At 68.1% G+C, this 44,821-nt stretch carries 43 protein-coding genes (1 of these 43 cut by a window edge); 20 read left to right on the forward strand and 23 right to left on the reverse strand.

The genetic code is table 11. The annotated features are described in order from the left end of the window. The 3 genes in view from ACIA49_RS40500 to ACIA49_RS40510 are tightly spaced (each overlapping or abutting the next) and all read right to left on the reverse strand, a layout consistent with a single transcriptional unit that may run on beyond the window. Positions 1-815, reverse strand: partial view of a glycoside hydrolase family 3 N-terminal domain-containing protein gene (locus ACIA49_RS40500; protein WP_396383676.1) — the 5' portion only. 409 nt of this gene lie to the left of the window's left edge; 815 of the gene's 1,224 nt are visible here — the first part of the coding sequence; the start codon lies at positions 813-815; the stop codon falls past the left edge of the window. Further along, the gene (locus ACIA49_RS40505; RefSeq protein WP_396383677.1) at positions 815-1,276 is read right to left on the reverse strand and encodes a MarR family winged helix-turn-helix transcriptional regulator; all 462 of its coding nucleotides are present in this window, start codon (positions 1,274-1,276) and stop codon (positions 815-817) included. The genes ACIA49_RS40500 and ACIA49_RS40505 overlap by 1 nt, the downstream gene beginning before the upstream one ends. Then, positions 1,255-2,178 carry a DMT family transporter gene (locus ACIA49_RS40510; RefSeq protein WP_396383678.1) on the reverse strand — a complete coding sequence of 308 codons (924 nt, stop codon included), beginning with the start codon at positions 2,176-2,178 and terminating at the stop codon, positions 1,255-1,257. The genes ACIA49_RS40505 and ACIA49_RS40510 overlap by 22 nt, the downstream gene beginning before the upstream one ends. A gap of 38 nt (positions 2,179-2,216) precedes the next feature. Between ACIA49_RS40510 and ACIA49_RS40515 the strand changes: the two genes are divergently transcribed. Genes ACIA49_RS40515 through ACIA49_RS40525 form a run of 3 tightly spaced genes read left to right on the forward strand, consistent with a single transcriptional unit; the run spans position 2,217 to position 3,985 of the window. After that, a complete protein-coding gene (locus ACIA49_RS40515; RefSeq protein WP_396383679.1) occupies positions 2,217-2,858 on the forward strand; it encodes a TetR/AcrR family transcriptional regulator in 642 nt (213 codons plus the stop codon). A 41-nt stretch (positions 2,859-2,899) separates the two neighbouring features. Continuing rightward, positions 2,900-3,382, forward strand: a complete 483-nt coding sequence (locus ACIA49_RS40520) for a nuclear transport factor 2 family protein (protein WP_396383680.1) — start codon at positions 2,900-2,902, stop codon at positions 3,380-3,382. After that, entirely contained in the window at positions 3,383-3,985 is a 603-nt protein-coding gene (locus ACIA49_RS40525) for a TetR/AcrR family transcriptional regulator (RefSeq protein ID WP_396383681.1), read from the forward strand. A gap of 705 nt (positions 3,986-4,690) precedes the next feature. On the opposite strand, the gene ACIA49_RS40530 is transcribed toward ACIA49_RS40525, so the two are convergent. Next, the gene (locus tag ACIA49_RS40530; RefSeq protein ID WP_396383682.1) at positions 4,691-5,350 is read right to left on the reverse strand and encodes a potassium channel family protein; all 660 of its coding nucleotides are present in this window, start codon (positions 5,348-5,350) and stop codon (positions 4,691-4,693) included. Next, positions 5,347-5,865 carry an acyl-CoA thioesterase gene (locus ACIA49_RS40535; RefSeq protein ID WP_391542324.1) on the reverse strand — a complete coding sequence of 173 codons (519 nt, stop codon included), beginning with the start codon at positions 5,863-5,865 and terminating at the stop codon, positions 5,347-5,349. Before ACIA49_RS40535 ends, ACIA49_RS40530 begins: the two co-directional genes overlap by 4 nt. Positions 5,866-5,992: 127 nt before the next feature. Between ACIA49_RS40535 and ACIA49_RS40540 the strand changes: the two genes are divergently transcribed. Next, positions 5,993-6,925 carry a hypothetical protein gene (locus ACIA49_RS40540; RefSeq protein ID WP_396383683.1) on the forward strand — a complete coding sequence of 311 codons (933 nt, stop codon included), beginning with the start codon at positions 5,993-5,995 and terminating at the stop codon, positions 6,923-6,925. Here ACIA49_RS40540 and ACIA49_RS40545 read toward each other — a convergent pair. After that, positions 6,918-7,790: a phosphotransferase family protein gene (locus ACIA49_RS40545; RefSeq protein ID WP_396383684.1), complete on the reverse strand. Its 873-nt coding sequence runs from the start codon at positions 7,788-7,790 to the stop codon at positions 6,918-6,920. The two genes, ACIA49_RS40540 and ACIA49_RS40545, sit on opposite strands and share 8 nt — an antisense overlap. A gap of 67 nt (positions 7,791-7,857) precedes the next feature. On the opposite strand from ACIA49_RS40545, the gene ACIA49_RS40550 reads away from it, so the two are divergent. The 3 genes from ACIA49_RS40550 to ACIA49_RS40560 all read left to right on the forward strand — a co-directional run bounded on the left by ACIA49_RS40550 (position 7,858) and on the right by ACIA49_RS40560 (position 10,363). Continuing rightward, on the forward strand, positions 7,858-8,481 hold the full coding sequence (locus ACIA49_RS40550) for a flavin reductase family protein (RefSeq protein ID WP_396383685.1): 624 nt from the start codon (positions 7,858-7,860) through the stop codon (positions 8,479-8,481). Between the two features lie 110 nt (positions 8,482-8,591). Then, positions 8,592-9,626 carry an L-glyceraldehyde 3-phosphate reductase gene (gene mgrA / locus ACIA49_RS40555; protein ID WP_396383686.1) on the forward strand — a complete coding sequence of 345 codons (1,035 nt, stop codon included), beginning with the start codon at positions 8,592-8,594 and terminating at the stop codon, positions 9,624-9,626. Between the two features lie 89 nt (positions 9,627-9,715). Beyond that, positions 9,716-10,363: a hypothetical protein gene (locus tag ACIA49_RS40560; RefSeq protein ID WP_396383687.1), complete on the forward strand. Its 648-nt coding sequence runs from the start codon at positions 9,716-9,718 to the stop codon at positions 10,361-10,363. A 184-nt stretch (positions 10,364-10,547) separates the two neighbouring features. Here ACIA49_RS40560 and ACIA49_RS40565 read toward each other — a convergent pair whose 3' ends face one another. Further along, complete coding sequence (locus ACIA49_RS40565) at positions 10,548-11,525, reverse strand: TAXI family TRAP transporter solute-binding subunit (RefSeq protein ID WP_396383688.1); 978 nt, start codon at positions 11,523-11,525, stop codon at positions 10,548-10,550. Then, entirely contained in the window at positions 11,522-13,516 is a 1,995-nt protein-coding gene (locus ACIA49_RS40570) for a TRAP transporter permease (RefSeq protein WP_396383689.1), read from the reverse strand. The genes ACIA49_RS40565 and ACIA49_RS40570 overlap by 4 nt, the downstream gene beginning before the upstream one ends. Positions 13,517-13,664: 148 nt before the next feature. Here ACIA49_RS40570 and ACIA49_RS40575 point away from each other — a divergent pair, with 148 nt between their 5' ends. Continuing rightward, positions 13,665-14,330, forward strand: a complete 666-nt coding sequence (locus tag ACIA49_RS40575; protein ID WP_132414253.1) for a response regulator transcription factor — start codon at positions 13,665-13,667, stop codon at positions 14,328-14,330. 36 nt (positions 14,331-14,366) lie between these two features. Continuing rightward, positions 14,367-15,710 carry an ATP-binding protein gene (locus ACIA49_RS40580; RefSeq protein WP_396383690.1) on the forward strand — a complete coding sequence of 448 codons (1,344 nt, stop codon included), beginning with the start codon at positions 14,367-14,369 and terminating at the stop codon, positions 15,708-15,710. On the opposite strand, the gene ACIA49_RS40585 is transcribed toward ACIA49_RS40580, so the two are convergent. The 3 genes from ACIA49_RS40585 to ACIA49_RS40595 all read right to left on the reverse strand — a co-directional run bounded on the left by ACIA49_RS40585 (position 15,698) and on the right by ACIA49_RS40595 (position 18,425). After that, the gene (locus ACIA49_RS40585) at positions 15,698-16,414 is read right to left on the reverse strand and encodes a hypothetical protein (RefSeq protein ID WP_396383691.1); all 717 of its coding nucleotides are present in this window, start codon (positions 16,412-16,414) and stop codon (positions 15,698-15,700) included. The two genes, ACIA49_RS40580 and ACIA49_RS40585, sit on opposite strands and share 13 nt — an antisense overlap. Positions 16,415-16,416: 2 nt before the next feature. Continuing rightward, complete coding sequence (locus ACIA49_RS40590) at positions 16,417-17,265, reverse strand: hypothetical protein (protein ID WP_396383692.1); 849 nt, start codon at positions 17,263-17,265, stop codon at positions 16,417-16,419. Positions 17,266-17,378: 113 nt separating this feature from the next. Continuing rightward, entirely contained in the window at positions 17,379-18,425 is a 1,047-nt protein-coding gene (locus tag ACIA49_RS40595; RefSeq protein WP_396383693.1) for a TAXI family TRAP transporter solute-binding subunit, read from the reverse strand. A gap of 203 nt (positions 18,426-18,628) precedes the next feature. Between ACIA49_RS40595 and ACIA49_RS40600 the strand changes: the two genes are divergently transcribed. Continuing rightward, entirely contained in the window at positions 18,629-21,649 is a 3,021-nt protein-coding gene (locus tag ACIA49_RS40600; RefSeq protein ID WP_396383694.1) for an alpha-mannosidase, read from the forward strand. A gap of 174 nt (positions 21,650-21,823) precedes the next feature. Beyond that, positions 21,824-22,480 carry a DUF998 domain-containing protein gene (locus ACIA49_RS40605; protein ID WP_396383695.1) on the forward strand — a complete coding sequence of 219 codons (657 nt, stop codon included), beginning with the start codon at positions 21,824-21,826 and terminating at the stop codon, positions 22,478-22,480. On the opposite strand, the gene ACIA49_RS40610 is transcribed toward ACIA49_RS40605, so the two are convergent. Together ACIA49_RS40610 and ACIA49_RS40615 are read right to left on the reverse strand one after the other, a co-directional pair. Beyond that, a complete protein-coding gene (locus ACIA49_RS40610; RefSeq protein ID WP_396383696.1) occupies positions 22,437-23,396 on the reverse strand; it encodes an aldo/keto reductase in 960 nt (319 codons plus the stop codon). The genes ACIA49_RS40605 and ACIA49_RS40610 overlap by 44 nt on opposite strands. A gap of 123 nt (positions 23,397-23,519) precedes the next feature. After that, positions 23,520-24,350 carry an SGNH/GDSL hydrolase family protein gene (locus ACIA49_RS40615; RefSeq protein WP_396383697.1) on the reverse strand — a complete coding sequence of 277 codons (831 nt, stop codon included), beginning with the start codon at positions 24,348-24,350 and terminating at the stop codon, positions 23,520-23,522. 99 nt (positions 24,351-24,449) lie between these two features. Between ACIA49_RS40615 and ACIA49_RS40620 the strand changes: the two genes are divergently transcribed. Both ACIA49_RS40620 and ACIA49_RS40625 read left to right on the forward strand, forming a co-directional pair. Next, positions 24,450-25,667 (forward strand): PucR family transcriptional regulator, encoded by a 1,218-nt coding sequence (locus tag ACIA49_RS40620; protein WP_396383698.1) that lies wholly within the window; start codon positions 24,450-24,452, stop codon positions 25,665-25,667. A 14-nt stretch (positions 25,668-25,681) separates the two neighbouring features. Beyond that, the gene (locus ACIA49_RS40625; RefSeq protein ID WP_396383699.1) at positions 25,682-27,007 is read left to right on the forward strand and encodes a cytochrome P450; all 1,326 of its coding nucleotides are present in this window, start codon (positions 25,682-25,684) and stop codon (positions 27,005-27,007) included. A 111-nt stretch (positions 27,008-27,118) separates the two neighbouring features. On the opposite strand, the gene ACIA49_RS40630 is transcribed toward ACIA49_RS40625, so the two are convergent. Next, positions 27,119-27,622 carry a DUF5709 domain-containing protein gene (locus ACIA49_RS40630; protein WP_396383700.1) on the reverse strand — a complete coding sequence of 168 codons (504 nt, stop codon included), beginning with the start codon at positions 27,620-27,622 and terminating at the stop codon, positions 27,119-27,121. Between the two features lie 54 nt (positions 27,623-27,676). On the opposite strand from ACIA49_RS40630, the gene ACIA49_RS40635 reads away from it, so the two are divergent. Further along, on the forward strand, positions 27,677-28,861 hold the full coding sequence (locus ACIA49_RS40635; protein ID WP_396383701.1) for an aromatic acid exporter family protein: 1,185 nt from the start codon (positions 27,677-27,679) through the stop codon (positions 28,859-28,861). Between the two features lie 405 nt (positions 28,862-29,266). On the opposite strand, the gene ACIA49_RS40640 is transcribed toward ACIA49_RS40635, so the two are convergent. Then, positions 29,267-29,710: an OsmC family protein gene (locus ACIA49_RS40640; RefSeq protein ID WP_396383702.1), complete on the reverse strand. Its 444-nt coding sequence runs from the start codon at positions 29,708-29,710 to the stop codon at positions 29,267-29,269. 7 nt (positions 29,711-29,717) lie between these two features. Further along, positions 29,718-30,872 carry a phosphatidylinositol-specific phospholipase C1-like protein gene (locus tag ACIA49_RS40645; RefSeq protein ID WP_396383703.1) on the reverse strand — a complete coding sequence of 385 codons (1,155 nt, stop codon included), beginning with the start codon at positions 30,870-30,872 and terminating at the stop codon, positions 29,718-29,720. Positions 30,873-30,971: 99 nt separating this feature from the next. Between ACIA49_RS40645 and ACIA49_RS40650 the strand changes: the two genes are divergently transcribed. Then, positions 30,972-31,589 carry a TetR/AcrR family transcriptional regulator gene (locus tag ACIA49_RS40650; RefSeq protein ID WP_396383704.1) on the forward strand — a complete coding sequence of 206 codons (618 nt, stop codon included), beginning with the start codon at positions 30,972-30,974 and terminating at the stop codon, positions 31,587-31,589. 53 nt (positions 31,590-31,642) lie between these two features. On the opposite strand, the gene ACIA49_RS40655 is transcribed toward ACIA49_RS40650, so the two are convergent. Further along, positions 31,643-32,065 (reverse strand): DUF3592 domain-containing protein, encoded by a 423-nt coding sequence (locus tag ACIA49_RS40655; protein ID WP_396383705.1) that lies wholly within the window; start codon positions 32,063-32,065, stop codon positions 31,643-31,645. Positions 32,066-32,197: 132 nt separating this feature from the next. Then, entirely contained in the window at positions 32,198-34,042 is a 1,845-nt protein-coding gene (locus tag ACIA49_RS40660) for a DUF5107 domain-containing protein (protein ID WP_396383706.1), read from the reverse strand. A gap of 78 nt (positions 34,043-34,120) precedes the next feature. Between ACIA49_RS40660 and ACIA49_RS40665 the strand changes: the two genes are divergently transcribed. Then, on the forward strand, positions 34,121-35,776 hold the full coding sequence (locus ACIA49_RS40665) for an FAD-binding dehydrogenase (RefSeq protein WP_396383707.1): 1,656 nt from the start codon (positions 34,121-34,123) through the stop codon (positions 35,774-35,776). Here the strand turns inward: ACIA49_RS40665 and ACIA49_RS40670 are convergent. Beyond that, the gene (locus tag ACIA49_RS40670; RefSeq protein WP_396383708.1) at positions 35,773-36,648 is read right to left on the reverse strand and encodes a serine protein kinase RIO; all 876 of its coding nucleotides are present in this window, start codon (positions 36,646-36,648) and stop codon (positions 35,773-35,775) included. The two genes, ACIA49_RS40665 and ACIA49_RS40670, sit on opposite strands and share 4 nt — an antisense overlap. A 151-nt stretch (positions 36,649-36,799) precedes the next feature. Further along, on the reverse strand, positions 36,800-37,405 hold the full coding sequence (locus ACIA49_RS40675) for an NIPSNAP family protein (RefSeq protein WP_396383709.1): 606 nt from the start codon (positions 37,403-37,405) through the stop codon (positions 36,800-36,802). A 78-nt stretch (positions 37,406-37,483) separates the two neighbouring features. Here ACIA49_RS40675 and ACIA49_RS40680 point away from each other — a divergent pair, with 78 nt between their 5' ends. Both ACIA49_RS40680 and ACIA49_RS40685 read left to right on the forward strand, forming a co-directional pair. Next, positions 37,484-38,347: a hypothetical protein gene (locus ACIA49_RS40680; RefSeq protein ID WP_396383710.1), complete on the forward strand. Its 864-nt coding sequence runs from the start codon at positions 37,484-37,486 to the stop codon at positions 38,345-38,347. 18 nt (positions 38,348-38,365) lie between these two features. Further along, complete coding sequence (locus ACIA49_RS40685; protein WP_396383711.1) at positions 38,366-39,232, forward strand: Ku protein; 867 nt, start codon at positions 38,366-38,368, stop codon at positions 39,230-39,232. Here ACIA49_RS40685 and ACIA49_RS40690 read toward each other — a convergent pair. Then, on the reverse strand, positions 39,229-39,888 hold the full coding sequence (locus ACIA49_RS40690; RefSeq protein WP_396383712.1) for a hypothetical protein: 660 nt from the start codon (positions 39,886-39,888) through the stop codon (positions 39,229-39,231). The genes ACIA49_RS40685 and ACIA49_RS40690 overlap by 4 nt on opposite strands. Positions 39,889-39,982: 94 nt before the next feature. Next, positions 39,983-41,275: an MFS transporter gene (locus tag ACIA49_RS40695; protein ID WP_396383713.1), complete on the reverse strand. Its 1,293-nt coding sequence runs from the start codon at positions 41,273-41,275 to the stop codon at positions 39,983-39,985. A 135-nt stretch (positions 41,276-41,410) separates the two neighbouring features. Here ACIA49_RS40695 and ACIA49_RS40700 point away from each other — a divergent pair, with 135 nt between their 5' ends. Further along, positions 41,411-43,516, forward strand: a complete 2,106-nt coding sequence (locus tag ACIA49_RS40700) for a thiamine pyrophosphate-dependent enzyme (RefSeq protein ID WP_396383714.1) — start codon at positions 41,411-41,413, stop codon at positions 43,514-43,516. A gap of 49 nt (positions 43,517-43,565) precedes the next feature. On the opposite strand, the gene ACIA49_RS40705 is transcribed toward ACIA49_RS40700, so the two are convergent. Continuing rightward, a complete protein-coding gene (locus ACIA49_RS40705; protein WP_396383715.1) occupies positions 43,566-44,063 on the reverse strand; it encodes a DUF1992 domain-containing protein in 498 nt (165 codons plus the stop codon). A 94-nt stretch (positions 44,064-44,157) separates the two neighbouring features. Between ACIA49_RS40705 and ACIA49_RS40710 the strand changes: the two genes are divergently transcribed. Continuing rightward, the gene (locus ACIA49_RS40710; RefSeq protein ID WP_396383716.1) at positions 44,158-44,730 is read left to right on the forward strand and encodes a hypothetical protein; all 573 of its coding nucleotides are present in this window, start codon (positions 44,158-44,160) and stop codon (positions 44,728-44,730) included. Positions 44,731-44,821 lie beyond the last annotated feature (91 nt).

The following is a 44,821-nucleotide window of genomic DNA, read 5'->3' on the forward strand; positions in this document are numbered from 1 at the left end:
CGGACCGTGACGTTGTCGATCACATCGGCGGCGAAGTCCGTGTTGCCGCGGACCTTGCCGATGCCGGGGAAGTGTTTGACCGAGGTGATCACGCCACCCTTGGCCATCCCGCGGACGAACGCCTGGACCGGCGGTCCGACCTTGGCCGGCGTATTGCCGAACTCGCGGTCCAGCTGGCCGATCGGCGCGTTCTGCTTCTTCAAAGACGCCGGTACGACGTCGGCCACCGGACTGAGGTCGGTATTGACCCCGGCCTGCCTGAGCTGGCTCGCCCACTGCGTGGCCCGGGCGGTGAGCTTGTCGCTCGTCCAGGTGCCCTGAACCGTCGCCGATGGGATGCGGGTGAAGCCGGAGCCCTTCAGACGCTGGATCTGACCGCCCTCTTGATCCGCAGCCACCAGCGGCTTGATGCCGTTGACTGTGGCCGCAGTAGTCGCCGCAGCGGTCGCCACCTTGGTGTGAGCGAGGCTGCCGCCAGTGCCGAGCAGGAGGACGCCACCTGGCTTCTGCTTCTGGACGATCGGGCGCTGAGCGGACGTCATGCCGTTGGCGCTGATGCCAGTCATGATCAGCTGCGCAGCGCGCTCCCGGAGTGTGAGGTCTTCGAGCTTGGCGTCGATGCAGCCAGTAGTGGGTGTCGACGTCGGCGTGGCCGACGGCGTCGGAGTGGTCGGCTGGTCCGTGGTCTTCGGCGGCAGCGGTACCGACGAGGACGGGACCGTGCTCGGACCGGCTGTCGGCGGGGACTGGCTGTCGTTGCAACCAGCAAGCAGCAGAGCGGACAGTACGACGAGAGCTGTGGATCGTGCCCGCATCAACGCTCCTGGCTGGGGTGCTCGGCGAGAGCCGTGCAAACGGCGTACAGCTGGTCGACCTGCTCCTCGGAGAGCGCGTCGAAGATCGCACTGCGGACCTCTTCGACGTGACCCGGTGCGATCTCCACCAGCTTCTCCCGGCCGGCGTCGGTGATGATCGCCACCTGACCGCGACGGTCGGACTCGACGCCCTCGCGGCGGACCCAGCCGTACTGCTCGAGGCGATTGACCGCGTGCGAGAGACGACTGCGCGAGCCGAGCGTCGCGACCGCGAGCTCGCTCATCCGCAGCCGGCCCTCCTGCGCTTCCGACAACCGCACCAGGATCTCGAAGTACGTGTGCGGAATCCCGGCGTCACGCTGCAGCTGCTGCTCGATCCGGCTGTTCACCACGCGTTGGGCCGCGATGAACGCGCGCCACGCCTGCTGCTCTTTCTCGTTCAGCCATCGGGGTTCCGCCATGTCGGCAGCGTAGCGGGCAGTCTGATGAGTCCGACGGCAGCGGCACAGACCAACATGCCGACCACCGCCAGCGCTCCGATGCTCTCGTCCAGCACGAAGTACGCCAGCAGCATCGTGGTCGGCGGCACCAGGTAGAGCAGACTGCTGACTCTGGTCGCACCGGAAAGCTTCAGATTGACCAAGAACAAGCCCCAACCGCCTCCAGTTGCCAACAGCACCAACCAGAGCACAGCACCGTAGAACCCAGGCTGCTGCGGGACGCTGAGCTGATGCGTCGAGGCCGCCAACGTGACGAACAGCACTGCGGACACCATGCTCTGAACGCAGACCGCATCGAGTGACTTGACCGCCGACTTGCTCCGGCGATCCAGGCAAGTGCCCGCGACCAGGCCGAGCAGACCGATCAGCGGGATCAAGAACAGCAGCAACGAGCCGTGGCCCGCATGGAGATCGTCGGCGACCACGAGGGCGACTCCACCCAGTCCGATGACGAGACCGATCCACTGGCGTCGGTTGACCGGCTCTCCGAGCAAGGGTCCGGCAACGGTGGCGATGAGCAGTGGTTGCAGCGATCCGATCAGCGCGGTGGCTCCGGCGGTGATGCCGTGGTCGATGCCGGTGAAGATGGCTCCGAGGTAGATGAACTGGGTCAGGACCGCCATCGCGATCTGGACGAGCAGGTCGCGACGAGTCAGGCGGGGGCGGCGGATGCTCAGGATGATCGCGCCGAGCACGCCGGCCAGCAGGAATCGCCAGGCGAGCAGGTCGAACGCGTTCGTGTAGCGCGTTCCCCAGCCGGCGCCGATGAAGCCGGAACTCCAGAACACGACGAAGCCGGCTCCTGCGGCCAGGGTCATCAGGCGCAGGTTCGGCGTCCGTCGTACGGGCGGGGCGATGGTCATGGGCCGAGAGTAACCACACCGGTCGGTATACTGTCAGTATGCCTGTTCAGCAGATGAGACTGCTCGTCGACCGCGGAGTGCCCGAGGCGGACCGGCTGACGCCGGCCGGGAGTCGGATCCTGGCGGCAGCGTCCACGCTGTTCTACGAGCAGGGCATCCGGACCGTCGGGGTCGACGCGATCGCGGCGGCGGCGGACGTGACCAAGAAGACCTTGTACGACCGGTTCGGGTCGAAAGATCGGCTGATCGCGGCGTACCTGGAGCATCGGAACCGGGTGTGGCACGAGTTCCTCGACGAGCAACTGGCGGAGCGTGCACCGAAGACTCCCGAGGACGTGGTCCTGGCGTTGTTTGCTGCGCTGACCGATTGGCTGGCGGGGTCTCGCAACGGCTGCGGCTTCATCAACGCGAGCGTCGAGCTCGCCGCGCCGGATCACCCGGCGATGCCGGTGATCGTCGGGCAGAAGCAGTGGATGCGGTCCGAGTTCGAGGCGCAGACGCGGCTGGCCGGGATGGCCGACCCTGGTGAGCTGGCGGATCGCCTGCTCCTGCTCCATGAGGGTGCGCTGGTCAGCTATCGGGTGGCGGCGATGGCGAATGCGACCGAGGTGGCCGCTCGCGCGGCGGCCGATCTGCTCGCTGGATGGCCGCGGCTTGGTTTTGACGACAGAGTGTCGTAATCTTTTTTTACGACAGAGTGTCGTAACGAGGGAGAGTCGTCATGAACGCTGTCACTGATGTGGTTGCTGATCGGGCCGAGATCATCGAGCTGTTCGGCCGGTACGCCGATATCGCCGATCTGAAGGATTTCGGTGCGTTGCCCGCGCTCGTTCACACGGATCCGCTGACGATCGACTTCTCGTCGGTCACGGGCATGCCCCCGATGACGGTTCCACTGGACGACTACCGCGAGGCGCTCCGGGGCTCCTTCGGCGCCTTTGCCGCGACCCACCACGCCATCACCGGTCACGTCGTCACCATCGACGGCGACCACGCGACGATCCACGCCCACGTCCGCGCCGAGCACTGGCTGCCGAAGGAGCTCGCCGGCGACGGTCCCGATCGCTGGCTGGTGGTCGGCTTCTACGACAACGAGGCAGTCCGCACGCCGGACGGCTGGCGCCTCAGCAGCGTCAAGCTCACCGCGATCCACCAGGAGAACCAGCACCTCGCGGCCGGCGCCACAGCAGGACAGGCGAGCTAGGTGCCACGGATCCGCGGCGGCAGCATCGAGAAGCATCACGAGCTGGTGTGGGCGGACCTCGCGGATGCGACCCGCCGGCTGCTGATGGAGCGCGACTACGCCTCGATCAACATGGGCCACATCGCGGCCGAGGCCGGGATCGCGCGCAACACCCTGTACAACTACGCCCGCGACAAAGCCGCCCTGGTCCAGGCCCTGACCGAGCGAGCGAGCCGCCCCATGCTCGACCAAGTGACCGCGATCGCCGCCCGCACCGAGGAGCCGGCCACCGACCGGATGCGCGAGATCGTCGCCGCCGTCCTCGATGCGTCAACAGACCAAGCCGTGCAGCCAATGTTCCGCCCGGGCGCCGGCCCCCTGATCGACGAGCTACCCAAGGGTTCCGACGGACCGTTCCACGCGATCGTGGCCGAGGTGGAGAACGTCGTCCGCAGCGGTATCGACCGCGGCGAGTTCCGCGACGTCGGCAACGTCGAGCTCACGGTCGAACTCCTCTCCGGCGCCATGCGCGCCGGCGCCGAACGCATCGGCCGCGCCCCCACCACCCACGCCGCCACCGTCCAGTCCGCCCAGCAACTCATCCTCGCCGCCCTGGCCCACTAACAACCACCGCAGCGTCGTCGCGCCCCTAACGTCCGAAGACCCGGTGAACATGGTCGGCGTGTATTCGGACGCTAAAGCAATGACCACCTACCCAACGCGATTCTCAGACCGCTGCCCTCCAAAGCCGCGGCATGCGCTGAACGCCTGTCGAGGCCTGTGAGGATGCCGGGGCGGGTGCCTCGCCGGTACTGCGTTCGCTGGAGCAGGCATCCTCCCCAAACCGGTTTGGGGAGGATCCGGGTCAGCGCGATCCGGTTTGGGGTGGATCTGGGACGGAATCAGGGGGTGGATCCTCCCCGGAAGCCGACAAATTCTTCCCGAACCAGCCGGAGGCGGGGCCCAGCGACCACGTACACGGTCAGCCGCGTCCGAATCCCATATTGGCCGACGGAGATTTGCGGATACCTACTGCCACAGAGCGGCAGTGATCATCCGCAAAGACGCTCGGCCGGAGTCAGCACAGCTAGCGTCCGAAAACACGCCGACCACGTGCTGCGAACGTTCGGACGTTGCGGCGAATTACTGCACTCACTCGTGCATGCCTCCGGAGGTAGATCACCTCGAGCACCCACCGACCACATCCCACCCGCCGAAACGGTCGAGCCGTGCTCAACGTCGTACGGGACTGCCTGTTTCCTAACGTCCGAAGACACGCTGACCACGTGTGGCGATTGTTCGGACGTTGCGAGGGGGTGCGGCTGAGGGTCAGGTGGTGCGGCGGGAGATGGTGAGGCCTACCAGGCGGGAGACGACCATGGCTACGTAGCCGAGGCCGGCGAGTTGTTCGATCATGACGACCGAGCGGCCCCAGCTGGAGATGGGGACGACGTCGCTGAGGCCGGTGCTGGACAGCGTGGTGAAGCTCAGGAAGAGCAGCTCCATCCAGGTGCGGTCGTTGCTGGGGGCAACTGCTGCGATGAAGCTGCCGGGGACGAGGACCTGGACGAACACGTACAGGTAGGCGAATCCCCAGGCCACCAAGGTGAACGTGGCACCGGTGGCGTAGAGCTCGTCGGTGCTGACGTCGTGGTCGGACAGCATGTAGCGCAGCAAGCTGTACGCCGCGTAGAAGTAAAAGGCCGCGTGGAACACCGACGAGACGGCGACCACCACGTCGCTGGAGTTGTACACGTCGATGAACGAGAGCGCGACGGCCGGGATCCCCAGACCGATGCTGACCCAGGTGAGCCCCGGTGTCGATCGCACCGAGAAGACGGCCAGCACCAGCACGACGATCCCGAAGGTCTCGAACGCGAGCCGCCCGCCTCGCGAACCTTCGGTCAGCGGGTAGATCAGCACGCCCAGCAACTGCACGACCAGCAGGACAGCCGACGGCTGTCGCCGCGCCGCGGAGTACAAGCTCATCCGGCGGACCGGTCCTGCTCGCGCGACGCGATGATCGCCTGCCGTCGCGCCAGCCGGTGGCTCCGGCGAATCTCCGCCTCCCGCATCCGGCGCAGCTCCTCGTCGGTCTCGGGCACCACCTGCGGTACCTCACGCGGCTTGCCGTCGGCGTCGACCGCCACGAACACCAGGTACGCCGAAGCCACGTGCACCTCGGGCCCGACCGCGTCCCACCGATCGGCGGTGATCCGCACTCCGACCTCCATCGAACTCCGGCCGGTCCAGTTCACCTGACTGCTGAAGTGCACGACATCGCCGACCCGAACCGGCACCAGGAAGACCATCTCGTCCATCGACGCGGTCACCGCGGCCCCACCCGAGTGCCGCGCCGCGACCACGCCCGCGACCGAGTCGACCAGCGTCATGATCACCCCACCGTGCACAGTGCCGAGCAGGTTCGTCTCGTGCTGCGCCGTGATGTGCGACAACGACAACCGAGTCACCGAAGTCGGCCGTGACGCCGGAGTGCTGGACATCTGGTCCTCCTGTTCCGGACCGGATTCGGTCCCGCGCCGCAGAGTATCGACCAAGTTGTCCACAGGTTCGAATTGACCGGTTGGAGGCGGGGCGAATCCTCGTACTTTCTCTGTCGAGGAGGTGCCCATGACAACCACCGAAACTCCCACTGATCCGCATCTGAGCCCCTTGACCGCGCCGCAGGTCGACCGCCTGGTCGCCCTCGCGCTCGCCACCTGCCGCAAGCTCGGCTTCGACCTCGAGTACGACGCCGGCGCCCTGATCCCGGCAGCCGTCCTGGACGCGCTCGACCCGGAGGCGCCGGGACCGATCCTCGGTCTCACCAATCTGGCCCGGGCGATCGCCCAGGAGGATCCCGACGACTGGCCTCAGTTCGTCGACACCCATTTCACCGAGTTGCTCCGCCGGCTCGACGAAGGTGCACCCGATCCGCCCGATGATCCCGCCCGCGAGCTGATCCAGCGTCTGGTCCCACGCACGTCACTCCCACCGCACTGGGTCGCCGACCGTCCCGACGTGATCCCAGGCCTGTTGTCCGTGCCCGCGACCCTCCACGACACCACCGTCACCATGTATCTCGACCCGACCGACCTGGGCCTCACCTGGTCGGCCGCCGAAGCCCTGGGCCTCGCCAACCTCCGCCGCCGTACGGACCACCTCGAACTGCTGGAAGAAGACGGCGTGCAGTTGGCTCGCCTCACCGGTGACTCGTTCACCGCATCCCGTGCCCTCGTCCTCGACACAGTCCTCCGGGAAACCCTCCAGCTCCCCGACCTGCCCTCCGCGGTCCTGGCCGCAGTCCCCGCCCGCGACCTCCTGCTCATCCACGTCATCCAGGACCTCAAGGTCCTTCCAGCGCTGGGGCTCCTGCTCCACCTCACCGCCCGAGCCCACAGCCAGGCGCCCGGCCCGCTGTCTCCCGAGGTCCACCTGGTCACCTTCACCACCAGCGGCCACCCGACCTGGCACCCGGCGACCACCTCAACCTCCCCCACCGCCCTCGCCCTCTCCACCCAACTCACAACCCTCATCACCTGCCTCCCCTCGGAGATCAGGTGAGCGTGTGCCAGGGGTGCGGCGGGTTGGTGGTGAAGAAGGCGAGAAGGTTGAGGAGGCGACTGGCTGGTGGTGCAGTCCAATGGCGCTGACCGGGCCACGGGTCGGCCTGGAGCTTGCCCAATCCCCAAGACAGGTGCAGATAGAGCACACCTGCAGCCAACTCATCCTCCGCGAGGGTCGAGTCAGACAGCTCGCGCGCCACGGACAAGTACTCAGGAAGGAGCTGAACGACCTCGGTCAACCGCAGCTTGGCGAAGTCGAGAGCTCGCGGACCCCACGCCGCGTCGCCCCAGTCGATGACAGCCTGCAGGCTGTTGTCGCTGCCCACGAGAAGGTTGTGTGGGGCAACATCTCCGTGGACCAGCACGGCGGACGCCGACCGATCGAATCGCTGTTCCAACCGGGTGAACCATCCGTCCAACCAGCGCGCGGTCTCCGCGTCCAGGTAGCCGCGGTCCGCCAGCTCGCCAACTGCAATCCGTGGTTCGCCCCACCCGTCCACGGGAACCTCCGCGAGGGCCCCGCGCCGTACGGCGTGCAACCGCGCGAGGTCGATGACCAGCTCTCCCGGGGTGACCTCAGGTTCGATGCCGTGGACACGGTCGACCACCACGTACGGCGCTCCCAGAAGCGTGTCACTCGGGTCGTACTCAAGGATCGCGGGTGTTCGCACCCCGGCCTCCCGAGCCACCGGTACGACGGCAGTCTCCTTCCGCAGGTCCTCCTCGAACCCCGGGCGGGCGACCCGGGCGAACAACCGCTCCCCGAGCACGAACGCCCGGTTCGCCACCCCACCCGGCACCTCCCGCACCTGATCGGCGTTCACGCCGTAGCTGCGTGCCAGCAGGCGAACTGCATCAACCATCGCGTCCATCCCGTTGATCCTCGGCGGGGCGCAGGGGCGGTGTCCATCGGTTTGATCTACTACCGGAATGCGAATCGAGCTGGATCCGGAGCAGGTCGGACCGCGGGAGATCTATGCGACGCTGAACTCGGTGGTGGTGCCGCGGCCGATCGCCTGGGTGTCGACCAGGTCGGCGGACGGCGTGCTGAACCTGGCGCCGCATTCGTTCTTCACGGTGTCCTGCGTGCGGCCGCCGATGGTGCAGTTCACGTCGGTCGGCCGGAAGGACAGCCTGAACAACGTCGAGGTAACCGGCGAGTTCGTCGTGAACTTCGCGGCGGAGGCGCTGTTCGAGCAGGTCAACGCGTCGGGGACGAACTTCCCGCCGGACGTCTCGGAGTTCGAGGCGATCGGGGTGACGCCCGAGCCGTCGCGGACCGTCGGCGTACCGCGGGTGGCCGAGTCACCGGTGGCCATCGAGTGCACGCTGCACACGGCGCTGGAGCTCGGCGACTGTACGGTCGTGATCGGCCAGGTCCGGGCGATCTCGATCGACGAGTCGGTGCTGGCCGACAACCGCCCCGAGGTCCGGCTCCTGCGGCCACTGGCCCGGCTCGGCAAGGACGAGTGGTCGACCCTCGGCGAAATCCGCGAGATCTCCCGGATCTCCCACACCGACTGGCCCGGCCACTTCACCCCACCCGCGCGCTGAGAGCCTGCTCGCACCCATCAAGAAGGCGCGCTTCTTGGTGTCAGAGGTGGCGTTTCTTGCGCAGAACAAGGGGTTTTGCGCTTGTTACGACATGGTGCAGACTGAGGTTCGTGACTGACTACGTGGCTGCTCAGGACCGGTACGACGACCAGATGGTGTATCGGCGGACAGGCCGGAGTGGTCTGCAGCTGCCGGCGATCTCGCTGGGGCTGTGGCACAACTTCGGGGACGACAAGCCGTTCGAGACGCAGCGCGACATCCTGCGCCGGGCGTTCGACCTCGGGGTGACGCACTTCGACCTGGCGAACAACTACGGCCCGCCGTACGGGGCGGCCGAGACCAACTTCGGGACGCATTTCGCGCGCGACTTCGGCAAGTACCGCGACGAGCTGATCCTGTCGAGCAAGGCCGGGTACGACATGTGGCCGGGTCCGTACGGTCAGGGTGGTGGCTCGCGGAAGTACGTGCTGGCCTCGCTCGACCAGTCGCTGCAGCGGATGGGCGTCGACTACGTCGACATCTTCTACTCGCACCGCTTCGACCCGGACACCCCGCTCGAGGAGACGATGGGTGCGCTCGACACCGCGGTCCGCTCCGGCAAGGCCCTGTACGCCGGAATCTCGTCGTACAGCGCGGAGAAGACGCGGGAGGCGGCGAAGATCCTGCAGGAGCTGGGGACGCCGCTGCTGATCCACCAGCCGTCGTACTCGATGCTGAACCGCTGGATCGAGGAGGACCTGCTCGACGCCGTCGGTGAGCTCGGGGTCGGCGTGATCGCGTTCTCGCCGCTGGCGCAGGGCGTGCTGACCGACCGCTACCTGGACGGCATCCCGGAGGGCTCGCGCGCCTCGCAGGGCAAGTCGCTGAACCCGGACTCGCTGACCGAGGACACCCTCAAGCACGTCCGCGCGCTGAACGAGATCGCCAAGGAGCGCGGTCAGTCCGTCGCCCAGCTCGCCCTCGCCTGGACGCTGCGCGACGACCGGGTCACCAGCGCGCTGATCGGCGCCTCCAGCGTCAAGCAGCTCGAAGGCAACCTCGAGGCCGTCCGCAACCTCAAGTTCACCGCCGAAGAGCTCGAGGCGATCGACGCCGACGCGGTCGAGGCCGGCATCAACCTGTGGAAGAAGAGCTCCGACCACTGAGCCAGCCGTAATATTACGGAAAGTTCCAGGGTGGTTGCGTTGTGCAGTGGCCGGGCGCACGCTGAGACAGACACCTGGAGGTGGTTGTGATGGCCTCTTCGACCCTGGATATGGCGCTGGGCTACGAGCACGAGCGGATCCGGGAGCTGGCCGTACCGGCCGGCCACCCGGCCGCCGCCCATCCGGATCGCAGGCATCGAACGGACTGGTTCTACGCGATCGCCGCGCAGCACCTTTCGGCAGCTGAGGACGTGTTGCTGCCACAGGTGCGGCGGCTGCCCGACGGTCCCGCGCTCGTCGCACAGTACGTCGGCAACGCCAAGAGCCTGGAACGTTGCCTGCGCTCCCTCAAAGGACGCCAGTACGGCGACAGCCGCGTCCTGCACCTGGACCCGCACGACGTGCTGCGCGCGATCGACCGGCTGCTGACCGAGCATGAACGGCTCGAGACCGAGTACTGCCGGCAGCTCAGCGACCAGCTCGACCAGCACGAGATGAACTCGCTGACCGAGAGGCTGGTCGAGGCCGAAGAAGTGGCCCCGACCCGCGCGCATCCGAACTCACCACACACCGGCCGCGCCGGGCGGCTCGCGCACCGGATGTGGCGACTGGCCGACAACGCATGGGACAGCGCCGAAGGGCGCGTCGTACCGACGAAGTATCACGTGCATCCCAAGCGCGATTCGGCCTTGTCCCACTACCTGTACGGAACTCCGATGCCCCCGACAAACAGGTGACCGGGCCCGGGTCCCTCGGATGCCTCCGAGGGGCCGGGCCCGGCCGACCGGCTCACACTGCGCCTGGTTGTGCGAGCCGGCAGGGTCCCACTCCGCTGCGCCTGGTGTGCGGTGTGGGGCCCGACGTCCTCTCCCGCTGCGCCTGGTGTGCGGGAGAGGACGGTTCAGGGGATTTACTGCGGGATCACTTCAGGGCGTCCAGCGCCTTCTGAGCGCCCGGGTGCAGCGGCACCGGGTCGGTCTTGGTCGCGTCCTCCTTGGTGATGCCCTTCGCGGCCGCGTTCACCGCGATCAGGGCGTCGAGGTTCTCGTACAGGGTCTTGGTGAGCTGCTCGGCCAGCTCGTCCTTCATGTCCTTGCGGACCAGCAGCACGTTCGGTACGACGATCGTCGCGACGTCGGCGGGCTGCTTGTACGTCGCCGCCGGGATCGGTGCCGCCGAGTAGACCGATCCGTACTTCTCCGTCATTTTCGGCAGCAGGTCGGTGATCGGCAACAGTTTGACGCCCTTGCCGAGGCTGGTGGTCAGATCGGTGATGCCACCGGTCGGCAACCCGCCCGACCAGACCAGCGCGTCGATCGAGCCCGACTTCATCGCGTCCACCGACTCCGGCAGACCGAGCCGCTGGGCGGTGACGTCCTTGGCCGCGTCGAGCCCCGCGGCCTCGAGCAGCCGCCGGGCGATCACCTCGGTGCCCGAGTTGGGCGAACCGGTGGAGACGCGCTTGCCCTTCAGGTCGGCGATCGAGTTGATGTTCGCCGAGGTGCGGACCGCGACCTGCGTGTAGTTGTTGTACAGCCGGGTCAGCGCGACCACGTCCTGCTTGGACTGGAAGCTGTTCTCCCCCTTGACCGCGTCGGCCGCGGTGTCACCGAGCGAGAACGCGATGTCGTAGTTGCCGCCCACGAGCCCCTGGATGTTCTGCACCGAGGCGCCGGTCTCACTCGCGGTGGCCCGGTAGCCGGACATCTTCTGCGAGATCACCGAGGCCAGCGCGCCACCGAGCTGGTAGTAGACGCCGGTGGTGTTGCCGGTAGCAATGGTCAGCCGGCCACCGGCCGCCGTACCGGATCCGGAAGGATCGCGCTGGCCACCACAGGCGACCAGCGAGGCGGCAGCAGCGAGCGCCACCACGACAGTGGGGAGGCGACGGATTCTCATGATCTGGCGGATCCTTCCGTGGGTGCGGCCAGGCGTTGCCGCCGGACCACATTGATGACGACGGCAACAAGTAGCAAACAGATTCCGACGCTGATGGTTACGGGCGCGAGGTACAGCAGCAGCAGCGCGGCCGGCACGCACAACGCACGCTCGATCCAGGTGGTCGCGACCACGATCCAACCGCCTGTCACGACAGCAAGTGCGGCCACCGCGAGCATGGACACGGCCAGCGTCCAGACCATGCCGACGAACGATCCCTGACCCAGCAGGTGGGCGCCGTTGTCGGTGAGCACGAACGCGAACGGCACCAGGAACGCAGGCAGGGTGTACTTCCACGCCTGCCACATCGTCGGCATCACCTTGCCGCCGGTGATCGCGGAGGTCGCGACCGCGGCCAGCGCCGTCGGCGGCGACACCTCGGACAGCACGGCGTAGTAGAAGATGAACATGTACGCCTCGGCCTGCGTCACGCCGAGCTGCACCAGCGCCGGCGCGATGATCACCGCGGCGATGATGAACGACGCGGTGACCGGCACCGCAAGACCCAGCACCAGTACGGCGAGCGCCGACAGCACGACCGTCAGGATCAGTACGACGGTGTGGTTGTCGGTGAGTCCACGCGCCGCACCGACGATGATCTCGGCCAGGTTCAGTCCGAGCCCGGTCTGGGTGGTGACGGCGACGATCACACCGGCCGTCGCGCAGGTCGCCGCGACCGGCAGCACCGAACGGGTGCCTTGGGCAAGCGCTTTGAACAGCGGCCGTCCGGTCAGCCGGTGTTCCTTGTCCAGGAACGACAGCCCGAACTGGATGATCACCGCGTAGACGACGGCCTTGAACGGCGGCACGTCGACCGCCATGAAGCCGATGATCACGAACAGCGAGAGGAAGTGGTACCCGAACCGGAACAGCAGCTTGCGGGCGGACTGCGTCGACGTCTCGGCCGACGTCGTACCGTGCCGGCGGGCGTCGATCTCGATCGCGAGCAGGATGCCCAGGTAGTAGAGGATCGTCGGGATCACGGCGTACCCGAGAACGGTCAGGTACGAGACCTGCAGGAACTCCGCGATGATGAACGCGGCCGCACCCAGGGTCGGCGGCGACAGGATCGCGCCGATGCCCGAGGCCGCGAGCATGCCGCCGGCCGGTTCGGGCGGATAGCCGGCCCGACGCAGGATCGGCCACGACACAGTGCCGAGGGATACGGCGGTCGCCGTACCGGAGCCGGAGACGCTGCCGAGCAGGAAGCCGGCCAGCGTGACAGTCCGACCTGGAGCAGTGCGGCTTCGCCGGAAGGCTGCGAAGGAGAGGTCGATGAAGAACTTGCCGGCACCGGAGTAGTCGAGCACTGCGCCGTAGATCGTGAACAGCACGATGTAACTCGCAGCGACACTCAACGGTGTTCCGTAGAAGCCCGCCGTCCCCATCGTGAGCTGACCGATGATCGCGTCGAAGTTGAAGCCCTGGTGCGCCAGCGACCACGTGTAGGGCAGGTAGCCGCCGTAGTACGCGTAGGCGATGAACAGCAGGCTCACCACCGGCAGCACCCACCCCGTCGTACGACGGCAGGCTTCAAGCAACAGGACGAGCAGTACGGCGCCAGTCAGTACGTCGAGACCGGTCGGGGCCTGACGCCGTTCCAGGTAGCCGTCGAAGTCGAGCAGTGGGTACAGACAGACCACGAGCGCGATCAGAGCCAGCAACCAGTCCGACAGGCCAGGGTCGTCATGCGAGCGCGCTTTGAACGGATTGAGGACCGCGGGGACCTTCCAGCCTCTGTAACACAGCAGAGTGATCGGCAGGACGGCTGCGAGAAAGATCACCAAGTAAAACTGCGTGCCCTGTGGTAGAGGGAAGAAAACCTGCGCCAGGACGCCGACGCTGACGATCGCGCACCAGACCGAGATGATCACATCCAGGGCAGGGCGAAGCCGCCGAGCGGGCCGCTCCTGCTCGTACTCGGCGAGCTCCTCGTCGGAGGGCGTGCTCACGCCACCCCCCGTTCCGATACCGACAGTCATCGATCGGTTCCCTCCTGTGTGCGGAAGGCTAATGTTGCCGAACACTGCGTGGAGTCGCGTGATTACGTCTTTACCAAGATCTGACACATCCACGCCCCACCTGGCCTACGATCACCGCATGAGTGGCGCCGTCAGGATTCTGCTGGTCGAAGACGATCTCGATATCGCCAATGCGCTGATCCCCGCGTTGCGGCGATACGGCCTGATGGTGACCCATGTGCGGACGGCCGCGGACGCCCTTGCGGCCGACCCCGGCGACCTGGTCCTGCTGGACCTCGGCCTGCCCGACGGGGACGGGATCAACGTGTGCCGGCAGATCCGTTCGGTCTCCGACGTACCGGTGATCGCGGTCACCGCGCGCGGCGAGGCGGCCGACCGGGTCCGCGGGTTGCGCAGCGGCGCCGACGACTATGTGGTGAAACCCTTCGCGATTTCCGAGCTCCTGGCCCGCATCGATGCTGTACTGCGTCGTACCGGGCTCCTGCAGCCCCGCCCCCGGGTGACTGTCGGTGACCTCACCGTGGACATCGAGGCCCGGACCGTCCAGGTCGCTGACAAGCCCATCAGCCTGACCCGCAAGGAGTTCGACGTGCTCGCAGTGCTGGCCGCGCACCACGGCCGGGTCGTCCCCCGCGAACAGGTCGCCCTGTACGCCTGGCAGTCGGTCTTCGAGGCGTCCTCGCGCACCATGGACGTGCACGTGGCCAGCCTGCGGGCCAAACTCGGCCGTCCGGAACTGGTCCAGACGATCCGCGGTGTCGGCTACCGCCTGGGTTCGGACTGACCGTTGCGCCGTCGCCTACTGCAGTCTCTCGTTCCGATGGTGGTCCTGCTCGCCATCATCGCCACCGTCCCGCTGGCGAACTTCATTGCCACCGGCGCCTCCCGCACGCTGTTCCTGTCCCGCAGCAACGATGCGGACTGGTTCGCCACCATGGCGGAGGCTCCGCTGCAGTCCGGTGACATCGCCAACCTGCGTGAGATGGCCGTCCGGTACGACGACCTGTACCACACGCCCGTCTTCATCGTCGACGACAACAACAAGGTGGTCGCGACCTCCAAGTCCGGTGTCGACGTCACCACGCCCGACATCGCGGTCGCCCTGGGCAGCACGCTGGCAGGCCGATTGCCGGCCGAGCCGCCGGCGCTCTGGCCGTGGCAGAGCGGCGAGATGGTCGTCGCCCGGCCGGTCGCCAACAACGGCCGCGTTCTGGGCGCCGCCGTCCTGCGGGTACCCACCGAGGACCCGCGCATCGAGGTCCGGGGCAGCCTGATCCTGCTGCTGATCGGACTGCTGATCAGCATCGGCGCGATCATCGCCGGCATCGTCCGGCCGATCAGCCGGTGGGTGATCAAGCCGCTGAAGGACCTGGACAACGCGACCCACCAGATCACCCGGGGCGCGCTGGACACCCGGGTCTCCACCGACGGCCGGGCTCCCGAGCTGCGGCGTCTCGGCGACAGCTTCAACTCGATGGCCCTCAGCCTGCACCAGGCCCGGCAGCGCGAGCGTGAGTTCGTCGCCGACGCCTCGCACCAGCTCCGGACGCCGCTGACCTCGGCGCGGATCCACATCGAGGGCCTGTCCCGGCTGTCCCCGACCGCGCGGTTCGCGCTCAGCGACATCGACCGGCTCGGTCGGATCGTCCAGCGGCTGTCCCGGCTGGCTGGTTCGGACCGCCCCGGAGCCGATGCCGAGGGCAACAGCGAGGAGCCGCTGGACCTCGCGCAGGCGGTCAAGGAACGGCTGGTCGGCTGGAAGGCCGTGTACGCCGCCGACGACCTCGAGCTGATCATCGGCGACATGGTCCCGGGCGGCGTCGGCCCCGAACTGGAGGTCGACGACATCCTCGACGTCCTGCTCGACAACGCCTCCAAGTACGGCGCTCCGCCGGTCGAGGTCTCGGTCACCCGCGACGCCGACGAGGTCGTGCTGTCGGTGCGCGACCACGGTCTCGGCCTCGGCTCGCGGGACCTGAAGAAGGTCGGCGAGCGGTTCTGGCGCAGTGCCCACCACCGCGAGATGCCGGGCACCGGCCTGGGTCTGGCGATCGTCCGCTCCGAGGCGGCCAGGGTCGGCGGCCGCGTCGTCGCCCGACCGCCGATCGGTGGCGGTCTGGTGATCGAGGTCCGCGTCCCCCTGATCGACGACTACGAACTCTGAGTGCGGAACTGGTCGTAGAAGGCGGTCTTGATCCCGATGGTCGCCTGCTCGATCACCCGGAAGCGCTGCTGCGCCTCTGGGGAGTCGAGCAGCTGCACGAGTCGTAGGCCGAGCTGGTCGGAGTGGGTCTGCGACTGCGCCGGCTCCGCGACCAGCGGCTGCGACTTCGCGTCGTGCACTAGGTGGGGGTAGTAGAACACCGAGCCCCTGCCGAGCACGGGACCGATCCGGCGCCACAGCTCGCCGTACTCGACGGAGACCAGCACCTCGCCCCAGAACCGCAGGAGCGTGATGAGCTCGACGTCGGCGTACTTCGACTCGCCCGCGGTCGCGATCAGCTCCAGGGAGGCCTCGACGGCGGCCGCGGTGGCCGGGGACTTCCGCGACCGCAGCAGCGCCGACCGGTCGACACCGACCGCGAGCAGGTCGGTCACCATGTCCTCACGGTGCGACGGCGTACCGCCTGGTGTGGTGCCTTCGGGGTACTCCTCGCGGAGGATCACGCGAGCCGTACGGATCGCCTGCTCGTCGGTGAGCAGATCGATCGCCAGGTCGTAGGCGGGCGTGAAGGCCAGCGACACGAACCGCCGCTGCAGCAGGATCTCGTGCAGCGTCTCCTCGGGCACAGTCTCGATGTCACGCAGGACGGGATGAGCGCGGAACTCCGCGATCAGGTTGTCCTCGAACTCGTCCAAGTCCCGCACTGTCACTCCTCCGGCTCCGGATCCGATTTCTCAATACTCGCGCGCCAGTTGCCCAGATCCACGTCGGTGCCGATCTCCCAGAGCTTCTTCAGCTCCTTCTGCACCTGGCGGCCGAGGACGGTACCGGTCGTCCCCTCGATCTCGAACTGCGGTGTCTCGATCGCGAGCTGGCCGTGCAGGAACATGCTGACCAGGTAGTGGTCGTCGGCGCGGTAGACCGAGATCGAGGCCTGGGAGTCGAACACCTTCACCTTGAGGCAGCTCCGGTACTGCTTGGTCAGGCCGCCGTAGAGCTCGGACAGCTGTTCCAGGCAGTCCTCCACCCCACTGCTGACATGTGCGGCGCCCGCTGCCCCGGGAGTCGCCCCCAGGGCCGCGTCACGGAGTCCGACGAGCTTCGACTGCGGATGGAGCATCAGGATCCGCACCTCGGCACGGCGGCCGACAGCGACCTCCAGCTCGTCCATCAGCAAGCCGAGGTTGGGGATCCAGGTGTTCAGGATCGTCACCTGCTGGGCGGTCCGGACATACCCCTCGAACACGTCGACCGGGAAGATGCGATGCACCCGGGTCAGGCCGCCGTACTGGTCCCGGAGCCGGGCTTCGGCGCTGGCACCGATGTCGAGGCTGTCCAGCTCCGCGCGGATCCGCTCGAGGTGGTGCAGTGGGGACAGCCGGGTCAGCAGCGTCACGACCACGCCGCTCACCAGGAGCAGGGTGATCGCCGAGACGCCTTTGGATGTGATCTTGTCCAGCCAGCCGAACAGGTCGGCCACCGCGGTCGCGACACCGGCCAGGGACAAGATGGCGAGCGGGGCCCATTCGAGCCATCGGGTGAACTTGGGCGGCAAAGCATCCTCCGTGGGCAGGCCGTCGGAACCCGGCGATCGTCCCACGGAACCGAGTGCGGAATGTGATCGGGGTCACCTGTTGCGGTGACGACCGTATTCCTGCCTGCGCGCCCTCAGATGTGGTTGTTGCGGTACCAGCGCTCGGCGGCCTGGTGCAGCGGCACCGGCATCGTCGCGATCGCCGATCGCGGGTCCAGCGCGCTGGCCTCCGGGTGGTAGTGATCCTTGTCGTCCGGGGTGCCGATCAGGTCCTTCTGGCGGCGGAACAGGGTGTTCACGATCCACCAGGCCCAGGAGTCGGACAGGTTCTGCCGGGTGATCAGGTAGTTCGGGATCGTCAGGGTCGGGACCGCGCTGGCCAGTCCGTAGGTCTTCGGCGGGATCGAGGAGACGATGTAGCCGCCGAACTGCTTGAGCGCGATGGTCTGGGCCACCTCGCCGATGTCGAGCAGCCGGAAACCGATGGTCGCCTGCAGCGCTGCGATCGGCCCGGTCGGCAGACCGCCGCTCCAGATCATCGCATCGATCTTTTCCCCCGGCTTGGCGTCGTCGGTCAGCGCAGTGGCCGCATCTTCCAGCGACAGTTTCCTCGCATCGACGGTGACCCCGAGTTTGCCCTTGTTGTTCTTGGCCGTCGCGAGGATCATCTCGGCGACCTGCTTGGTCCCCGAGTTGTTCGGTCCGACGCTGACCGGCCTACCCTCCAGGTCCGCGAGGGTCTTGACCTTCGACGCCATCGGCACCACGACGTGCACGTAGTTGTCGTAGGTCCGGCCGAGCGCGCTGAACTTCAGCGATCCGCGCCCGAACTCCTGGCCGAGCCCCTCGTACGCGGCGTACGCCGAATCCGAGGTGGTGAAGCCGACGTCGTACGTCCCGACCGCGACCTTGCGGAGGTTGTCGATCGACCCGGCCGTCGGGACCGGGCTCAGCGTCATGCCGGTGACCTCGCTGACCAGTGCCGCCAGCCCGGTGCCGAACGTGTTGTAGACGCCGCCGAGGTTCCCGGTCGCGAGTTTGGCCGGAGCCGACGGCGCGGGCTCGTCGGAGCGGCCCCGCGAGCACCCGGGCACCATGCAGGCGGCCGCGGCGGCCGCGCCCAGGCCGAGCAGACTGCGCCGGCTCATCGACTCGGGCATGATCAGGCGGGGACGATCCATGCAGGACAACCTATGCGGCAACCGGGCCGGATCGGTAGCTACGTGCGCCCGCCGCTACCGAACCGCTACCCGCAGCGGCCACCGGCAAGTTCGCACAAACTGTGTCTGGACGGGCCCCCGGTCGGTGTGACAGCGTTGTCATCGCGCGCCCGCGTGGGTTGCGTGACTGAACCCCAGTGACACAGGCCCCGGAGGATGATTTCGTGCACGACGACCGTCAACTCATCGAGGAGCGGCTGCAGCGCGCCCTGCGGGAGCGGATCAGCCCCGCGGTCTACGGCGCCGCGGTCCCGCTGGACATCGAGGTGTGGCACGCACCTGGTGAGCCCGTGTCACCCGCCGAGGCGCTCGCGCAGACCTACGAGCCGGCCGCCATCGGCCTGCCCTGGGGTCCCGCCTGGGGTACCGCCTGGTTCAAGTTCAGCGGCCAGGTCCCGGCCGAGTGGGCCGGAGCTGAGATCGAGGCGGTCATCGACCTCGGCTTCAGCGGCGGTCCCGGCTTCTCCGCGGAGGGCCTGGTGCACACCACCGGCGGCCGGCCGCTGAAGGGCCTGCACCCGCGCCAGACCTACGCGCCGCTGTCGATCCTCGGCCCGGACGGTACGGCGGCCGCGGCCGGCGACTCGATCGAGTTCTACGTCGAGGCGGCCGCGAACCCGGAGGTGCTCGGCGACAAGGGCGGCTTCTCGCCGACGACGATCGGCGACAAGCCCGAGCCGGGCGGCCGGCCGATCTACCAGCTCACCCGCGCCGACCTGGCGGTCTTCAACGCCGAGGTGTGGGACCTGATCCTCGACCTGGAGGCGCTGGACGGCCTGCAGAAGGAGCTGTCGCTGCAGGAGCCGCGGCGCCGCGAGATCCTCCGTGCGCTGAGCCGCGCTCTCGACGCCCTGGACTACGAGGACGTCGCGAAGACCGCGGCTGACGCCCGCGCCCAGCTGACCGACGTACTGAGCCGTCCGGCCCATGCCTCCGCGCACCAGGTGTCCGCGGTCGGCCACGCGCACATCGACTCCGCCTGGCTCTGGCCGCTGCGCGAGACACGCCGCAAGGTGGCCCGCACCGTCTCCAACGTCGCGACGCTGGCCGAGGAGTACCCGGAGCTCGTCTTCGCGTTCTCGCAGGCCCAGCAGCACGCCTGGGTGAAGGAGAACTACCCCGAGGTCTGGGAGCGGCTGAAGAAGGCCGTTGCCGAGGGCACCATCGTTCCGGTGGGCGGCATGTGGGTCGAGTCCGACACCAACCTGCCCGGCGGCGAGGCGCTGGCCCGGCAGTTCGTGCACGGCAAGCGGTTCTTCCTGGACGAGTACGGGATCGACACCCAGGAGGTCTGGCTGCCGGACTCGTTCGGCTACACCGCGGCCCTGCCGCAGCTGGTGAAGCTGTCCGGCTCGAAGTGGTTCCTGACCCAGAAGATCTCCTGGAACAAGGAGAACAAGTTCCCGCACCACACCTTCTGGTGGGAGGGCCTGGACGGGACGCGGATCTTCACGCACTTCCCGCCGATCGACACCTACAACTCCGACCTGTCCGGTCGCGAGCTCGCGCGCGCCCAGCGCAACTTCCAGGAGAACGGCGCCGCGACCCGTTCGCTGGCCCCGTTCGGGTACGGCGACGGCGGTGGCGGCCCCACCCGTGAGTTCGTCGCGACCGCCCGCCGGGTCGCGAACCTGGAGTCCTCGCCGCGGGTGACCATCGAGTCCCCGACCGAGTTCTTCAGCGCCGCCGAGGAGGAGTACGCCGAGCAGGCCCCGGTCTGGTCCGGCGAGCTCTACCTGGAGATCCACCGGGCGACGTACACCTCGCAGGCCAAGACCAAGCAGGGCAACCGCCGCAGCGAGCACCTGCTCCGCGAGGCCGAGCTCTGGTCGGCAGCGGCCGTGGTCGCGGGCAAGCTCGACAGCTACCCGTACGACGAGCTGGACCGGATCTGGAAGGCCGTGCTGCTGAACCAGTTCCACGACATCCTGCCCGGCTCGTCGATCTCGTGGGTGCACCGCGAGGCCGAGGAAACCTACTCCCGGTTGGGTGCCGAGCTGGAAGCGATCATCGCGAAGGCCCAGCAGGCGCTGGCGGGCGACGGCTCCTCGTCGATCGTGTTCAACGCCGCGCCGCACACGCGCAACGGCGTTGCCGGCCTGGGTGCCGCGGTCGCGGCTGCCGCCGAGACCCCGGTCTCCGTGGCGAACGGCGTACTGGACAACGGCGTCATCCGGGTCACCATCGACGAGCGCGGTCTGATCACCTCCCTGTACGACGTCGAGGCCGCGCGCGAGGTGATCGCACCAGGTGCCGTCGGCAACCTTCTCCAGCTGCACGTGGACACCCCGAACCAGTGGGACGCCTGGGACGTCGACTCGTTCTACAAGAACAACGTCCGGGACGTCACCGAGGTCGACTCGGTCGACTTCAGCACGGTCGACGGCGTCGCGACGGTCGTCGTGAAGCGCTCCTTCAACCGGTCCACGGTCACCCAGACCCTGCGGCTCGAGCCGGGCGCGAAGCGGGTCGACATCGAGACCGAGATGGACTGGCACGAGGCCGAGAAGTTCCTCAAGGCGTCGTACCCGGTCGACGTGCACGCCGACCGCTCGGCGTCGGAGACCCAGTTCGGGCACATCTTCCGGCCGACCCACCAGAACACCTCGTGGGACGCGGCCAAGTTCGAGATCGCCGCCCACCGTTGGGTCCACGTCGCCGAAGCCGGCTACGGCGTCGCCGTCGTCAACGACTCCACCTACGGCCACGACATCAACCGCACCGCGCGTCCCGACGGTGGCACCACCACCACGATCCGCACCTCGCTGATCCGGGCCCCGCGCTACCCCGACCCGAAGACCGACCAGGGTGTGCACACCGTCAACCACGCACTGGTCGTCGGCGCCGGCATCCCCGAAGCGATCTCCGAGGGCTACCGCATCAACCTCCCCGAACGCGTCGTCACCGGCGCCGAGGGCGTAGCCCCGCTGGTCACCATCGACAACCCGAACCTCGTCGTCGAAGCCCTCAAGCTCGCCGACGACCAGTCCGGCGACGTCATCGTCCGCCTCTACGAATCCACCGGCGGCCGCTCCCGCGGCACCCTCACCCCGTCCTTCGCGACGGCGTCGGTGACCGAAGTAGACCTCCTCGAGCGCCACCTCGCGGACCGGGACCTGGACGGCGGGGTCGCCTTGGACCTCCGTCCCTTCCAGATCTTGACCCTCCGCCTCAAGCGCTCCTAACCCGCAGGGGCACCACCCTCCCCCACCCCGGTGCCCCTCCCCGCCGCGCCCGGTACCAGCTCCTTGGTACCGGGCGCTTTGGGTGCCTGCGGCAACTAGTCGAGGAGGCGACTCCGGGCAAGAGCGCTGCCCGAAGGCACTCAGCGGTGGTGGGCCGCGGGCGATACTGAGGTCATGCGGAAGCCGGTGTTCTGGGGTGTGGTGTTCTGGCTGGTCCAGCCGTTGTACTTCGTGACTGAGGTCATCACCGCCGGGCGGGTGACGGTGCCCTACTCGTTCCTGGGCAACACGATCAGCGAGCTCGGCGCAGTCACCTGTACGACGTTCGGCGAGCCACCGTTGGGCCCCTATACGGTGTGCTCGCCGTGGCACGCGTTCATGAACACGTCGTTCGTGGTGTCCGGGGTGTTGCTGGCTGCCGGCGCCGTACTGCTTCGCGGACAGTTGCCGTCCGGGCGAATGACCACGACCGCAGTGGTGCTGTACGTGATCGGTGGCCTGACCTCCATCGGCACGGGGCTGGTGCCGATGGACAAGAACCTCGCCCTGCACAGCCTGGTGTCCGGCCCGGGCTTCCTCGTCCAGCCGCTCGCGTTGATCCTGCTCGGCCTCGCCTTCCGCAGCACGCGGCCCACCTTCGGCTGGGTGACCCTCGCAGTCGGCGTCGCGTCGCTGGCCGGGGCGGTTGCCTTCAGCATCCACCCCGGCGGCGCGGGGCACGGCTTCTTCGAACGTCTGTCGCTGTGGCCGGCAAACATCTGGGCCACCGCGCTAGCAGTACTCGTCGTCAGCGCGATGCCACGTCCAGCACCTCGAGTTCGCTCTCAGTGAGCTGGACGTTCTCCATCGCGAACAGCGCGGTGAGCTGCTCGACGGTGCGCGCGGACGCGATCGGCGCCGCGACGGTCGGCTGCTGAGCGACCCAAGCCAGCGCCACCGTCGCCAGCTCCACACCTCGTCCCGCCGCGACCTGCCCCACCGCGTCGATCACCTTCGTCCCACGTTCCGTCCCGGCGTACCCACCCGCGAGCCCAGGAACATCCCGCACGGTGTCGACGGTCTCGCCCGCGCGGTACTTCCCGGTCAGAAAGCCGGACGCCAACGCGAAGTACGGCACACAAGCAACCCCCGCGCGCTCGACAACCGTGCGCATCCCGCCCTCGTACCCGTCACGAGCGACCAGGTTGTACGGCGGTTGCACAGCGGTGAACCGGGCCTTGCCTTCGCGATCGGAGAACTCGAGGAAGGCGGAGAGCCGTTCCGGCGTGACGTTCGAGGCACCGATCGCCCGGACCTTCCCCGCCTGCACGAGTTCGTCGAGCGCGGTGATGACCTCGCCCACCGGGATGGACTCGTCGCGGTCGTAGTGCAGGTAGTACAGATCGATGTAGTCCGTCCGCAGCCGGCGCAACGATTCGTCGACCGCGGCCTTGATCGTGGCCGGCTCGATCCCCAGGTACTGCGGATGATCGCCGACCTTGGTCGCGATCACCATCTGCTCCCGGTTCCCGCGCCTGGCGAGCCAGTCGCCGATGATCGTCTCCGACTGCCCCGGCAGGTTGCCCTGCTCAGGGAAGTAGTTCATGTAGGAGTCGGAGGTGTCGATGAAGTTCCCGCCCTGGGCGGCGTAGGCGTCGAGCAGCTGCAAGGACTGTGGTGCGTCCGCAGTCCAGCCGAAGACATTGCCGCCCAGGCAGAACGACGAGACGCGAAGACTGGAGGTGCCGAGATTGCGAAGTTCGCTCATGAGAGGAACAACGCCGGCCTCCGGGAGCCGCAGTTCCCGATTCGCCGACTGGTGGCCGGATGGGCATCCGCGCTGCCCCCTCCCACCCTGGGTGGGGCGCCGGCGGTAGCCGGCGCGAGGAGATCATCCAGCCGCGGCAGCGACCAGCCCACCAAACGCAGCCATCCCAGCACGACTCGGATGAAGGGGAGCCGCATCCGAGGTAGGAACCAGCCCCTCCAACCAGCGCTGACTGATCGGGGCACAAGCATCATGGCCAACGGACGGAGTACGAAGGTCGACATACGTCGCCCCGTGCAGCGCCGACTGAGTAGCGAGCATGTGGTTGAGGCGGTCAACCGTAGCCTGCAGGTAGTCGGCGTCAGCAGGCCAGACGGGAATCGTGGGATAGCACCCGCCCGGGCGAATGTAGGTGCCGTACCCCGTCACCAAGATGCGGGCATTCGGCGCCAACGTCCGGATCCGATCCAGCGCACGGCCAAAAGCCGGCGCAGTAGCACTGATACCGGCCGCGAGCTGGTCACGACCACCAGCGGTGAAACGCTCCTTGCAGGACACCCCAGCCGGCGCCGGCAGCAGGTTGATACAGCTGAGTGCGGCCGCGACCAGCCCGGTGTCGTTGCCCCCGATGGCGACCGTTACCAGGTCGGTCGTCGACTTCAGGGAGTTGTACTGCGGCGGCACGAAGCCGAATTGTCGCCCGCTGAAGTCCGGGATCACCGCACCCGAGCACGTCACGTCCACCAGCCGCGCGCCGAGCTTCGCCGCGGCGACATGCGGGTAGTTCACGCCCGACCGCAGGCAGGGCAGGTCGATCTGCGGCAGGATCAGCGGCCCCGCGGCCGACGAATCGCCCAGGGCGACGTACTCCAGCGGGTCCGAGGCGTGCGCCACGGCGGGGCTGAGTAGGCCGGTCAGCAGCACTCCCACGGCCAGTAGTACCCGTTGTTTCATCTGATCACCCTTTGCGGTCGGTCGAGCACTACTTCTGGGTAGTAATGTTCGACCCCAAACCAGCTGCTGGTCGCTGGGGCCACGCCCAGAGTTCGAGGGGTGATCGTTGTGACGGATCACAAGGAGCTGCGATCCGGCGGCGTGCTCGTGCATGAGCTGGTCCGATCCCGGCTGCCGCGGCTGGTCGACGACGTACTGGCGCGGTTGGTCGCGGAGATCCCGCTCTACGCGCAGTTGCCGGCCGAGGAACTGCAGGGCGACATCCGCCGGATCACCGATCAGAGTCTGCGCGCGTTCATCGAGACCTTCCGGACAGGCGTCGTACCGACTGGCGACGTACTGGCGCCCTTGCGAGAATCGGCCCGACGTCGGGCCGAGGAGGGCGTGCCCCTCGAGGCTTTGCTGGCGGCGTACCACCTCGGCGGCAAGGTCTGCGCGAACGACGTCGCCGAAGGCTTCCGACCGGATGAGCTGCCCGACGCGATCGCGCTCAACCGGCTGATCCTCGACTTCCTGCAGCACGTGACCGCCATCGTCTCCGCGAGCTACTTCGAGGAACGGCAGTCGATCGCGGGTGAGGACCAGGCGACTCGGCAAGCGGTACTCGCGGCATTGCTCGACGGACGCGCGGTCGACGAGGCCGCGCTGCGGACCGGCGTCCGACTACCAGCCGAGTACGTCGTCGCCGGGCTCGCGTTCGGCCGACACCCCGACGAACTCGAGCCCGGTGTCGACCCGCAGATCGTTGCCCGACGCAAGCTTCGGCGGATCCGGGTCGAGCTCGACCGACTCGCGGGCAGTATGGCGAGCCTGTCCGTGGATGGTGGGATCGCCTTGCTGCCTTGCAAGAAGAGCGACGTCACCACCCTCCGCAGCCGGTTGAGCCGGGTCGCCGGAGTGGACCTCACCTTCGCGATCACGAGTAGCGTGCCGGCCGACGTACCGGCTGCGGCCGCACTGGTCCGCGACCTGCTCGACGTCATCCGCATCCATCGCCACCCACCCGGCGTCTACGAGCTCGACGACCTCGTGCTCGAGTTCCAGCTGAGTCGCCCCAGCCCGGCCCGCGACCGCCTGGCTCAGCTACTCGAACCACTGACGGAACGAGCCGATCTCCTCACGACCCTGCGCTGCTACCTCGCCAACGCCCGCAGCCGACGACAGACCGCGGCCGACCTGCACGTCCACGCCAACACCGTCGACTACCGCCTGAAACAGGTCGCGCGACTCACCGGCCTGGATCCGGTCAGCGACGATCAGTTGCCCAGGATCGTTGCTGCGCTTGTCGCGTACGACGCTCACCGTTCACCCTTGTGACGTAGCGTCGCTGCATGGCTCCGACTCCACTGCTCGGTTCCCGCACCCTCGATCGGCAGACGGCGCGCACGCTGCCGCCCGGCCCGCGGCTGCCGACGCTCGTGCAGAGCCTGCTGTTCGCGGTCAACCGCAAGACGTACTTCCCCCGATGGCGCGAGAAGTACGGCGATGTCTTCACGATCCGCCTGGTCCCGTCGAGCCGGGTCTGCGTCGTGCTCAGCCGGCCGGACCACATCCGCGAGGTCTTCGGCAGCTCACCCGCGGTCGTGCACGCCGGTGAAGGCAACACCGCACTCGAGCCGGTGATGGGTTCGAGCTCGTTGCTCCTGCTCGACGACGAGGACCACGTCCGGATGCGGAAGCAGTTGATGCCCGCCTTCTCCGGCCAAGCCCTGCGTGGGTACGCCGACATGGTGCACGAGCTCGCGGTCGCCGAGATCGCGACCTGGCCGGTCGGCGAGCCGTTCCAGATGCACCAGCGGATGCGCAACCTGACGCTGGAGATCATCCTGCAGGTCATCTTCGGTGTGACCGACGTCGACCGGCTGAACACCCTGCGCCCGCTGATGGACAAGATCGTCTCGGTCTCGCCGGTGATCATGCTCGGCGGCTTCTACCCGGCTCTCCTGCGCATCCCGCCGTGGCGGAGCTTCCTGCGCGCACAACAGCAGGTCGACGACATCCTGTACGACGAGATCGCGCGCCGCCGCGGGAACCTTGCCGGACGCAACGACGTACTGACGCGGCTGCTGGCGGCCGGCGAATGGACCGACGTCGAACTCCGCGATCAACTGGTGACCCTGCTCCTGGCCGGCCACGAGACCACAGCCACCGCACTGGCCTGGGCCTTCCACGACCTGGCCCGCAACGAACAGGACCTCGCCTTCGGCCAGAACGCGGCCGACCACAACGCCGACGGCGAACTGGAAGCCATCGTCAAGGAGTCGCTGCGCCTGCACCCGGTCGTCTATCAGGTAGGCCGCCGCCTCACCGAGACCACCGACCTGGCGGGCTATCGCCTCCCCCGCGGCACCACGGTCCTGGCTGCGATCGGCCTCGTCCACCGCGACGCCGAACACTTCCCCAACCCTGAGGAGTTCCGCCCCCAGCGGTTCCTCTCCGACGACCCGCCCGCGCCCGGCACCTGGATGCCCTTCGGCGGCGGCGCCCGGCGCTGCATCGGCGCCGGCTTCTCCCTGATGGAAGGCACCGAGATCCTCCGCGCCACCCTCGCCGCCTACAACCTCCAGGCCCCCGACCCCACCCCCGAACCAGCCCAGGCCAAGAACGTCACCCTCGTCCCCCAACACGGCACCAAAGTCACCGTCACCCCCCGCTAACGTCCGAACAACCGGAGGGCGTGGTCGGCGTGTTTTCGGACGCTAGGTCAACCCCGAAACAGCGTCCGAAGACTCGCCACGCACCGTCGGCGAGTTTTCGGACGCTAGGGATCAGTTCTCGGGGTCGGTGACGTCGCCGAGGTCTACGTTCTCGTAGGAGGAGAGGTCGGTGTCGTCATCGGTGTCGAGTTCGAAGTTGTCCTCGTCGTCGACGACGTGAATGGCGGCCTCTTCGGCTGAGGCCGCGGCGCCGTCGAAGCCGACGTCCTCGGCGACCAGGTCCGACTCGGAGTCGGAGTGCGCGCCCTCGTCAGGGGCGACGAGACGACCAGAACGCCGTACGCCGACCTCGGGGCCACCGACGTCTTCGCCGTCCTCGGCGTACGGGTCGATGTCGGGCTCCTCCTGGGCGATCCGCTGCTCCAGGGTCTCGCCTTCGAGCGCCTCCTCGGCGGTGGTGCCGAACCCTTCCCCGGCGGACCACTTCTCGGGCGGCGAGTAGCCCTCGTCGAGCAGATCGTCCACCCCACGGTCGTTCAGGGTGTCCTCCGCCTGCAGCTGGTCCTCGTCGTCGACGCTGTAGCTGCCGTAGTCCTCGCGGTTGTTCTCGGTCATGGACACACAGTGTCCCGTCACCGCCCCACTAATCAAGCCAGGCACAATGAACGGATGGATCCGGTCAGGCTGACGCTCGATCAGTTGCGGGAACTGCGCGACGACATCGCGCCGCAGGCCGCCCGTCGCTCGCGCGCTTCGGTCCGGCGACGGCTCGAACGCTGGCGCGACCGGATCTTCTTCATCGCCCAGTGCGCCTTGGCCGCCGGTGCCGCTTGGGCGCTGGCCCGCTACGCCTTGGGCCACAAAGCACCGTTCTTCGCGCCCGTGGCCGCGATGGTCTGTCTCGGCTTCAGTTTCGGCCAGCGGCTGCGTCGCGTCGCCGAGGTCATGGTCGGGGTGGCGGTCGGTGTCGGGGTCGGCGACCTGTTCGTCCGCTTCTTCGGTACCGGGATCCCGCAGATCATCTTCGTGGTCGCGCTCGCCATGAGCGTCGCCGTACTGCTCGGCGCCGGCACGTTGATGACCACCCAAGCCGGCGTCCAAGCCGCGATCGTCACCACCCTGCTGCCCAATCCCGGCGCGGGCTTCAGCCGCTGGCTGGATGCGGCCCTCGGTGGCGTGGTCGCCCTCGCGGCGGCAACGATCGCCCCGGCCGCGGCGATCAGGCGCCCGAGGCAACAAGCCTCCGAGGTCCTGAACGAGCTCTCGGCAATCCTGGTGGAGACCGCCGAAGGCCTTCGCGACAAGACCGACCAAGAGGCGCACGACGACGAACGCGATGAGCGCGAGCTGACCGATGCGCTCCGCCGCGCACGCGCGAGCGAGGCCATGCTCGACGACCTCCGTAGCGCGGCCGCGGAAGGCGTGGCTGTCGTCCGCCTCTCCCCGTTCCGCCGCCGGCACCGCGGCCGCGTCCAGCAGATCGCCGACCTTGTCGTCCCGCTCGACCGCGCGATCCGCAACATCCGAGTCCTGGTACGGCGGTGCGCGGTCTCGGTCTGGCGTGATGAGCGGATGCCCGACGAATACCCGATGCTCCTCGACCGCCTGGCCGACGGCACCCGGCTGATCGCCGAGTCCCTGTTCGAACCGGCCGCCAAGGTCGCCGCCCACCGCGTGCTGGGCGAGCTCGGCCGCCGTACGGCGGATATGCCGTTGCCGACCGGATTGTCCGCAGTGGTGGTGCTCGGGCAGATCCGGTCGACCGTCGTCGACCTCCTCGAGCTGACCGGGACGTCGTACGACGACGCCCGCAAACTCGTCCCGCTGCGCCTCGACGGGCTCGACGAGACGTAAGTCCGCACAAAGTGGCATAGGTCACATTCAGAAAATTCCCGAAATTCCCGTCATACCCCGGTCCGGGGTGCGTCTCACTGGCATGACGATCCACCGAATGATGACGGCACTGGCCACCGAGTTGGGCCGCACCGTCGAGACGACGACCCCCACAGACGACCGGAGCGACGCCGCCGCTGAGCAGTAACTGGCGCGAACCGGACGAACGGATCCCCGGCGGCGCACCCGCACGGTCCTACCCACCGAGTTGGACCGCACGGACGAGCACACGAAACGCAGAGGCGCCCATGTGCAGCGCCGCCGGATCCGTCCGATGCACCACCACAGAGGTGCATCGCAAAACCACCCACCGACTGTCCTGACGCCGCTTGCGCGAGGCTCAGGCCAGACCCGGTGGGTGGTTTTTTACTGCGCCACGGTGATTTCCGTCGTCACCGAGTTCGCGATGAAGCACTCCCGGTGCGCCAGGTGATGCAACCGATCCAGTACGTCGGCCGCGGGCGTCTCGCCGGCCCAGACGATCGTGGGATGCAGGGTCACCGCGGTGACCGCGACCCGGCCGGCGTCGTTCTTCGCCATCACACCGACCGCGTGGTCGTCGTACGAATCGACCACCAGTCGCTTCTTGGCGGCGATCGCGAGGAACGTCAGCATGTGGCACGACGAGATCGCGGCCACGAACGCCTCCTCGGGATCGACCGGACCGGGACTGCCCAGGTACGCCGGATTGGCGGACCCGGGCACGGTGATCCCGCCGTCGAAGCGCCACTCATGATCACGGCTGTAGGTGTCGTAGGTGAATTCGTGCTCACCACGGCTCCAGCTGACGTCGACCACGTGCTCCGACATGTTCAGATCACCTCTCCGCTACGCGTGCTCCAGGCTTGCCTGTTACCGGGTTCAAGCGTACGGGGGTGTCGCCCGGCAGTTCCGCGACGAAGTCGCTGTCGTACCGCGCCGCCATCCCGGCCACCGGGAAGTCGGTGCTGACGTACTGCGCACCACTCGCCAGTGCGATGCCGACCCGGCTGAAGTCCTTGTCCCGGATCGTCGCCAGCGGCTCGTCCGAACGGGTCCGGACCAGGTAGCCCTTCTTCACCAGGCGCTGGATCTCCGCCGTACCGGTCCCGCGCGGGTCGTTGACCTGCGTGACCGCGGCGTCGGCGTCACCCTCGGCGCCGCGGGTGAAGACCGCCCGGCCCTCCAGGCTCGGCTTGCCCGCACGGTAGAGGTCGCGGATCTCGGTGCCCGGACCGCCATTGTCGAAGTAGAACATCACCTTGCCGGCGGCGTTCTGCAGCGTCGGCCAGCCCTTGGTGGTGACCGACTGCTCCAGCGTCAGGCCCGGCTTGCGTACGTCGTCCGGCGACAGCAGCTGCTGCTCGCTGAAGACCGAGCGGATCTCGGCGTCCACGCTGTTCAGGTTGCCGGCATCCCATGGCGGAGCCTTCACTCCACCCTGGGCGACGATCGCCGGGTCGGACTGCTTGAGCTCGAGGTTGATCACGATCGGCGCGGCGTGCGGGTGCGCGTCGGACCACGTCTTCACCTGCTGCAGACACTGCACGAAGCTGCGGCAGACGGTGTTGTAGTCGACGTCGACGATGTGCATCACCTTGATACCGGGCTTGGCCAGCTCCGGGTCGGTGAGCGCCGGCAGCTTGGCGATCTTGCGGATCAGCGGGTAGGTGTAGAGCCCACCGGCCGGGTCTGGGAACAGGTCGAGCTCCAGCTGGCGGACGTTCTGGTCCTCGAGCTGCTGCCCCAGCGGGGCGTGCGAGTACCAGAGGTCGACCGAGTCCGGACGCTGGCCGAACTGGATCTTCTTCTCGTCGTCACTGACCTCGCGGTGGTAGGAGTTGTGCGAACCCATCACCTGGATCTGGTTCATCTTGAGCCCGGCGGTGGTGCTCGCCTGGGACGTCTGGGTGGTCAGTGCCGAACCGGCCAGACCGGATGCGGCGACCGCGGTGGTCGCGATGCCGGCGATCACCGATTTGCTGATACGCATGGAGTACGTTCCCCTCCTGTGAGTGCATGAGGCAGATCTGACGGCAATCTGTCATACGAAGGTGGCAGCGTTGTCTCCGATTCGGTGCACAATGGCCGAATGGTGACATCGGGGGCGTATCCGCTGCGCCGCACACCGACCCAGGACCGGGCCAGCCGCCAGGTCGAGCGCATCCTCGACGCGGCCTGTGCCGAAGTGGTCGAGCGCGGGTACGACGCGGCGTCCACGAGCGGCATTGCGAAACGGGCCGAGATCGCGGTTGGCAGCGTCTATCGGTACTTCCCCGACAAGCGCAGCCTGATCCAGGCGATCGAGCGGCGCAACCAGGCCCGCTACACCGAGGCGGTGAGTCTCCGGCTGGCAGAGGTGACCAGCTGGCGACAGGCCGTCGACGTCACGATGAGCACGTTCCGCGAGATGCACCGGACCGATCCGGGCTTCCGCGCGGTCGTGCTGAGCGGATTGGGCGATCCGGATCTGGAGACCCAGCCCGGCGAGTACGACGATCAGCACGCCGGTGAGTTCTCCGAGCTGCTGGCGGCGCGCTTCGGCGCGCGGGACAGTCGCGACTTCCGGCTGGCGGTCACCACCAGCATCGCCATGGGCGAGGCGCTGGCCCACCTCGCCGACCGACTGCCGGAGGCGGAGTCCGAGAACGTTCTGGCGCAAGGGCTCCCCGCCCTCTACAGCCTGCTCGCTCCGCACTTTCCGGCCTGAATCACAAAACCCTCACCTGTCATCAGGTGAGGGACTCCAACACGCGCGGGTCTTTACCGCTGAGGAAGCGGCTCCTCCGGAGAGGTCTGACCGGCGCGCGGCCCCAAGGTGGGCCAATGAGTGACGCGACCGGCGATCCGGCCGCGACGTGGTGTGCGCACGTCGTACGCGACGATCACCCGATCGCCCTTCTGGTACGACGTCCTGCTGCCGACCGGAAGTTTGCGGGTGACCTCGTAGGGTCCCTCACCCCGGCGGGTGTAGTACTCGACGTGGACCTCGGTGTAGCTGGCCGGAGTCCCGTCCTGCAGGCGACCGTGCACCGGGCCGCGCACCCGGATCACCCGCCCCGCGGTCTTTTCCTCACTGCCCGAAGAGTTCGCCTCACGCCGGGAACCGCTGACCACATCCGCCACGATCAAGGCGGTGACCAGCAGCACCAGGCCGAACCCACCGAGTAGAACGATGGTCAACATGGCACTCACCCCCGACGCGTCGCCCGCGAGCGACGCGGTCGTTGTCGAAATGACTGCGCGGCCCTTGCCGCACGACGGTGAGACGCCAGGAAGATCTACTCGGTTCCAGGTTCGGCGAAAGAATTTGTCCCGTCAGGTTCCTGACATGCCGAACTGATACTCGGGAGGCACCGGGCGACCGGTCCCCAGGGCCTCTTCCGCCGCCAGCCAGTAGTCGGTCAACGGGTTCGCGCCCTCGCGCACCGTCGCCAACTGAATGCCTGCCGCCAGCAACTCGTGAGCGGTCTGCGGGTCGCCGGACTCGAGCGCGGCGCGCACCCGGAGCAACTGGATCCGCGGATCGTCCGGCGCACCCTCGAACAGAGCCGGATCCAATGACAACGTGAGCGCCTCGACCCGCAGTTCGACGAGATCCGGACGCAGCTCCACAGCACGTCGATAGGCGTCGAGGTCACCCGTCACGAAACCGAGGTTGCGCAGCGCCCACGCGTTGTCCCCGGACGCACGCCAGGCCTCCAGCGCACCCGCCTCATCACCGGCGTAGTACCGAGCAACCCCACGGTGGTACCAGACCAGCCAGTTGTCCGCCGCCTTCTCCAACAGCTCCCGCCACGCCACCAACGTCCCATCCGGTACGGCGTCCGCGACCGGCAACTGTCCATCCAGCAACGGCAACCATGCCCGTTCCCGCGCAGTCATCGTGTCCGGATCGAACGGCGTCCCCGCCGACACCGTCCACCCGGTCCGCGCCAACTCCAACGCACCCCAGCCCGAACCGACGTACAGCCGCTCGACCGGGACTGCGTCCACGACGGTCGACCACTCGGCCTCGCGCGCCGGCATCCCATCCAGAAGCGGACGCAACGCCGTACCGCCGGCTGCTCGTGCGACCTGCCAGTCGTCGGCGTGCGCCGCGACCGGGTCCGCCGACACTCGCCCGTACGCCTCCAACCATTGCCACGAAGTTGCCCCAGGCAACTTCAAGTGCTCCATCTGAGTTCGCGCCAGCCCCGCCTGGATCTCTGCGTACCCAGGGCCCTCGAGCCCCGGCGCCAACCACTCCTGCCACCGCCGACCACCCGGAGCCTCGCCCCACACGAACAGCTTCCGGCCCTGCAACCGCTCGGTCGACGCCTGCGCCAATCCGTTGCCCTCGGCATCGACCGACGCGATCCACGGCCGCTCACCGGGCAGCGGCTCGAAGAAGAAGTCGACCGCCTTCTCATGGCGCATCGGATACGTGAGCTCATCAGTCACGTCGATCAGGTCCAGCCGAGCGCCGTACCCGTAGCGCCACGCCTGCTCCGCCGGCACCAGCACCCGGGTCTCCGGCGACTGCGAGACCGCGATGTTCGACCACCAGTACGCCGGTACGTCGTGGTCGGCCGGATTCTGCAGCCGCACGCCGACGTACAGGAACTCGGAGTCCTCCGGCAGCCAGAAGTCGAGTTGGGTGATCAGGTTCCGCGTCCGCTCCAGCTCCCACAACCGCAGGATCGGCGTACCGTCCGGGCCCTCGACGCGGGCCGCGTGCATCGGGGAGCACGTCCCGGTCCAGTGGCCGGTGCTGCCGACGTTCCACTCGACGCCGCCCGCGAACCACGCGTTGCACAGCGCCAGGTTCGCCGCCTGGAAGACCGGGTTGCGGTAGAGCAGTTCCGTATCGGTCGCCTTGTGCACGAGCGAGTAGAGCCGACCGCCCAGGCTCGGCAGTACGACGGCGCGGAGGTGGTCGTTCTCCAGGACCAAGGACGGGAGCGCGGTCTCGACGAGCGTCCGGTCATAACCGTCCTGATCCAGACACGGCAGGGTGCTGCGCAGGCCGCCGTACTGGATGTTCGCCTGCAGGTCTGGCGGCAGCTCGGCGAGGTTGCGGACCTCGTGCACCTCTTGGTGGCTGCGCAGCGGCGGCAGCGGGTTCTCCCCGCCCAGGGCAGCGGCAGGCAGCACGAGATCTTGCGCAGAAAGGATCGTCACACCCGACATTCTTGCAACTACGCGCACCAGAGTCCATGTCTCCCTCAGCGCTGCCTACTGTCCGGTATACATGGGCGCATGGACGCCGATGTGATCGTGGTGGGGGCGGGACTGGCCGGGCTGGCAGCGACCGCGGAGCTGGCCGACGCCGGCAAGAAGGTGCTGCTGCTGGACCAGGAGCCGGAGGCGTCGCTGGGCGGCCAGGCGTTCTGGTCGTTCGGCGGGCTGATGTTCGTGGACTCGCCCGAACAGCGCCGGCTCGGCATCAAGGACTCGCACGAGCTCGCGTGGCAGGACTGGCTCGGCTCGGCCGGGTTCGACCGGCTCGACGACGAGGACAAATGGGCGCGGCAGTGGGCCGAGGCGTACGTCGACTGGACCGCCGGCGAGAAGCGGTCGTGGCTGCATGCCCAGGGCGTGCGGTTCTTCCCCGTGGTCGGGTGGGCCGAGCGCGGTGGGTACAACGCCGACGGTCACGGCAACTCGGTCCCGCGGTTCCATATCACCTGGGGTACCGGCCCGGGACTGGTCGCGCCGTTCGAGCGTCGGGTCCGTGAGGCCGTCGCCAAGGGGCTGGTGGAGTTCCGCTTCCGGCACCGTGTCGACGAGCTGACCGTCACCGGCGGTGTCGTCGACGGCGTGTCCGGCAAGGTCTTGGAGCCGAGCAGCGTCCTGCGGGGGCAGCCGAGTTCGCGCACCGAGGTCGAGGACTTCGAGCTGTCCGCCCAGGCGGTCATCGTCACGTCCGGCGGGATCGGCGGCAACCACGATCTCGTCCGCGCGCAATGGCCGAAGCGGATGGGTGAACCCCCGCAGCGGATGATCAGCGGCGTACCGGCGCATGTCGACGGCCGGATGCTCGCGATCACCGAGCAGGCCGGCGGCCGGTACGTGAACCGCGACCGGATGTGGCACTACACCGAAGGCATCCAGAACTGGGACCCGATCTGGCCGATGCACGGCATCCGGATCCTGCCCGGCCCGTCGTCGCTGTGGTTCGACGCCACCGGCAAGCGGCTGCCGGTCCCGCTGTTCCCCGGCTTCGACACCCTCGGCACGCTCGAGCACATCATGACCACCGGCTACGACTACACGTGGTTCGTGCTCACCCAGAAGATCATCGACAAGGAGTTCAGCCTCTCCGGCCAGGAGCAGAACCCGGACCTGACCGGCAAGGACATCAAGGCCGTCCTCGGCCGTGCCCGCGGCGGACCGACGCCGCCGGTGAAGGCGTTCATGGACCGCGGCGCCGACTTCGTGATCCGCGACGACCTGCCCGCCCTGGTCCGCGGGATGAACGACCTGACCGGTGACAACCTGATCAACCTCGAGGATCTCGAGCGCCAGATCGTCGCCCGGGACCGCGAGCTGACCAACACCTTCACCAAGGACCTGCAGGTCACCGCGCTGCGGGGCGCCCGCAACTACCGCGGCGACAAGCTGATCCGGGTCGCCACTCCGCACCGGATCCTCGATCCCAAGGCCGGCCCGCTGATCGCCGTCCGGCTGAACATCCTGACCCGCAAGTCCCTCGGCGGTCTGCAGACCGACCTGGACTCGCGGGTCCTGCGCACCGACGGTACGCCGTTGCCCGGGGTCTACGCGGCGGGTGAAGTGGCCGGCTTCGGTGGCGGCGGTATCCACGGCTACCGCTCCCTCGAAGGCACCTTCGTCGGCGGCTGCCTGTTCACCGGCCGCACAGCGGGCCGCGCCGCCGCGAAGGCAGTGTCCTAGAACACCATGCTGAGCAGATCGGCGAACAGCTCCTGTTCGTCGATCTCCAAGCCCCTGCTGGTGAAATAGGTCGCCATGTTGTGGCAGTCCCGGAGGAGGAACTCCATCCCCTTCGGGTTGCCGACGACATCGATCACCTGCGGCAGGTCGATCATCACGATCCGCTCGCCCTGGGCCAGCACGTTGTACGGCGACAGGTCGCCGTGCGCGAGGCCGGCCCGGGCGAGTTCCCGCATGGCGTTGCGCAGCTGCTCGAAGTACGCACCGAGCAGTTCCTTCGACGGACGGACCTGCGCGAGCCGTGGCGCGGCACCGCCCTCACCGTCGTCGATGAACTCCATCAACAGTTCGGTCCCGTCGATCTGGACCGGGTACGGCACCGGGACCCCAGCCTTCCACAGCTGGTTCAGTGCGCCCCACTCCGCGCCGGCCCACTGCCCGGCCGCGACACTGCGCCCGTGCTGGGTCTTCTTGGCCATGGCACGGCTGTCGCGGCTATTGCGAGTACGACGGCCCTCGACGTACGACGTACTGCGGTGAAAGGACCGGTGTTCCTCGGTGCGGTACCGCTTGGCGGCGAGCAACGAGGACTGTGCGGGCGCATCGCCGATGGCTTCGACGGCGCGCTCGATCAGGAAGACATCAGCTTCCTTACCGGTTTTGAGGACGCCGAGCTCGGTGTCGATCGCGGCCTGTGCCGTCACCACCCACGAGGGGCGGGGCTCAGGCCCGCGAGAACCGCGCTCGACGTCCAGCCAGGTGGTCCAGCGCTGGTTGCGCGCCAGAGTTTCATCGACCTGCTGGAACTCGAAAGAGTATTGATCTGAAGCGGTGAAGAGTTCAGATTCGGAACGAAAGACGTCTGAAGACAACTGGGGTGCTCCTGAAGCTTGGGATGAGACTGACGCGGGCATGGCCCAGCACAGTGATAGCCATTCGTCAGCCCTCCTCAAGCCCAGGCAGCGCTCGTCGCCGCACGGTTCGGAATCAGGATGCCCGGCGGATTCCGGGCGCGCAAACTATTTAATGCAGCTGAGAACGTGAGGTCGGCGCCAGCCGAAGCACCTGCCCCTCCCACCTCCGGTACGCCGCCTCGTCCGGCGACCGCGCGAACCACACCAGCACCGTGTCGTCGCGCAGCGGAAGGGCGGGGAAGTTGTTCGGGACGGAGAGACTCCGGAAGATGGCGAGCGGCGCGACCCCGAGGGTCGGCAGCAGGTCGTGGATCAAGTGTTCCTCGAAGCCGGGTTCGGCCGGATGCACCATGCCCGTGATGACTGATGGCGTTGAGTTGCTCGTGCGTGGAGCACTCACCTGCGGGTAGTCCGGGCCTAGTTGGATCGGCTCAAGCAGCAGAGCGTTGTCCGAGTCGACCATGGTGGCGTTGGCGGCTTCGGCGTGCGCGCGCCACGTCGGGCCGTAGTAGAAGGCTTTGAGGGCTTCGGCGCGGACGTCCAGGCTGCGGAAGCCGCGGAGCCAGACGAAGCGATCAGGGTCGTCCAGGTCGCGGAACTGGCCGGGGATGTGCATCCCGCACACCTCCTGGCCTTCGACGAAGTGTTCGTCGAACAGGTCGATGAGGGTGTCGCGCTGCCCTGGGTGCAGCGTGTACTGGCGGAGGTCGACCACGGAGCAGCATTCGTTCACCGCGCGAGCCAACCACGTCAACCTGCCAGAACCTGTCAGCTTTCGGGTAGCGTCGGTCGCGTGGACTTCGAGGAGGCGGCGGACCAGCTGTACGCGAGCCCGGCGGCCGACTTCATTGCGACGCGCAACGAGCTGGCCAAGGAGCTGAAGGCTGACGGCGACCAGCTCGCCTCGACCCGGCTGAAGGCACTCCGGAAGCCGACGGTCGCCGCCTGGGTGGCGAACCTGGTCGCACACCACGCGCCGGACGATCTGGACGACCTGATCGCCCTGGGCGACGAGTTCCGCGAGGCGACCGCGGACATGGACGGGGACCGGCTCCGCGAGCTGACGCCGAAGCGCCATCAGCTGCTGGACAAGCTGGTCAAAGAGGCTGGGCGGCTGGCCAAGGAGGCCGGTCAGAAGGTCAGCGCGGATGTCACCCAGAAGCTCCGCGAGACGCTCGACGCCGCGCTCGTCGACCCGGCCGCGGGCGACGCCGTACGGGAAGGGCGTTTGAGCAGCGCGCTCCGGCACGTCGGTTTCGGGGTCGTCGACGAGAACGGTGAGCCCACCAACGTCACTCCCCTCACCGACGAGCGTCGCGAAGCAGCCCGGGCCCGCCGCAAGACCCAGCAGGCCGAGGAAGCCGCCGACACCAAGGCTGAGCAGGAAGAAGATCAGGCCCGCCGTGAGGCCGAGGAACGCGAGGCCGCCGCCCGCGCCGAGGCCAAGCAGGCCTTCGAGGCCGCGGTCAAGGACGCCCAGGCCGCGGAGGCCCGCGTCGAGGATCTCGACAAGCAACTCGACGAGGCCCGCGAGGCGCTCGCCGACGCGCAGCAGCTCGTGCACAACCTAGGGGCCGAGCTCGACGAGGCCCGCCGTACCGCCCGCGACGCCCAGAAGGAGAGCCGCGAGGCGCGCAAACGCTACAACCGCATGTGAGGTGGGTACCGGGCGCGTATGGCGCGTTCGATCTGGAGCGGTTACATCACCTTCGGGCTGGTCTCGGTACCGGTCGGGCTGTACAGCGCGACCGAGGAACACGAGCTGGACTTCCACCAGTTCCAGCGCGGTACGTCGGACCGGATCCGGTACAAGCGGGTCAACGAACGCACCGGCCGTGAGGTCGCGTTCGACAAGATCGTGAAGGGTCACGACCTCGGCAACGGCAAGTACGTCGTGGTCGAGCCGGCCGAGCTGGACGACATCGCCCCGGGCAAGTCACGCTCGCTGGAGATCGACACCTTCGTCGACCTGGACGAGATCGACCCGATCCACTTCCAGAAGAGCTACTACCTGGGCCCGAAGGAGGGCGACAACGCCTCGTCGTACGGGCTGTTGCGGGACGCGCTGGCGAAGACCAACCGGGCCGGGATCGCGAAGTTCGTGATGCGCGGCAAGGAGTACCTGGCCGCGATCCGGGCGCAGGACAAGGTGCTGGTCCTCGAGACGATGTACTTCGCCGACGAGATCCGCGACCCGGTGGCCGAGCTGGCGAGCCTGCCGGCCAAGTCACGCGCCGGGAAGCAGCTGACCATGGCCGCGGATCTGGTCGAGGCGATGAGCGGTGAGTGGAAGCCGTCGGCGTACAAGGACACCTACACCGACCGCGTGAAGAAGCTGGTCGAGACCAAGCGGAAGGGCAAGGAGGTCGTTTACTCCGAGGAGGAGCCCGAGGCCACCACCCCGACCGATCTGGTCAGCGCGCTGCGGGCCAGCGTCGAGGCCGCCCGCAAGTCCCGCACCTCGCGCACGACCAAGAAGAAAGCAGCACCCCGGAAGAAGACTCCGGCGAAGAAGACCTCCGCGAAGAAGAAGGCTTCTTAGGACCCGCGGGCCATCAGGTAGGTGGTCGGGTCGGGCGGCGCACCGGCATCGAGCCAGCGCTGGAAACCGACCGGGTTCCGGCGCTCGAACTCGTCCAGGCAGATCCGCCGCACCTCGGCGACCGCCTGCCGATCGCGCATGTCCGCGCCCATCGCCAGCTGACCGGCCGTCTCGACCCAGACATCGCAGAGCTCGCTGATGCTCAGCGGGCACTGCAGCGACGCGATCAGCGCCTCGTCCTGGAGGAACTGCTCCTCGGTCAACCGCCGAATCCGCCGCTGCCGCCGCGTCGGCCGCTCCCGACGCTCCGGTACGACGAGGTCGATCAGCACGAAGACGACCGCGCCCACGAGCAGGGTCGCGGCGCCGAACGCGCCGTCCGCGACCAGGCGCACGAGCCCAGGCAGACAGAGCACCCCCACCGCGGCGAGCCCGGCAACCGTGATCGCCGAATAGTCCGGGGTGTCATCGACGACGTTCCGGATCACCGCGGCCAGCGGCCAGACGATCAGGAACACGACCCCGAGCAGCAGCGAGGCCCCCATCGGGCCAAGCAGCAGTACGCCGGTGAGTGCCCCAACCGTCCCGGCACCAAAACCGGCAGCAACCACCACCCGCTGCACACTCACAGTGACGCCCACCTCACGTAATCCCACCCACTACTCCATAGAACGAGCGGCCCTATCCCACCGTTCCCCAAACAAAGACGTCTGGAACCTCGCGAAAGGTTGTCATGGCCGATCGTGCAGATCAGGCGGACGCGGGCTCCGGAGCGGGATCGAGCGGGTTCGCCAGCTCGTCCGACGGCAGCCGACCCCAGTAGACGACCAGGACGCAGATGAGCGCCGGCCCGACCCCGGCGATCACGAAGACGGCGGGGATACCGATCAGGGCACCGGCGGGACCGGCCAGCGCCATCGACACCGGCATCAGCAGCAGCGAGACGAAGAAGTCGAGGCTGGAGATCCGGCCGCGGAGCTGGTCGGGCACCCGGCGCTGGAGCAGCGTGCCCCAGATGACCATCGACGCCGAGCCGGTCGCACCGACGAGGGCGGCACCGACCGCCATCACCCAGAGATGCTGAGCCACGCCGAGGACCACGATCGGCAACGCACCGAAACCCCACATCAAGGTCATCACGGTCAGGTAGCGCCGGGGCAGACTGCGCGAGGAGATCAGTAGGGCACCGATCGCCCCGCCGATCCCGAAGGCCGCGAGGACCAGGCCGAAGTCACTCGGCCCGCCACCTAGCTGATCCTTGACCGCGAACGGCAGCAGCACCTCCAGCGGCCCGAGGATCAGCAGCACGAACACCGTGCCGAACAGGAGCGATGCCAGCAACCACCGCGTCCGGCGTACATAGGCCCAGCCTTCTCGGAGATCCGCGGCCATCGCGCGCACCCCGGTCACCCGATCCTCGGCAGGCTCAGCTGCCTCGGTCGGCTCGGCGGCCGGGATCCGCATCGCCAGCACGCAGCCGGCGGAGAAGAAGTAGGTGAACGCCGTGATCAGGATCGCCAGTCCCGGCGACATCGCGGCGATCACCAGACCGCCGAGCGCAGGACCGGTCGCCTGCTGCGCCAACGGCCGCAGCGTCCCCTCGAGCCCGTTGGCCGCCAGCAGCTCCTCAGCCGGCAGCAGCTTCGGCACGAGCGCCGTGTACGCCGGTATCAGGAACGCCTCGCCGGCCCCGATCAGCACGGCCGCTCCCGCCAGATGCCAAACCTCGAGCAGCTCGGTCAGCGCAAGCGCGGCCACGACGAGCAGCACGCATCCCCGCACGACATCGGCCGCCACCATCACCAAGCGTTGCGACAATCGATCGGCCGCAACCCCGCCGAACAGCACGCAGACGACCAGCCCGATGCTGTACGCCGTCGTCACCACCGACAGCTGGACCGGCCCACCACCGAGCTCGATCACCTGCCAGGCGAGCGCGACCAGCCACAGCCCGCTCCCGAGCAGCGCGACCGCCAGCCCGATCCACAGCAGCCGGTAGTCGCGGTGCCGCAGCGGTCGGACCGCCTTCCACCCCGCGCTCATGATCGCCTCCTCCACGCTCTCCGGCCGATCGTGCCACCCGGCACCGACAGAATATGACCGGCCCGAGCTGTGGTCCCGGCGTTCTTCCCGGATCATGTATTCAATGAGGACCTTCACGCCGCGGGTGAGCACCCCATGATCGGCGTAGACGAGCGGTTCGCTGAGCGTGTGCGCGCCCTCAAACCCGCCCCTTGCGACTACTCCGCCGACCTGCTGCGCAGCCTGTACGACGCTCAGCTCGGCAGCCGGCACGCGGATCTCGCGGCCCGGTGGATGCAGTCTCAGGGCCACGGCTTCTACACGATCGGGTCAGCCGGCCACGAGGGCAACGCGGCCGTCGCCGCGGCCCTCCGGCCGACCGATCCCGCGCTGCTGCACTACCGCTCCGGCGCGTTCTACCTGGCCCGCGCGGATCAGTGCGGGGTGAAGGACGGGCTGCGCGACATCCTGCTCGGGGTCGCCGCGGCGACCACCGAACCGATCTCCGGGGGCCGGCACAAGGTCTTCGGCCGGCACGACCTGGCGATCATCCCGCAGACCTCGACCATCGCGTCCCACCTGCCGCGTGCGATGGGGGTCGCGTTCTCGATGGCCCGGGCCGCGAAGCTCGGCGTACCGTCTCCTTGGCCTGCGGATGCGATCGTCGTGACCAGCTTCGGTGATGCGTCGGCGAACCACTCGACGGCGACGGGCGCGATCAACGCCGCTCTGCATACGTCGTACCAGGGCATGCCGATGCCGCTGCTGATGGTCTGCGAGGACAACGGGCTCGGGATCAGCGTGCGGACGCCGGACGGGTGGATCAAACAGGCCTACGGGTCGCGGCCGGGACTGCGGTATTTCGATGCCGACGGCACCGATCTCGCCGCCACGCTGACGATGGCGATGGAGGCGGCGACCTTCGTACGGCGGAATCGGCGGCCGGCGTTCTTGCGCCTGCGGACCGTCCGGTTGCTCGGGCATGCCGGGTCCGACGTCGAGGCGGCGTACCGGAGTGCCGCGGAAGTCGCGGCCGACGAGGTGTTGGATCCCTTGCTGGGGACGGCCCGGCGTCTGCTCGGCGCGGGGCTCAGTGCTGACGAGGTGATCGACCTCTACGAAGACAAGCGCTCCGAGGCGATGCGGATCGCGGCTGAGGTCTCCGGCCTGCCGCAGCTGTCCTCGGCCGAGGCTGTCGCAGCTCCGCTGCGCTTCCCCGATCCCGTGACTGTCGCCCACGCCTTGCCGCAGCGCACTCCGACCACGGAGCGGTTGACGCTCAGCCAGTCCATCAATCGCGCCCTGAGCGACGTACTGGCGTCTTATCCGGAGGCGATGGTCTTCGGCGAGGACGTCAGCCGCAAGGGCGGCGTGTACGGCGTGACGCGCGGACTGCAGAAGACGCATGGGGCAGCGCGGGTCTTCGACACCCTGCTGGATGAGCAGTCGATCCTCGGTCTCGCGCTTGGCGCTGGGGTGTCCGGGCTGTTGCCGATCCCGGAGATTCAGTACCTGGCTTATCTGCACAACGCCGAGGACCAGCTGCGTGGTGAAGCGGCGTCGCTGAAGTTCTTCTCGCAGGAGCAGTACGCGAACCCGATGGTGTTGCGGATCGCGGGCTACGGCTACCAGAAGGGGTTCGGCGGACATTTCCACAACGACGACGCGATCGGCGTACTGCGAGACATCCCGGGGATTGTGATCGCGTCCCCCTCGCGACCGGATGATGCGGCGGCGATGCTGCACGCCTGCGCGGCGGCGGCGCGGTCGTCGGGCACGGTCAGCGTGTTCCTGGAACCGATCGCGCTCTACCACCGGCGCGATCTGTACGACGAGGCCGACGACGCGTGGCTCACGCCGTACCCGACCTCGCCGGTGCCGATCGGGCGCGGCCGCACGTACGGCGGGGGGACGGAACTGACGCTGGTGACGTTCGGGAACGGCGTACCGATGAGTCTGCGCGTGGCGGCGCGACTGCCCGGCGTACGGGTTCTCGACCTGCGTTGGCTGGCGCCGTTGCCGGTGGAGGATTTGTTGCGCGAGGCAACAGGTACCGGGCGGGTGCTCGTGGTCGACGAGACCCGGCGATCCGGCGGCGTCTCCGAAGGCGTGCTCGCCGCGCTGATCGACCACGGCTACACGGGCCGCCTGGGCCGCGTCACCTCAGCGGATTCCTTCGTCCCACTCGGCGATGCCGCGCGGCAGGTGCTGCTCAGCGAAGAGACGATCGAGTCGGCCGCGCGAGCGCTGCTCACCACGTAATGCCCGGTGCCGGGTGGAGGCCGCCCCGCCCCCACCCGACACCGGGAGTTCAGCTGAAGATCCGCTGCCAGATCGACTTCTTCTTCGACGGTACGGCGGACTCCGCCGCCGCGCGCGCTGCGGCGCGGCGGCGATGCTCCAACCACTCCTCGTGGTCCACGCGCCACTGCTTGAGCGCCGCCTCGGCATCGACCTTCCCGACCGGGATCACCGGGCCGGTGGTGTCGCGGATGGCGAGCACGATCCGCTGGTTGAGGTCGGCGAGGTAGTCGCGGACCTCGGACTCGCGGCGCATCGTCGCGACCTTCTGCCGGACCTCTTTCTTCTCCTTGCGGAGCAGCATGGCCGGCGGGAGCAGCGCCTCGGTGTCGATGTTCTCGCGGCGGATGAAGTCCTTCACCCACCAGTCCGGGTCGTGCTGGTCCGCGAGCTTCAACGGCTTCCCCGCGCCGACCAGGTTGTCGAACTTGCCGGCCTTCTCGGCCTCGCGCAGCTGGAGGTCGATCCAGTCCTGCATCGACATACTCGGGGGCTTGCGGCTGGTCATCGACGACACCTCCACGGTTGCTCCGGACGTCCATTCTAAGTGCTTGTGAATGCGATCACAAGAGGGTGCTGGACGCCGTCGGGATACTGGAAACGTGAGCCTGACCGACGAAGAGATCGCCGCCCTGACCCCGGCGGAGCGCCGCGAGCTGATCCTCCGGCTGGCCCCGCGCCCGGCCGGCGGCCCGTCGGCACGCACGATCAACCGGATCCGCAAATGGCGGACCGTACTGATCCTGCTCGCCGCGCTCGCCCTGATCCCGTGGACCGTCTACCTGGCCGTCACCCTGCCCAACCACTACGTCGCCCGGCACTGGGTAGCGACCTGGGTCGGCTTCGACATCCTCCTGCTCGCCTCGCTCGCCCTCACCGCGATCGCCGGCTGGAAGCGCCGCGTCATCGTCTTCCCGACCGCAGTGGTCTCCGGCGTACTCCTCCTCTGCGACGCCTGGTTCGACGTCCTCACCAGCCAGCGCAGCGACCTCATGCAGGCCCTACTCAGCGCCGCCCTCCTCGAGATCCCCCTCGCCATCATCCTGATCGGCGGCCCCCTCCGCATCATGCGCCACCTAGCCCTCCGCTACGGCATGGTCAACTCCCGAACCCACTTCTGGAGCCTCCCCCTCCCCATCCCCGAGCTCTACCCCAACCGCCAAGTCCCCTCCTAACAGTGATGATGTGAGTGTGGCTCCGCAGCGGTCGTCCTGACTCGCCCTCTAACTGACTTCGGGTCTTCAACGGGATCTGTCGGTCGACCGT

The organism is Kribbella sp. NPDC051587 (genome assembly GCF_044453945.1).
In the GTDB taxonomy this organism is placed as follows: Bacteria; Actinomycetota; Actinomycetes; order Propionibacteriales; family Kribbellaceae; genus Kribbella.

Bases quoted from the DNA above. Each gene is read 5' to 3' on its own strand.
- ACIA49_RS40505 (WP_396383677.1), bottom strand. From the start codon at position 1,276: ATGGCGGAACCCCGATGGCTGAACGAGAAAGAGCAGCAGGCGTGGCGC.
- ACIA49_RS40510 (WP_396383678.1), bottom strand. From the start codon at position 2,178: ATGACCATCGCCCCGCCCGTACGACGGACGCCGAACCTGCGCCTGATG.
- ACIA49_RS40515 (WP_396383679.1), top strand. From the start codon at position 2,217: ATGCCTGTTCAGCAGATGAGACTGCTCGTCGACCGCGGAGTGCCCGAG.
- ACIA49_RS40520 (WP_396383680.1), top strand. From the start codon at position 2,900: ATGAACGCTGTCACTGATGTGGTTGCTGATCGGGCCGAGATCATCGAG.
- ACIA49_RS40530 (WP_396383682.1), bottom strand. From the start codon at position 5,350: ATGAGCTTGTACTCCGCGGCGCGGCGACAGCCGTCGGCTGTCCTGCTG.
- ACIA49_RS40535 (WP_391542324.1), bottom strand. From the start codon at position 5,865: ATGTCCAGCACTCCGGCGTCACGGCCGACTTCGGTGACTCGGTTGTCG.
- ACIA49_RS40540 (WP_396383683.1), top strand. From the start codon at position 5,993: ATGACAACCACCGAAACTCCCACTGATCCGCATCTGAGCCCCTTGACC.
- ACIA49_RS40545 (WP_396383684.1), bottom strand. From the start codon at position 7,790: ATGGTTGATGCAGTTCGCCTGCTGGCACGCAGCTACGGCGTGAACGCC.
- ACIA49_RS40550 (WP_396383685.1), top strand. From the start codon at position 7,858: ATGCGAATCGAGCTGGATCCGGAGCAGGTCGGACCGCGGGAGATCTAT.
- ACIA49_RS40560 (WP_396383687.1), top strand. From the start codon at position 9,716: ATGGCCTCTTCGACCCTGGATATGGCGCTGGGCTACGAGCACGAGCGG.
- ACIA49_RS40565 (WP_396383688.1), bottom strand. From the start codon at position 11,525: ATGAGAATCCGTCGCCTCCCCACTGTCGTGGTGGCGCTCGCTGCTGCC.
- ACIA49_RS40575 (WP_132414253.1), top strand. From the start codon at position 13,665: ATGAGTGGCGCCGTCAGGATTCTGCTGGTCGAAGACGATCTCGATATC.
- ACIA49_RS40580 (WP_396383690.1), top strand. From the start codon at position 14,367: ATGGTGGTCCTGCTCGCCATCATCGCCACCGTCCCGCTGGCGAACTTC.
- ACIA49_RS40595 (WP_396383693.1), bottom strand. From the start codon at position 18,425: ATGGATCGTCCCCGCCTGATCATGCCCGAGTCGATGAGCCGGCGCAGT.
- ACIA49_RS40605 (WP_396383695.1), top strand. From the start codon at position 21,824: ATGCGGAAGCCGGTGTTCTGGGGTGTGGTGTTCTGGCTGGTCCAGCCG.
- ACIA49_RS40610 (WP_396383696.1), bottom strand. From the start codon at position 23,396: ATGAGCGAACTTCGCAATCTCGGCACCTCCAGTCTTCGCGTCTCGTCG.
- ACIA49_RS40615 (WP_396383697.1), bottom strand. From the start codon at position 24,350: ATGAAACAACGGGTACTACTGGCCGTGGGAGTGCTGCTGACCGGCCTA.
- ACIA49_RS40625 (WP_396383699.1), top strand. From the start codon at position 25,682: ATGGCTCCGACTCCACTGCTCGGTTCCCGCACCCTCGATCGGCAGACG.
- ACIA49_RS40630 (WP_396383700.1), bottom strand. From the start codon at position 27,622: ATGACCGAGAACAACCGCGAGGACTACGGCAGCTACAGCGTCGACGAC.
- ACIA49_RS40635 (WP_396383701.1), top strand. From the start codon at position 27,677: ATGGATCCGGTCAGGCTGACGCTCGATCAGTTGCGGGAACTGCGCGAC.
- ACIA49_RS40640 (WP_396383702.1), bottom strand. From the start codon at position 29,710: ATGTCGGAGCACGTGGTCGACGTCAGCTGGAGCCGTGGTGAGCACGAA.
- ACIA49_RS40645 (WP_396383703.1), bottom strand. From the start codon at position 30,872: ATGCGTATCAGCAAATCGGTGATCGCCGGCATCGCGACCACCGCGGTC.
- ACIA49_RS40650 (WP_396383704.1), top strand. From the start codon at position 30,972: ATGGTGACATCGGGGGCGTATCCGCTGCGCCGCACACCGACCCAGGAC.
- ACIA49_RS40655 (WP_396383705.1), bottom strand. From the start codon at position 32,065: ATGTTGACCATCGTTCTACTCGGTGGGTTCGGCCTGGTGCTGCTGGTC.
- ACIA49_RS40665 (WP_396383707.1), top strand. From the start codon at position 34,121: ATGGACGCCGATGTGATCGTGGTGGGGGCGGGACTGGCCGGGCTGGCA.
- ACIA49_RS40685 (WP_396383711.1), top strand. From the start codon at position 38,366: ATGGCGCGTTCGATCTGGAGCGGTTACATCACCTTCGGGCTGGTCTCG.
- ACIA49_RS40695 (WP_396383713.1), bottom strand. From the start codon at position 41,275: ATGAGCGCGGGGTGGAAGGCGGTCCGACCGCTGCGGCACCGCGACTAC.
- ACIA49_RS40700 (WP_396383714.1), top strand. From the start codon at position 41,411: ATGATCGGCGTAGACGAGCGGTTCGCTGAGCGTGTGCGCGCCCTCAAA.
- ACIA49_RS40705 (WP_396383715.1), bottom strand. From the start codon at position 44,063: ATGACCAGCCGCAAGCCCCCGAGTATGTCGATGCAGGACTGGATCGAC.